Here is a 57,164-nt window from a genome sequence, read left to right as displayed (position 1 = left end):
TTGTCGGCCGCCTTGGCGACGATGCGCAGGGGGAGCACGATCTGGTTGTGATAGCCGATCGAATGGCCGCCGGCGCCGTCGTCGAATTTCAGCGGCGCAGGCCACATCACCGTCACCGCCTCGACATTGTCGGATTTGGAAAAGTCGAACCGCGGCGGGACGCCGGAATCTCCGGGGGAGCGCCAATAGGTCTTCCACCCCTGCTGGAGCTGGATGGCGATACCGCCGAGCAGGACGGCGCCGCTGCGCGATCCCGCCAATAGCCGCACCGCGGAATGTCCGTCGCGCTGCCATGGCGAAGCGTCATCGGCACGGGCTACGATGGCCAGCGACGACGCAAAAAGGGTTGTCGCGACGCCAATCGCCGCACGCAGGGGAACTCTTGTGAGCATAGCACGTCTTTACAGGGTCGCCCTGAGGCAAACCATTGAATTGCTTGTGATGGATGCACTGGAATTGCGTCTCTGCAAGCCTTGATTTGACAGCAGCCCGGCCCGACATCAGGATAGGAATTGAAACCGGAGTGCTTAACCGATGGCTCCCACAGGCAAGAGGACGGGCGAAAGCACCCGCAGCGCGGGACCCATGCTCCCTAATTCGGCCGGTTATCTCGACGGCCGGCTCTTGATCGCGATGCCCGTGATGGGCGATTCCCGCTTCGAACGCTCGGTGATCTATCTCTGCGCCCATTCGGCGGAGGGAGCGATGGGCATCATCGTGAACCACCCGGCCGGCAGCATCGACTTCCCCGAGCTCCTGGAGCAACTCGGCATCATCAAGAAGGGCGAGCACATCAAGCTGCCCGAGAATGCCGAAAGCATGAAGGTGCTGCGCGGCGGTCCGGTCGACACCGGGCGAGGCTTCGTGCTGCATTCCAGCGACTTCTACATCGAGAACGCGACGCTGCGGATCGACGACGGCGTCTGCCTCACCGCGACCGTCGACATCCTACGCGCGATCGCCAACGGTTCCGGCCCCAAGCACGCCATTCTCGCGCTCGGCTATGCCGGCTGGGCACCCGGCCAGCTCGAGACCGAGATCCAGAGCAACGGCTGGCTGCATTGCGATGCGGATGCGGATCTGATCTTCGGTGACGACGTCGACGACAAGTACGGACGCGCCCTGCGCAAGATCGGCATCGATCCCGGCATGCTCTCGAACGAAGCGGGACACGCGTAGGTGCTTTAGTCGCTACCGCGACATACTCCGCGGTGGTGCCTCATCCTCCGCTGTCGTCCCGGACAAGCGCGCCTCAAGCGCGCGTAGATCCGGGACCCATACTCCCAGGCTGATGTTTAAGGCAGGCCGGTCACTCCGAGTCTTCGCCAAACCACGTTTTGTGGTGATGGGTCCCGGATCTTCGCTTCGCTCGTCGGGGACGACAGCGGAGATTGCCGCGCTACTCCGCCGCCTGCTGCTGCACCGTCGGCTCCGTCCCCGCCACCGTTGCGCGGCGCATGTCGCGAGGCTGCGACTGGTCGTAGCGGCGGACGCGGTGCATGGTCTGGCGGTTGTCCCACATCACGAGGTCATGCAGTTTCCATTTGTGGACGTAGACGAATTCGGGCTGCGTGGCGTGCTCGTTGAGGTCGCGCAGCAGTAGGCGTCCCTCCGGCACGCTCATGCCGACGATCTTGCCGGCATGGGATGACAGATACAGCGACTTGCGGTGATGCACGGGATGCGTCCGCACCAGCCTTTGCAGCACCGGCTTGAACATCTCCTTCTCCTCGTCCGTGTATTCGGTGAAGCCGAGCGATCCCCGCGAATACATCAGCGAGTGCTCGCAGACGAGATCGTCGATCTCCGCCTTGGTGTCGTCGTCGAGCGCATCATAGGCAGCGCGCATGTCGGCGAATTCGGTGTTGCCGCCCTTGGGGTTCACCACGCGCGCCGACAACAGCGAGAACTTTGCAGGGATAGGCCGGAACGAGCTGTCGGAGTGCCACAGGCAATTGCCGAGGTTGAACAGATTGGCGCGGCTGTCCTTCGGCAGCGGCTTGCCGTCCTTGCCGAGATTCGAAACATCGTTCAAGCCCGAGTTGAGGCGGTGTTCGCTGGCCTTGGTAATGTTGCCGCCACGCGCATCCTCACGCTGACCAAAGTTCAGCGCAAAAGCCATCTGCTGCTCGTCGGTGATGTCCTGGTCGTGGAAAACCAGCACGGCGTATTTGTCCATGGCGGCCTCGACCTCGCGCGCCTCGACCTCGGTGAGGGGCTTTCGCAAATCGAGGCCGGAAACCTCGCCGGCAAAGTGCTTCTGAAGCTGCCGGATGGCGATCGTCATGGCGTTTTCTCCCGCATGTGCGAGCGGTTGGTCCCGCTCTGTCGGCGAAAAAGCTACTCCCGCACTCGCCGTTGTCAACGCTCGGCGCGCATGGCACTCACGCATTCCGTGCCATCAACCCGCCGTCGACCGGGATCACCGCGCCGGTGAGGAAGGATGCCGCCGGCAGGCACAGGCTCAACGTCATATGCGCGACCTCTTCAGGGTCGCCGTAGCGGCCAAGCGCGGTGCGACGCTTGGCATAGATCGTCTTGTGCTCCTCCGAGATCCGGTCGGTGATCCCAGTGCGGATCGGACCCGGGCAGATGCAATTGACGGTGATGCCCTCGCGGCCGAGCTCGACGGCGAGCGAGCGCGTGAGGCTCGCCACGCCGCCCTTCGCTGCCGAATAGGGGCTGTGCAATGCGGTGGCGCCGAGCGCCTCGGTCGAGGCGATGTTGACGATGCGCGGGCTCTTCGATTTGCGCAGGTAAGGCAGTGCGGCGCGGATGATGCGCGGATGCGCCGTCAGCATCACGGCGATGCCCTTTGCCCAGGCGTCCTCATAGGCCTCGTCGTCGATCGCGACGCGTACGGAGATGCCGGCATTGTTGACGACGATATCGAGCCCGCCGAAATGTGCCGCGACATCATTCACCACGCGCCTGATCTCGGTGCCATCGGCAACGTCGAGCTTCCAGGCTTTTGCCGAGCCGCCGCTTGCCGCGATCTCCGCCGCGACGGCGAGCGCGCCTTGCTCGTCATAGTCGGTGACGGCAACGTTCGCGCCCTCCGCGGCGAACAATTGCGCGGTGGCGCGTCCCATGCCGCTAGCCGCGCCGGTTACGAGAACGGTCAGGCCCTTCACGGACCGGCTGAGCCGTTTGAACTCGGACATGCTGTTTCCTCGCGCCCTGCTTGTTCTTGTTATGATTGACAAGGCTGGCATCGATCCGCAGACAGGTCAAACAAGCAAGACAAAAGGGGAGGCCGCGATGGCGAACGAGCTCGATTTCTCAGGTAGGCAGGTGCTGGTGGTCGGCGGTTCCAGCGGTATCGGCAACGGCATCGCGCAAGCGTTTCGCACGAGGGGCGCGCATGTCGCAGTCTGCGGCACGCGTGCGCAGCCAAAGGATTATTCGATCGAGGAAGGTTCTGATCTCACGGGCCTGTCTTACGCGCAGCTCGACGTCAGCAACCCCACTGCGATCGAAGCGTTCAAGCCGTCCTTCGATCGGCTCGACGTGCTCGTGCTGGCGCAAGGCGCGGTGCTCTATCGCCGCGGCGAGTTCGAGATGAGCGGTTTCCGCAAGGTGGTCGAGGTCAATTTGATGAGCCTGATGGCCTGTGCGACGCGATTTCATTCCATGTTGCGGGATTCGAAGGGTTCGCTGATCATGGTGTCCTCGACCGCGGCCTATCATTCCACCATGGGCAATCCCGCCTATAACGCCTCGAAGACCGGTGCGGTCGGATTGACGCGGACACTGGGCGAAGCCTGGGCGGAGGACGGCATCCGCGTCAACGGCATCGCGCCGGGGCTCGTCGACACCAAGATGACCAAGGTGACGACCGACAATCCCAAGCGGCTCGAAGGTGCATTGTCACGCATTCCGCTGCGGCGGCTGGGCACGCCGGCCGACATGGCGGGCGCGGCTCTGTTCCTGGCTTCGCCGCTGTCGTCCTATATCGTCGGACAGACGCTGGTCGTCGATGGCGGGCTCATCCTTTAGCTGGCCCGTAGCCCGGATTACGCTGCGCTCGATCCGGGCTACACACTTTCGTAGGAGCTACACTTTCGCAAACACTTGGAACTGGGCCGCGCCTGATCGGTTACTTCGGCTGACCACCGAGGAGGATCATCATGGACACGGATCGGATTGTTGGATCGGCCAAGGAATATGCCGGACGCGCGGAAGGCGCGATCGGAGACATGGCAGGCGATGCGAAGACGCAGGCGTCGGGCAAGGCGCGGGAAGCCGCGGGCACGGTGCAGAATCTCTACGGCCAGGCCAAGGATGCCGTACGCGAGGCCGGCGAGACGGCGGCCGACTACGCCAAGGACGCCTACGACAACAGCGGCGAAACTCTTCGCGATGGCACGCAAGCATTGTCGAAGAAGGTGCAGGACAATCCGCTCGGCGCGCTGCTGGTCGCCGGCGGCATCGGTTTCGCGCTCGCGCTTCTGATGTCGCGTCCCGCACGCCGTCCGCCGCCGTCGCGCTGGCGCTATTAAAAGGCTAGTCGCCGAACGCCTATCACTCGTGCCCCGGACGCGATGCAGCCTAGGCGATGCGTAGCATCGTCCGGAAACGCTGCATCGCTAAGCCGGGGCCCATCTTTTGTGAATGCCGCACGAATTGGGTCCCGGCTCTGCGCCTCCTCACCAAGAGGCGCCGCGTCGCATCCGCGACACGAGACCTTACCTTACCGGAACATCTCGGCCGAGCGGCCGACGTTACCCGGCGGACGCGGGACCCCGGGATTGGGATTCGGATTGCGCGGCCCGGGCGCCGGCGTCAGTTGACGCGGCGGCGGTGGCTGCGGAGAGCCGAAGCCGAAGAAATCGCGGAATGAGGGCGTAGCCTGTGCCGGTTGCTGCGGTGGGACCGGCGGCTTCTTCGGCGCAAGTTTCGGCGGGGCGATCGCGGCGGCGGCTCCCGGCGCGGTGGGATTGGCGACGCCGCCGTCGGGCGTCGTTGCGGCCATCGGCGTATCGCCCTTGGCCTGCTCGCGGCCGACTTCGCGGCGCGGCCAGGCATAATCGTCGGCGCGGCCGGCCGGAGCCGCCAGCGGCTCGCCCTTCACCATTGTCTTCGCAGCCAGCGCATCGACGGCGGCGGGACGCGAGCCCGGGCCGCCCAGCAACTGATCGGTCGAGATCGAGGCTGCAACCAGCGGCACGATCGGCCCCGCCAGCGGCCGCGGTGCGGGCTTGCCGGGCTCGGCGCTGGTGTCGGGCGTCGCCGGCTCGCTCGGCAGCGCGATCGGGCCGGAGCGTCCTGCCAGCAGACGCGTGATTTCGCGCTCGACATAATGCGCGAGCTTGCGCGCGCCGGGCTTTGTGAAGAAGACGCCGTCAGAGCTGCGGAGCTGACGGATCTGGCCTTCGAAGTCAGGACCCTTCTGGAGGAAGCGGCCGGCCTCGTCGACAAACCCGTCCCAGACGTCGACATAGGTAATGCCGGCCTTGGCCGCGCCTTCGCGATAGAGCGAATCCAGGAACAGCATGTCCGCCGTGCCTTTCTGCCCGCGGATGGCGGGAAGGCCGACCCACAGCACCGGCACGCCCTTGGCCTTGAGGACGCTGGCGAGCTCCTCGATCTTCTTGCCGTAGAGCTCGACCCAGCGATCGTCGCGGAATTCGTAGAGGCCGTTCGGATTGCGGGCCGTCTTTTCGGGCGCCGCCGCCGGCGCGTCGGCGTTGTCGGCGTCGTCCTGCGGCAGATCGGCATCGGCAGGCTTGTCGTCGGGCTTGGCGGCGGTGTCGTTGCCGGGCTTGGCGTCCCCCGGCTTCGCTGGCTGTTTGGCGCGCGCGCCCTTGTCGTTCTTCTTGTCCTTGTCTGCGGCGGCCTTGTCCGTCTTTTCGGCGACGGGCTCGCGGATCGCGCTGCGGTCGTTGAGGCCCAGCATGACGACGATCACGTCGGGCTTCTCGGTCTCGAGGATGCCCCTTGCGGCAGTCGTCCAATCCGCGGGCTCGCCGCGCGGCTGGTACTTGATCAGGCCGGACGTGGTCTTGTGCTTGCGGATCACGCCCATGTCGGGCTGCTCGGTGTAGGCGTCTTCCAGGCCATAGGCGAGCCAGTCGGCCATGGCGTCGCCGATCACCAGCACGTTCTTCTCAGGGATGGTGTCGCGCTTGGCTGGCGCCGGCGCGCGCGAAAAATCCTGGCGCGGCGCCTGCGGCTGTTGCTGCTGGAACGGCGCGAAGAAGTCGCCGCCGAACCAGCCGCCGCCTCCGCCACCGCCCCGCTGTGGTGGCGGAGCCGAACGCTGCGGCGGGCCGCCGAAGCCGGGGAAGTTGAAGAACTGCGCAGAGGCAGGCCCGGCGACCGAGACCAGAATCGCAAGCGCCGTCCCCAGCGCGATCAGCGGGCCGGTCTCGGTCAGCGCCTTGAACAGGGACTTCGGCTTCGACATGCGATCTCGGGCCAGCGCAATGGGGATCGGAGGTAGCTCAATATAATAACGGAATCGGGCGCCAAACGGGCAAATTCCGTTGCAGATTCTTGGGCTCATACACCGGGGAACAGCCGCTTGCGTCAAGGCTGCCTGCCAAAATCCCAGTTCAGGGTTACTTTCGGCGCGATTTTACCGTCCGCGCAGCCGTTCCAGTGCGTCGGAGGAGGCAAAACCGTCCGCGGGCACTCCGATCGAGGCCTGGAAGTTGCGCAGGGCTTCCCGGGTCTGGCCGCCGAACTGGCCGTCCGGGGTGCCCTTGTAGAAGCCGCGCTGGGCCAGCAGTTGCTGCAGCTCCAGCCGCTCGGTGCGGGATAGCTCGCGTTCCTGCCGCGGCCAGGGTTGCACGAAGGGCTGCCCTCCGCGTAGGCGGTCGGCGAAATGGCCGATCGCCAGCGCATAGGCCTCGGCCGGGTTGTACTTCATGATGACCCGATAATTCTGCAGCATCAGGAAGCCGGGCCCCTGCGCGCCGGCCGGCGCCAGCAGATAGGCCTTCTCCGCCGGATGCGGGAACGGCTGGCCCGTCGCCCGCTTGAGCCCGAGCTTCTCCCATTGCGCGATCGTCATCGCCTTGGCGCGGTCGGCCAGCATGTAGTTGAACCCTTGCGGCACCACGACCTCGAAGCCCCAGGTCTGGCCGGCCTGCCAGCCGTCTTTCTTGAGGTTGTTGGCGGTCGATGCAATCAGGTCGGTCGGATTGTCGACGACGTCGCGCCGTCCGTCGCCATCGCCATCGACCGCAAAGCGCTTGAACGCTGTCGGCATGAACTGGGTCGGGCCGAACGCGCCGGCCCAGGAGCCGCGCATCTGCTCCGGCCTGAGGTCGCCGCGGTTGAGGATCTCCAGCGCGGAGAGGAACTCGTCCTTGAAATAGGCCTGGCGCCGGCCGATGCAGGCGAGCGTCGCGGTCGATTGCAGCACGCTGCGATCGCCCATCTGCGTCGAGTAATTGGACTCGATGCCCCAGATCGAGGCGATGATGTAGCGGTCGACGCCAGTGGCCTTTTCGGTGGCGTCGAACTGCGCCTTGTATTTGGCGAGGATCTCGCGGCCCTTGGCGAGGCGGTTGTCGTTCACCAGGATATCGAGATAGTCCCAGATTGATTTTGTGAACTCCGGCTGCGAGTCCATCAGGTCCATGATGCGCAGATCGGGTGAGAGCCCGGCCGTGAAGCGCTGGAAGTTTTCCTGGGTGATGTTGCGCCGTGCGGCATCGGGCCACATCGCCGCAACGCAATTGCTGAAATTGCCGGCGGCCTCGCGGATCGCCGCGGCCGTCATCAGCGGATGGCCGGAAGCCCCGTCCTCGCCGCTCCAGGGCAAGGCGCCGCCGGGGCCCGGCGGGGCTTGCGAGGGCGCAGCATTGGGGCCGGAGAAGATGCCGCCGAACAGATTGGACAGGCCGTTCTGCGCCTGGGCGTGTGCACTGACGGGCAGCAGCAGGACGGCCGCGATCATCGCCGCGCCGGTCACGGATCCCGCCCGTCTTGCCTGCCTAGCCACCGATCGCGTCATGTCCCACCCATCGGCCCTTCCAAGAATCTGCCATCAGGAGGCCCGGTTACGGTTGCCAATAGCTTAACAAAGGTGAAATTTTGGTGACGGCCTTTTTCTTAACTCTGCGCGGATGAGGCCCCACATCCGCCTTTGTTGGCGGCTGCAAACAGGCTAGCAAGATGCCATTGCTCCGTTCCCAGCCTCGTTCCCATGTGCCCCCAGGTATTCGAACAATCACATGAAAATTCGCAAAGCCGTATTCCCCGTCGCCGGCCTCGGCACCCGTGTCCTGCCCGCCACCAAGGCGATGCCGAAGGAAATGCTGACCATCGTCGACAAGCCGCTGATCCAGTACGTCTATGACGAGGCGAGGGAGGCCGGCATCGAGCACTTCATCTTCGTCACCGGCCGCAACAAGAACGTCATCGAAGATCACTTCGACCGGATGTTCGAGCTCGACGCGACGCTCAGCCAGCGCGGCAAGAAGGCCGAGCAGGAGATTTTGGCGCAGAACCAGCCCGAAGCCGGCGCCGTCAGCTTCACCCGCCAGCAGGCGCCGCTCGGCCTCGGCCACGCGGTCTGGTGCGCGCGCGACATCGTCGGCAACGAGCCGTTCGCCGTCGTGCTGCCCGACGAGCTCGTGCTCAACTCGCCCGGTTGCCTCAAGCAGATGATCGAGACGGCGTCCACGCTCGGCGAGAAATCCAACCTGGTCGCGGTCGAGGCGGTGCCCGACCATCTCACCCATCAATACGGCATCTGCGGCGTCGGCAAGCGCAGCGGCAAGATGTTCGAGGTCGACGGCATGGTCGAGAAGCCGGCCAAGGGCACCGCGCCCTCGAATCTCTCGATCACCGGCCGCTACATCCTGCAGCCTGAGATCTTCAAGATCCTCGAGACGCAGGAGCGCGGCGCCGGCGGCGAGATCCAGCTCACCGACGCCATGATCGGGCTCGCCAAATCGCAGAAATTCTACGGCGTCGAGTTCGAGGGCGAGCGCCATGATTGCGGCTCCAAGCCCGGCTTCCTCCGCGCCAACATCGCCTACGGCCTGAAGCGCCCGGAGCTGCGTGACGGGCTGATCGCGGAGATGAAGAAGTATCTGGGGCAGTAGTCGCCACAAGCTCCGCCGTCGTCCCCACGAACGCGGGGACCCATACCGCGTGATCCATCGGTCGTGTTCGGTAGCAGTACCGAACGACGAGTCTTCGCCAAACAACTTCCTGTGGTTATGGGTCCCTGCGTTCGCAGGGACGACACCAATGGTGTGGTGGATTGCTTCGCTCGCAACGACGACGAGCGAACCCCTCACGCCACCAGCGACAGCTTCGGCAAGCTCGCAACCACCGACTGATTGCGTCCGCCCGCCTTCGCCGCATAGAGCGCCTTGTCGGCGGCGGCGACCAGGACCGGCCAGTCCATCCCGGCGGTGGGAACGAGGCTGGCGACGCCGCAGGACACCGTCAAGGTCACCTGCTCGTCGGACCAGCCCTGCACCTTGGTGCGGATCGCCTCGGCGACCTTGAAGGCGTCGATGGCTGAAGTATTCGGCAGCAGCACCGCGAACTCCTCGCCGCCATAGCGGGCGGCACAGTCGCCCGCGCGGCTCACCGAATCGGAAATGCAGATGGCGATGCCGACCAGCACCTGGTCGCCGGCCTGATGGCCGAACGTGTCGTTGTAGGCCTTGAAGTGATCGGCATCGATCATCAAGAGCGCGACCGGCGCCTTCTGCCGCATCGCGCGCCGCCATTCGACGTCGATGACGGTATCGAACTTGCGGCGGTTCTTCAGGCCGGTGAGCGCGTCCGTCGTCGCCATCTCTTCAAGCTTGCGCTCGGCCTCGGCACGGCGGCCGATCTCGCGCGCGAGCACCAGCGTCGATCCCAGCACGAACAGCGCGAGCGCCAGCACCACGGCGCCGATGCGAAACGCCTCCTTCTGCCAGAGCGCGAAGACCGCAGCCAGCGGCTTGCCTGCCACCACGAACAGCGGCCCGTTGTCGGCGCTGCGGACATAGAGCCGCGGCGTCGGATCGACCGGGCCCTTTCCCGAATAGGAGGCGCCGATCGGGAGATTGTCGGGCTTCCAGGCCCGCCGGTCGTTCAGGTTCGTACCGATGATGTCGAGATCGAACGGCCGACGCATCATGATGGTGCGGTCGCGCCTGAGCACGGTGATGGTGTCTTCGGGATCGAGGTTCAGTCGCTCGAACAATTCGTGGAAATAGCTGAAGCGGATCGAGCCGGCGACGACGCCGAGGAAACCGCCATCGGTATCGCTGATGCGACGGCTCAGCACGATTGCGTAGGCGCCGCGGAATAGCATCGGGCGGCTGATGAAGAGCCCGGCCTCGGGATTGTCGCGATGAACCCTGAAATACTCCTCCTCGCTGCGGTTCTCGGGGAGGGGATCGAGAGTGGAGGCGTCGATGGCAAGCCTGCCCTCGGCGTCGAACACCTGGATGGCGCCGAAATGCCTCGCCGTCGTCGCATGATCGAACAGGATCAGGTGACGGATCGGCTTCGACACGGTCGCGAGCTCGGGCAGCAGCATGTTGCTGGCGACCGCCTTCAGCGACAGGTCGTAGATCTCGACGTTGCGGCTGACGTCGGACTGGATGGTGGTCGCGAGGTTCTCCAGCGTCTGGCGGGCGAGCGCCTCCTCGCCCCGGCGCATGTCGAGCATGACGTTGACGCAAATGGCGGAAAAGCCGATCACCGTCACCACGGACGAGATGATCAGCAGCTTCGCCGAAATCCGCCACGGCCGGCGGGCCGTGACTTCGCGCCATCCAGACAGCATCGTTTGCTCCCGATCCCTTAGTGGATGCGCCCGAAATCTTGAGTAGTGTTTAAGGTGGAACAGCGCTGCCGTAGTGAGTTAAGAATCGGTTTACGCCGCTCACGGTTTTGGGCAGATCTCCTGCGAGCAGACCCGGTTTCGGACAAGAGGACGGATGTGAACGACTACGACGCGTTGCGCGACTATCTGCTGCGGCAGAAGCAGGCCGAATTCGTCCTGAGCTTCGAACAGATCGAAGAGATCATCGGCGCGGCCCTGCCGCGCGCCGCCAATCGTGCCTCATGGTGGGACAGCCTGCGCAGCCCCGACATCCAGATGCCGCAACGCGAAGCCTGTCTTGCTGCCGGGTTCAAGGCGGTGCGGATGCCGGACGGCCAGAGCGTGCGGTTCACGAAGATGAAGAAGGACGGGCGGCGGTAGCGGCGGAGCACCCGGTCAGGTGGGTGAAGGTCTCTCCATATCCAACAGTATCGTAGGGTGGGCAAAGCGAAGCGTGCCCACGACTTCTGTCGCAGTGCTGGATGGATGGTGGGCACGGCGCAAGTGCGCCTTTGCCCACCCTACGACACTTGCTTCGCATTCGCGACGAGCGAGACGCACATTGATGTGCCCTCGCCCCTTGTGGGAGAGGGCAGCGACGCCAGTAGACACAGGCTCGCTTGGGTGAGGGGTCTCTCTCCAAGGTCTCGAGAGGAGAGAGACCCCTCATCCGGCGCTTCGCGCCACCTTCTCCCACAAGGGGAGAAGGGAAAAGAGAAGCCTAGCTCGCCGCTTCGAGCCGCACTTCGGTCAGCAGCCGCATCGCGGCGTCCGCGTCCATCGGCTCGCCGAAGGCAAAGCCTTGCGCGTATTCGCAGCCCATCTGGTAGAGCTCGACCGCGTCGGAATCGGTCTCGGCGCCTTCGGCCACAACGTCCATGCCGAGGTCGTGCGCGAGCGCGATGATCGACTTCAGGATCACCGGCCGCGTGCCGCGATTGGTCGTGCGCACGAAGGACTGGTCGATCTTGATGGTGTCGAACGGGAAGCGCTGGAGATAGGCCAGTGACGAATGACCGGTGCCGAAATCGTCGAGCGAGAGCCCGGTGCCGAGCTCGCGGATCCGCGTCAGCATCTGCGCTGCGTGCTCCGGATTCTCCATCACCAGCGATTCCGTCAATTCCAGCTTGAGCGTGCCGCGCGCCACCGAGGAGCGCGACAGCACGGTGCGGATGTCGTGGATCAGATCGTGGCGCAGCAACTGCCGCGAGGAGACGTTGACCGAGGCGAAGATCGGCTCGCGCGAGCGCATCGCGCGCTGCCAGATCGAGAGCTGCTTGGCGGTCTGGTCCAGCACGAACATGCCGAGGTCGACGATCAGGCCGGTCTCTTCGGCGATGGTGATGAATTCCGAGGGCGCCATGCGGCCGAGCTTCGGGTGATCCCAGCGCACCAGCGCTTCGAAGCCGGCGACCGAACGATCCTCCAGCCGCACGATCGGCTGGTACAGGATCGTGAGCTCCTGCCGCTCGATCGCGCGGCGCAGCTCGCTCTCCAGCGTCAGGCGATCGGTCTTCCGCGCGCGCATCGCGGGCTTGTAGACGTCGATGCGGTCGCCGCCGATGCGCTTGGAGTGATACATCGCAAGCTCGGCGTCCTTGATGATCTCGTCCGTGAGCTGAACCTGCGGATCAGAAAGCGCGAGACCGATCGACGCCGTGAGAAAAATCTCGCGGTCGTTGAAGGCGATCGGCGCGCGGATGGTCTTGCGGATGGTCTCGGCGAAGGCGGTGATGCGGGCGGGGTCCTGCTCCGAGAGCAGGATCAGGCCGAACTGGTCGCCGGCAAGCCGCGCCAGCGTGTCCTGCGGCTTCAGGATGCGGGTGAGGCGGCGGGCGAGGGTGAGCAGGATGGAATCGCCGACCGCGATGCCGACGGAATCGTTGACCTGCTTGAAGCGGTCGAGGTCGATCACCATCAGCGTCGGGCGCAGCGTCGGCATGGTCTTGGCGAAATGCGCGACCGCGCCCAGCCGGTCCATGAACAGTTTTCGATTGGGCAGGCCGGTGAGGTTGTCATGCACGGAATCGTGCAACAGGCGTTCCTCGGCGTTGCGTAGCTCGGTGACGTCGGTGAGCGTGCCGACCACGCGCGAGACCTCGCCGTCCGAGCCGACCACCGGGCGTGCCTTCAGCGCGAACCACATGAAATGGCCGTCGGGGGTGCGCAGGCGGAAATCCTGCACCAGGCGGCCGCGGCGCTGGTCGAGCACGCTGTCGAGCGCGGCGCGGAAACGGTCCTGGTCCAGCGGGTGCAGCACCTCGAGCCACGAGGCGGCCGGGCCTTCGAGCGTGCCGCGCTTGAGGCCGAGCAGGGCTTCGGTCTCGGGGCTCGTAAAAACCTTGTCGGCGGAAACGTCCCAGTCCCAGATCAGATCGCCGGAGCCGGCCAGCGCCAGGGCGCGGCGCTCGATGTCGGAGACGACGCCGGTGGTGGCGCCGCCGCCGGCAAAGGCGTGCTGCATCACCGTGAAGCCGATCAGCATCACGATCAGCACGAGGCCGCCGAGCAGGGCCGGGCCGACGATGTCGTTGGTCACGGAACCCGCGACCGTCATGCCAGCCGCGACCACCCAGACCACCAGCAGGAACCAGGTCGGGATCAAAAGCACCGCGCGGTCGAAGCCGTGGGTGGAGAGATAGACAATCAGCGCGAAGCCCGCGAAGGCGATCAGCACCAGCGAAATGCGCGCGATGCCGGAGGCCACCGCGGGGTCGAACAGGGCCAGCGCCACCAGCGAGCCCAGGAACGCGAGCCAGCCCACCGTGATGTGCGAATAGCGCACGTGCCAACGGCTGAGATTGAGATAGGCGAACAGAAACACCAAGAGCGTGGCCGCCAGGATCGCTTCACCCGCCGCGCGCCAGATGCGCTCGGCGTTGTTCGACATGTCGAGCACCTTGCCCCAGAAGCCGAAATCGACGCCGATATAGACCAGCACCGCCCAGGCCAGCGCCGCGGCGGCCGGGAACATGATGCTGCCCTTCACCACGAACAGAATGGTCAGCACCAGCGCCAGCAGGCCCGAGATGCCGATCACGATGCCCTGGTACAGCGTGAACGAGTTGACCTTGTCCTTGTAGGCTTCCGGCTCCCACAGATAGAGCTGCGGCAGCTTGTCGGTGCGCAGCTCCGCGACGAAGGTGATGACGGCGCCGGGGTCGAGCGTGACGCGGAAGACGTCGGCGGTCGGGCTTTCCTGTCGCTCCGGCCGGTCGCCGGTGGAGGGCGTGATGGTCGCAATGCGCGACAGGCCGAGGTCGGGCCACAACAGCCCCGAGGAAACGATACGGTAATGCGGCGCGACGATCAGGCGGTCGAGCTGGTCGTCGGTGTTGTTGGCGAGCGCGAACACCACCCAGTTCTGTCCGCCCTCGCGGGCGCGCACTTCGATGCGGCGGACGATGCCGTCGGTGCCGGGCGCGGTGGAGACCTGGATGCGGTCGGCATCGCTGCGCTGATGCTCGAGCACGCCGGTGAGGTCGATCGCGGGCGCGTCACTGCGGACGCTGACGGCGTCGAGCGCGCGCGCGGGATACGCGGCGACAAGAATCATGAGGCCCAGCGCGATGGGCGCGAGGCACCTGATCAGACGCAAGGCCAGTTCTCCGCGTTCGACGCAAACTCTTCAGTGAAGACGATTTCAAACCGAACGGAAGTGGTTCGGTGCGTCGCGATAGATGCCACGAAAGCGAGGAAAATCAAAGGGTTTCCGGCGTCTCCCGTGGGCCGTTGGCCTAGACCTCCAACACAATTTTGCCAATATGTGCGCTCGTTTCCATGCGCCGGTGCGCATCGGCTGCCTTTTCCAGCGGGAAAGTGCTGTCCATCAGCGGTTTGACGCGGCCTTCGCGCAAAAGTGGCATCACTTTCTGCTCGATGGCGGCCACCATCGCCGCCTTGTCCGCATTACTACGGGGGCGCAGGGTCGAGCCGGTGTGGGTGAGGCGCTTGACCATCACCTTGGCGATGTTGACGCTGACCTTGGGGCCATTCAGCGTCGCAATCTGCACGATGCGGCCGTCGACCGCGGCGGCATCATAATTGCGGTCGACATATTCGCCGGCGACCATGTCGAGGATCAGGTTGACGCCTTCCTTGTTGGTCGCTTCCTTGACGACGGCGACGAAGTCCTCGGTCTTGTAATTGATGGCGCGGTCGGCGCCTAACTTGAGGCAGGCGTCGATCTTGTCCTGCGATCCGACGGTGACGAACACTTTCGCACCGAACGCTTTCGCCAGCTGGATCGCCATGGTGCCGATGCCGGAGGAGCCGCCATGGATCAGCAGCGTCTCTCCTGCCTTCAGGCCACCGCGCTCGAACACGTTGTGCCAGACCGTCATCAGGGTTTCCGGCAGCGCGCCGGCTTCCTTCATGGACAGCGCGGGCGGCACGCTCATCGCCTGGGCGTCCTGGGCGATGCAGTACTGCGCATAGCCGCCGCCGGCGACCAGCGACATCACCTTGTCGCCGATCTTGTGCCGCTTGGCATTGCTGCCGACGGCAACCACTTCGCCCGCGATCTCGAGACCGGGCAGGTCGCTGGCGCCGGGCGGCGGCGGATAGGCTCCCGAGCGCTGCGCAACGTCGGGCCGGTTGACGCCGGCGGCCATCACCTTGACCAGGATCTCGTCGGGACCGGGCTGCGGAATGCTGCGTTGTTCCGGCACCAGCACTTCCGGTCCGCCGGGCTTGGATATGGCGACCACGGTCATTTGCGCGGGCAGCTTGTCCATGATGTGTCCTTGGGTGAAGGTGCGGGATGAACGAGGCCCTTGCTTAGCCAGCGTGATCCAAGCTGGCAACCGCCTCAGCATTGTGTGCGCGAACTTTGGAGGAACGAGGATGGCGACGGAAGACGACGACCGCCCGCGCAAGAAGATCAGCCATGAAATCGGGCAGGACCTCTCGCTCTTGTCGGTCGAGGAACTGACCGAGCGCGTCACGCTGCTCAAGACCGAGATCGCAAGGCTGGAAGAAGCCGCTACGAAGAAGCGCGCCTCACGCGATGCGGCGAACAGCTTTTTCAAGTCGTAGGATTTTCACGCCTCTCGTGTCCCGGACGCGGTGCGGCACGCAGTGACGCTCCGCAGAGCCGGGACCCACGTCTCGCGCAGCCGCACCTTCGCGTCCATTCCGGGACGGCGCGCAGCGCCGAGCCCGGAATCCATAACCCCAGGACGTCAAAACGGCGGGCAGAGTTTGTTCCACCCCGCTCGGTCACTGGCCGACATGGCTAACGAACCCTCAAAAAATTCGCTCGTTTACGGTCGATTAAGCTTTCGGGTTTATGACTGGAACTGTCCTCGTTTGGACACCGAGTGGCTCCTGTCCACTCTGTTTGACGCCTCCCTGTTATCAACTTTCAAAGCCGCCGGTCTCCGGCGGCTCTTTTTTTGCGCACAGCGTCTCGAGTGGCGTGGCTACCGCTTCGCGTCAAGAATCCGCATCAAAACAAGAGTCTCCGCCCAGTTGCATTCCGAGGAATGACCCGCGGAAACCATAACCGTGCTTGTCACTGGACTCCGCGTCCCGCCCGCGCAATGATTTGTTCATCATAAGCCGGCGCTAAAGCCGGGCAGTCAAACAGTTGCGTAAGAGGCGTTAACCATGGAACGTTTGCAGGCCGACGGCGCTCTCGTTCAACTCAGCGAGCGGTTCACCAATTCTGCGGCGTTCGGCGTCCTGTTCCGCGAGGGCATGGACCTCGTCGAAGAGACCGCCGCCTATCTCGACGGCGCCGGCCGCACCGAGGCCAAGGCGCTCGACCGTGCCGTCAGCCTCACCTACGCGACCGAGAGCATGCGTCTCACCACCCGCCTGATGCAGCTCGCCTCGTGGCTGCTGCTGCACCGCGCGGTGAAGGAAGGCGAGATGACTTTGAGCCAGGCCAATCGGGAGAAGACCAAGGTCAAGCTCAGCGCTGCCGATCCCGGCCCCACCGACACCATCGAGAAGCTGCCCTCGCAGCTCCAGGACCTGATCCATCGCTCGATGAGCCTGCAGACCCGCGTCCGCCGCCTCGACACCACCATCCACACCCCGCCGGCTGAACACATCGCGATCGGCAATCCGCTGGTGCCACACCTCAACGCGCTGAAGGCGGCGTTCGAGCGGTAAGACTCAATCTCTGACCGTCACCCTGAGGTGCCCGCGTAGCGGGCCTCGAAGGGCGACGGCCCGGCTGTGGCCGTTCATCCTTCGAGGCTCCCGGCGCGATGCGTTGCATCGCGCCACTCGCACCTCAGGATGACGGGTCTGGCAGCGGCGCGAGACCCCCAAAGACAAAAACGCCCCCGGCTCTCCGGGGGCGTTTTTCGTCTCCAGCCATTGCGGGCCGGATCAATCCTTTTTGAGAAAGCCCGAAAACTTCTTCTGGAAGCGCGAGACGCGGCCGCCGCGATCCATCAGCTGGGCATTGCCGCCGGTCCAGGCCGGGTGCGACTTCGGGTCGATGTCGAGGTTCAGCGTGTCACCTTCCTTGCCCCAGGTCGAGCGGGTCAGGTACTCGGTTCCATCGGTCATCACGACCTTAATCGTATGATAGTTCGGGTGAATTTCGGCTTTCATGGCAATTCCTCGGCGCCCCGGCGCCTTCTTGGGTGGCTATCGAATGACGGATTTGGGCGGCTCTATACCTCACGAAACCCGCTAAAACAAGCCACTCCGGGGCGGTGAACCGGGTTTGCCCCTAAGGGACTTCCCGGATTTGCCACTACCCTTGCACCGGCCTATTGGGAGCAAACGAATGCAATGGGTTGGATCTCATGAGCGCAGTGGAACGGCTTGATGACCAGTATGTCGATCGGCCCGGAATGAATGCCGCGGACACCCCGTCGATCGAGGCCGAGCTGATCGAAGAGCCGGCCAAGGGTCGCGCCAAGCTGCGGCCGCTGCTCGCGCTGGCGCCCTATGTCAGCCGCTATCGCGGCCGCGCGGCGCTGGCCTTCGTCGCCCTCACGGTCGCGGCGCTGACCACGCTGCTGGTGCCGGTCGCGGTGCGCCGGATGATCGATTTCGGCCTGACGCCCGAGGGCATCGAGCTGATCAACAGCTACTTCTCGGTGATGCTCGCGGTGGTCGGCGTGCTCGCGCTCGCCAGCGCCGCGCGCTACTACCTCGTGATGACGATCGGCGAGCGCATCGTCGCCGATCTCAGGCGCGACGTCTTCGCCCATCTGCTCTCGCTGTCTCCCGCCTTCTTCGATTCCGCTCGCAGCGGCGAATTGATCTCGCGGCTCACCGCCGACACCACCCAGCTCAAATCGGCCGTCGGCGCCTCGGTGTCGATCGCGCTGCGCAATTTGATGATGTTTCTGGGCGCCGCGGCGATGATGGTGATCACGAGCCCGAAGCTGTCGGGCTTCGTGCTGCTGGCCATTCCCTTGATCGTGCTGCCGCTGGTCGCCTTCGGGCGCTGGGTGCGGCGTCTGTCGCGCAATGCGCAGGACACGCTTGCCGACGCCTCGGCTTATGCGGGCGAGCTGGTCGGCGCGATCCGCACCGTGCAGGCCTACACCAGCGAGCAATTCGCCGAGAAGCGCTTCGGCGGCGAGGTCGAGCAGGCCTATGAGGCCGCGCGCACCTCGACCCAGGCGCGCGCCGTGCTCACCGCCATCATCATCTTCATCGTGTTCGCAAGCGTGGTCGCGATCCTCTGGATCGGCTCGCATGACGTGCTCACCGGCGCGATTTCGCCGGGCCGGCTCGGTCAGTTCGTGCTTTATGCGGTGTTCGCCGCAGCCGGCCTCGGCCAGCTCAGCGAGGTCTGGGGCGAGGTCTCGGCGGCATCAGGCGCGGCCGAACGGCTGTTCGAGATCCTGCATGTGCAGCCCGACATCAAGGCGCCCGCGTCTCCCCGCGCGCTGCCGGTGCCGGCACGCGGCGAGGTCGGCTTCGACCGGGTCAGCTTCGCCTATCCGGTGCGGTGCGACGTCAATGTGCTCGATGCCGTGTCATTCACGGTGCGCCCCGGCGAGAAGGTCGCGATCGTTGGTCCGTCCGGCGCCGGCAAGAGCACCATCTTTCACCTGTTGCTGCGCTTCTACGATCCACGCAGCGGCGTGATCTCGCTCGACGGCGTGGCGGTCAAGTCCGCAGATCCCCGCGATTTCCGCGCGCGCATCGCACTGGTGCCGCAGGAATCGAACGTGTTCGCCGCCAGCGCCCGCGAGAACATCCGCTTCGGCCGGCCCGATGCAACCGACGCCGAGGTCGAGCGCGCCGCCGAGCTCGCGCATGCCGCCGAATTCATCCGCCGCCTGCCCGAAGGTTTCGACACCCCGCTCGGCGAGCGCGGTGTGACGCTGTCCGGCGGCCAGCGCCAGCGCATCGCAATCGCACGCGCCATCCTGCGCGATGCGCCGCTGCTGCTGCTCGATGAAGCCACCTCCGCGCTGGATGCCGAAAGCGAAACGCTGGTGCAGACCGCGCTGGAAGAGCTGATGCGCCACCGCACCACGCTGGTGATCGCGCACCGCCTCGCCACCGTGCTGTCCTGCGACCGCATCCTGGTGATGGACCAGGGCAAGATCGTCGAGCAGGGCACGCATGCCGAGCTCGTGGCCGCGAACGGGCTCTATGCGCGGCTGGCGAGGTTGCAGTTCGAGGGGGCGTGAGGCCCTCAGGGCCGGTTCGTAAGCTATTGACTTTGCTTGCGCCGTTTACTGTGCATGGGGTTGTTTTCGACGTTTTGTCTTGGGCAGGCCGGTTTACCGGCACTTCGGCGACAGCGCAGGCACGTTTGGCCACTGCCAGTTCTTCCAGCTGCCGTCCTCCCCGACGCAGGCCGAGGCTGATGCCGACTCTGTCCGTTCGGAGACCTTGGGCGCAGCAAAACGCTGGTCGACATAGGTGGTCGATAAATATCCGGCGACGATGACGCCCAGAAACACCGAGGAACCCTTGGCAAGATCGCGCAGCCGCATCGATCGCCTCCATTCGCTTGTCATCGCTGACACAACGAATAACCGACCTCGCAGGATCCCTGCGTGACAGGCCTCACGCCCGCCAGAATTACGCCCGCCAGGCCATCTTCAGCACCGGCCGGCCCGAGGTCGGGTTCACATCGTCGCCGGCATGAGCAAAGCCGTTGCGCTCGTAGAAGCGGATGGCGCGGGAATTGTCCTTGTTGACGAGCAGCGTGATGCCTGATGGCGACAGGCGCTTGGCCTCTTCGACCAGCAGCCGGGCTGCGTCCGAGCCCCAGTGATCAGGGTCGACCACGAGCTGGTCGAGATAGCCGTCGCCGTCGATGGTGACGAAGCCGGTGAGGGCACCATTCTGCTCGGCGACGACAATGGACGCCTTCGGCACCAGATCCCTCAGCCAGCGCTCGCGCCACCATTCGAGCCGTGCCGCGAAGTCGATCTGCGGATAGGCCTGCTGCCAGGTGCGATGCCAGAGATCGATCGCGGCGGCTTCGTCGGAGGCCGCGTAGGGGCGGAGGTGGATCGCGCTCACTACCGCTCCGTCAGCTTCAGCTCGATGCGGCGATTGCGCTTGTAGGCCTCTTCCGTGTTGCCGGGATCGAGCGGCTGGAATTCGCCGAAGCCGGCCGCGACGAGGCGCTGGGCGGGTACGCCGAGCGAGACCAGATATTGCACCACCGAGATCGAACGTGCCGCGGACAGATCCCAGTTCGACTTGAAGTTCGGACCGTTGACCGGACGCACATCGGTGTGGCCGTCGACGCGCAGCACCCAGGGAATGTCGCTCGGGATCTTCTTGTCGAGCTCGATCAACGCGGCTGCCAAGGTGTCGAGCTCGGCGCGGCCCTCGGGCAGAAGCACCGCCTGGCCAGTGTCGAAGAACACCTCGGACTGGAACACGAAGCGGTCGCCGACGATGCGGATGTCGGGCCGGTTGCCGAGGATGGCGCGCAGGCGGCCGAAGAATTCCGAGCGGTAGCGCGACAATTCCTGCACGCGCTGCGCCAGCGCCACGTTCAGGCGAGACCCGAGATCGGCGATGCGGTTCTGCGATTCCTTGTCGCGCTTCTCGCTCGCGTCGAGCGCCTCTTCCAGCGCCGCCAATTGCCGCCTGAGCGCGCTGATCTGCTGGTTCAGCACCTCGATCTGGGCCAGTGCCCGCGCCGAGACCGCCTTCTCCGAATCCAGCGCCTTGCCGAGCTCGGAGGTCTTGCCTTGCGCGTCGCTACCGGCGGCAGCGAGGCCATCATAGAGGCCCTTGATGCGGTCGCGCTCGGTCTCGGCCGAGGCGAGACCGGCCTTCAGTTGCGAGACCTGGTCGTCGAGCGTGAGCTTGCCGAGCTTCTCCAGCGACAACAGCTCGTTGAGCTGGGCGATCTTGGCGTTGAGCAGCTCCAGCGCCTTGTCCTTGCCGGTGACCTCCTGCGACAGGAAGAACTGCACCACCAGGAACACCGACAGCAGGAACACGATCGACAGCACCAGCGTCGACAGCGCGTCGACGAAGCCGGGCCAGTAGTTGAAGGCGCCTTCGCTGCGGCGGCCGCGCGCTAGAGCCATGTTGTCCGTCTCCACTTTCGTGTCCCGGACGCGATGCAGCGTGCAACGCTGCTTCGCAGAGCCGGGACCATATTGCCCCTGACGCTGGGCCCCGGCTCAGCGACGCATCATTTCATGCTGCGTCGCGTCCGGGGCACGAGATCGTCTCAGCTCTTTTCCGGCTGGCGGGCGATGCGCTCCAGCAGACGCCGGATCTCGCGGTTCTGCTCGCCCTGGCCGTCGGCCCATTCGCGGATCATCTGCTGCTCGGTGCGCATGTGCGAGACCAGCGCCTGGATGGCTTCGGCAAGGCTCGCCATCGCCGCCGTGGTGCCGCGGCTGGCGCTGCCTTCCTCGAGCACGGAGCGTAAGCGTTCGACCGCGGCCTGGAGCTCGCCGCCGGCGACTCCGCCGCCGCCGCCGGAAGCGACCGCGACCTCGCCGCTGCCATATTCGCGCACCGTGGTGGCGAGCCAGTCTTCCAGGTCGGTGTAAAACCGGTTCTGCGCCTGGCTCGATTGCAAATCGAGGAAGCCGAGGATCAGCGATCCCGCGAGGCCGAACAGCGAGCTGGAGAACGAGATGCCCATGCCGCCCAGCGGGGCTGCGAGGCCCTCCTTCAGCGTGTCGAACAGCGCGCCGGAATCGCCGCCGACCTTGAGCCCGTCGATCACCTTGCCGACCGAGCCGACCGTCTCGATCAGGCCCCAGAAGGTGCCGAGCAGGCCGAGGAACACCAGGAGGCCGGTCATGTAGCGCGAGATGTCCCGGGCTTCATCCAGGCGGGTCGCGATCGAATCGAGCAAATGCCGCATCGTGGTCTGGGTGATCGACATTCGCCCGGAGCGCTCGCCGCCGAGGATCGCCGCCATCGGCGCCAGCAGTTTCGGGTGCCGGGCCGGCGCCAGGCCAGGATCGGCGATGCGGAAATTGTTGACCCAGGAGACCTCAGGGTAGAGTCGGATGACCTGGCGGAAGGCCAGGATGATGCCGATGAACAGCACGCCGCCGATCAGGGCATTGAGGCCGGGATTGGCGAAGAAGGCCTGGATGATCTGCTTGTAGAGCACCACGCTGACCAGCGTGCACAGCACCAGGAAGACCAGCATCCTCACCAGGAAGACGCTGGGTGAGGACAGCTTTGTATACTCGATATCCATGGTGGAGCGGGGCGAGGTGCCTGACGGCATGGCCGGTATCATCCATTCCAAAAGCTTGCTTGCGGCGCGCACTATGGCACAGCGCCGGCCCAAAAAAAGCGCCGGATGCGCCGATTTCGGGGACAGCTCGGGGAACCCGGACCGGAAGCGGGGCTTTGATAAGCAGCTATCTGCAGAGATTCGCCATTCGGGGGGCGCATGAGTGTCGTTTCCGCGATCATCGGGACTGCCGAACGCGTGCCGCTGCCGGACGTCGTGATCCGCGCCGCGATCCAGCGCCTGTGCTCCCGCAGCGCAACCCGCCTCGCCACGCATGACGCGGCCGCCGACGCCGCATTCGCCGGCCGGATGATGCTGCGGCCGATCGCCGAAAACGCTGAGGCCGGGCGTGAGGAGGTGCCCGCGGCGTTCTTCGCCGAAATGCTCGGCCCCAGCCGCAAATATTCCTGCTGCTTCTACAAGACCGATGCGACCACCTTGCAGGAGGCGGAGGAGGAGGCGCTGCGCCAGACGGTCGAGCATGCCGGCCTCGCCGACGGCCAGACCATCCTCGAGCTCGGCTGCGGCTGGGGCTCGCTGTCGCTGTGGATGGCGCGGCAGTTTCCGCACGCCAAGGTGACGGCGGTGTCGACCTCGCAGGCGCAGCGCGCTCATGTCGAGGAGGAGGCGCGGCGGCGCGGCTTGCTGAACCTGCGGGTGGTCACTGCGGACATGAACGTGTTCGCGCCCGACGGCCAGTTCGATCGCATCGTCTCGGTCGAGATGTTCGAGCAGATGATGAACTGGCGCAAGCTGATGTCGCGGCTGCGGTCATGGCTCGCGCCGGATGGGCGCTTCTTCATGCAGATCGTCACCCATCGCTCCGGCTCGCAGCTGTTCGACCGGCTCGATCGCGAGGACTGGATCGCGCAGCACGTCTTCACCGGCGGGCTGATGCCGAGCCATCACCTCGTCAGGCAATTCCACGACATCTTCACGGTCGAGAAGGAATGGTGCTGGAGCGGCACGCATTATCAGCGCACCACTAATGACTGGCTCGCCAATTTCGACACGCATCGGGATGCGATCGAGGCGTCCCTGCGCCAGGTCTATGGCGAACAGACCTGTCTGTGGATGCGGCGCTGGCGCTGGTTCTTGCTCGCTACTTCGGGCCTGTTCGGCTATGCCGATGGAACCGAATGGGGGGTCAGTCACTACCGGATGAAGGCCGCCGAGTAATTGCGATGTTCCGCCGCACACGCGCCGGTGGAACTCCGACTCACAATCAAGTGACACGGCAAAAGCCTTCTTATTTCAATCGTGTAAGCTGTGTGACAATGAGCCGCCCGCGTCATGCGTTGCATCGCAGCAGATGCATTCTATTTTGGCGATATCAGCCGCGTGTAAAGGGCCCAGAACGGGCCTCGCGCGAGCATGATTAGTTTCAACAATATCGGGGCACCCCATTTCATGTCAGGACTTCGCGCGCGATCGGCATGCGTTGCAATACTGCTCGCGGCCCTGGCGCCGCTGCTTGGTGCTTGCGACGAATCCAGCTCCGCCGTGTCTGCCGCCCCGCCCACCTATCCGGACGTCAGCATCGTCATTGTTAAGCCGCAGCCGCGCGCAGTGGTCCGGGAATTGCCGGGACGCATCGCGCCGACGCGTGTCTCGGACGTGCGGCCGCGCGTCTCCGGCATCGTGGTCGAGCGCCTGTTCCGCCAGGGCAGCGAGGTGAAGGCAGGCGATCCGCTCTACCGCATCGATCCGCGCCCGTTCGAGGTCGAGGTGCTGGCCAACGAGGCGGCGCTCGCCAAGGCCGAGGCCGCTGCGATGCAGGCGCACCAGCAGGCACGCCGCGTCGCTGCGCTTACCAAGGACCGCGCCGCCCCGGAAGCCGAGAACGAAAAGGCGATCGCGGCTGAGCGTCAGGCCCACGCCGAGGTCGAGGGACGCAAGGCCGAGCTCGCGCGGGCAAAACTCAATCTCGATTATGCCACCGTGCGCGCGCCGATCGACGGCGTCGTCGGTGCGGCCCTCGTCAGCGAAGGCGCGCTCGCCGTGCAGAACGAGACCAATCTCGCCACCATCCAGCAGCTCGATCCGATCTACGCCGACTTCACCCAGTCGGTGACCGAGCTCAACCAGCTCCGCCGCGCCTTCGAGACCGGCGATCTCGAGCGTATCGCGTCCGACGCCGCCAAGGTGCGCCTCGTGCTCGACGACAACACGCTTTATTCGCTCGACGGCAAGCTGCTGTTCTCCGACGCCAAGGTCGACGCCCACACCGGGCAGGTGACGTTGCGCGGCGAGTTCCCCAATCCCAAGCGCGAGCTGCTGCCGGGCATGTATGTCCGCGTCCGCATCGACCAGGGTCTCGATAGCGACGCGATCGCGGTGCCGCAGCAGGCGATCCAGCGCAATGGCGGCGGCGGCAGCGAAGTGTTTGTCGTCAAGGACGACAACCACATCGCGGTGCAGCCGGTGCGCACGGGGTCGGTGCAGGACGGAATCTGGTTCGTCACCGAGGGCCTGAAGGCCGGCGACAAGGTCGTGGTTGAAGGCTTCCAGAAGTTCGCCGCCGGCGACAAGGTCAAGCCGCAATCCTGGTCGGAGGCGGACGCGACCGCGGACAACCGGCACGCCCTGAAGCTCACGCGATAACGCGCCATGGCGAGTTTCTTTATCGACAGGCCAATCTTTGCCTGGGTGGTCGCGCTGTTCATCTGCTTGATCGGCGCTATTGCCGTGCCGCTGCTGCCGATCGCGCAATATCCGATCATCGCGCCGCCCTCGATCTCGATCTCGACCAGCTATCCTGGCGCCTCGCCCGAAAACCTCTACAACAGCGTCACGCGCCTGATCGAGGAGGAGCTCAACGGCGCCTCCGGCATCCTCAATTTCGAATCGACCAGCGACTCGCTCGGCCAGGTCGAGATCATCGCCAATTTCGTGCCCGGCACCGATACCAGCGCGGCCTCGGTCGAGGTGCAGAACCGCATCAAGCGGGTCGAGGCGCGCCTGCCGCGCGCGGTGATTCAGCAGGGTATCCTGATCGAGGAAGCCTCGAGCGCGGTGCTCCAGATCATCACGCTGAATTCGACCGACGGCAGCCTCGACGAGGTCGGGCTCGGCGACTTCATGATCCGCAACGTGCTCGGTGAAGTCCGCCGCATCCCCGGCGTCGGCCGCGCCACGCTCTATTCGACCGAGCGCTCGCTTCGCGTCTGGGTCGATCCGGCCAAGCTCGTCGGCTATGGGCTCACCGCCGACGACGTCAACAAGGCCATTGCCGCGCAGAACGCGCAGGTTGCCTCGGGCAGCATCGGCGCCGAGCCGTCGACCTCGAGCCAGCGCACCTCCTCGCTGGTGCTGGTCAAGGGCCAGCTGTCTTCCCCGGATGAATTCGGCGCCATCATCCTGCGCGCCAATGCCGACGGCTCGACCGTGCGCCTGCGCGACGTTGCGCGCATCGAGGTCGGCGGCCTCAGCTACCAGTTCAACACGCGCCTGAATGGCAAGCCGACCGCCGGTCTCTCGGTGTTGATGTCGCCGACCGGCAATGCGTTGGCGACCGCGAGCGCGGTCGAAGAGAAGATGAAGGAGCTGTCGCGGTTCTTTCCGGCCAACATCACTTACGAGATTCCCTACAACATCACGCCGGTGGTCGAGGCTTCGATCAAGAAGGTGCTGACGACGCTGGTCGAAGCCGTGGTGCTGGTGTTCGTGGTGATGTTCCTGTTCCTGCAGAACATCCGCTACACCATCATCCCGACCATCGTTGTGCCGGTGGCGCTTCTGGGCGCCTGCACCACGCTGCTGCTCGCCGGCTATTCCATCAACATGCTCTCGATGTTCGGCATGGTGCTCGCGGTCGGCATCCTCGTCGACGACGCCATTGTCGTGGTCGAGAACGTCGAGCGCATCATGAGCGAGGAGGGGCTGCCGCCGAAGGAGGCGACGCGCAAGGCGATGTCGCAGATATCGGGCGCCATCATCGGCATCACGCTGGTGCTGATTGCGGTGTTCGTGCCGATGGCGTTCTTCCCGGGATCGGTCGGCATCATCTACCGCCAGTTCTCCGTGACCATGGTCGCTGCGATCGGCTTCTCCGCATTCCTCGCGCTGTCGCTGACGCCGGCGCTGTGCGCGACCTTGCTCAAGCCGGTCGCGGCCGGCCACGGTCATGCGAAGCGGGGCGTGTTCGGCTGGTTCAACCGCGTGCTCGAAGGCGGCAAGGAAGGCTATTCCCGCACCGTCGGCTTCTCGCTGAAGCGGACTGGCCGCCTGATGCTGGTCTATGTCGCGCTGCTCGTCGGCCTGTCCTGGGCCTTCGTCAGCCTGCCGGGCGGCTTCCTGCCGATCGACGACCAGGGCTTCGTCACCACCGACGTGCAGACGCCGTCGGATTCTTCTTATCCCCGCACCGAGGCCGTGATCGAGAAGGTCGAGAAATACCTCGCCGAACGTCCAGGCGTGAAAGATGTCACCTTCCTCACCGGCTTCAGCTTCTCCGGCCAGGGCATGAACACCGCGCAGGCCTTCATCACGCTGAAGGACTGGTCGGAGCGTGGACCGAAGGATTCGGCCGCGGCGATCGTCAACGACATCAACCGCGATCTGGGGGCGTCGATCCGCGATGCCAAAATCTCCGCGCTGCAGCCGCCGCCGATCGACAATCTCGGCAACTCGTCGGGCTTCTCGTTCCGCCTCCAGGACCGCGGACAGAAGGGCTATCCGGCCTTGATGCGCGCCGCCGATCAGTTGATCGCGGAAGCCAACGCCAGTCCCGTGCTTCAGAAGGTCTATGTCGAAGGCCTGCCCGAGGCCGGGGTGGTCAATCTCATGATCGACCGCGAGAAGGCCGGCGCCTTCGGCGTCACCTTCGAGGACATCAACAACACGATTTCGACCAATCTCGGGTCGAACTACATCAACGACTTCCCGAACCGCGGCCGCATGCAGCGCGTCGTGGTGCAGGCCGACGCCCGCGACCGCATGCGGACCGAGGACATCCTCAACTACAACGTCAAGAACAGCCGCGGCCAGCTGGTGCCGTTCTCGTCCTTCGCCACGGTGGAATGGGCGCGAGGCCCGACCCAGATCGCAGGCTTCAACTATTATCCGGCGGTGCGCATCTCCGGCGAGGCCAAGCCCGGCTTCACCTCGGGTGACGCGATCGCCGAGATGGAGCGTCTTGCCGGCCGGCTGCCGCGCGGCTTCGGCTACGAATGGACCGGGCAGTCGCTCCAGGAGAAGCTGTCGGGCTCGCAGGCGCCGTTCCTGCTCGGTCTGTCGGTATTCGTCGTGTTCCTGTGCCTCGCCGCACTTTACGAGAGCTGGACCATTCCGCTCGCGGTGCTGCTCACGGTGCCGCTCGGCATCGTCGGCGCGGTGATCGCGGCCATGCTGCGCGGCCTGCCCAACGACGTCTATTTCACCGTCGGCCTGATCACGATCATCGGCCTTGCGGCAAAGGACGCGATCCTGATCATCGAATTCGCGAAGGATCTGCGGAAAGAGGGCAAGCCGCTGGTGGAAGCCACCATCGAGGCCTGCCGCCTGCGCTTCCGCCCGATCCTGATGACCGGCCTCGCCTTCATCTGCGGCGTGCTGCCGATGGCCATCGCCCACGGTGCCGGCGGCGCCAGCCAGCAGGCGCTCGGTAGCATCGTGATGGGCGGCATGATCGCGGTGGTGATCCTGGCGCTGTTGATGGTGCCGGTGTTCTTCGTCTCCGTGCAGCGCGTGCTCGCGGGGGACAGGGAGGCGGAGGCGGTGAGGGAAGGTGAGGCCTACGGTCCGCCGGCGCCGGTCAAGCCGTAAGGCAAACTGTCATGCCCGCCTGGTGCGCAGTTGCGCACGGGGGCGGGGCATCCAGTACGCTGCGGCTTCTCCAGATCCCACTAGCGTCTCTGGAATACTGGATCATCCGCCTTCGCGGATGATGACAGCGGAGTGATTGGCTCGCGCGTCGACTGCTACGCCGGCTTCCGCAAGATCTTCACCAATTCCCCGTGCACGTACTCATTCCCGCACACCACGTCCCCGGTGACCAGCGCATCGCCGGGCGTGTTGATGTCACTCACCGTGCCGCCCGCTTCGCGCACCATCAGCATACCGGCGGCGATGTCCCAGGATTGCAGATTGCGTTCCCAATAGCCGTCGAGGCGGCCGGCGGCGACGAAGGCGAGGTCGAGGGAGGCGGCGCCGAAGCGGCGCAGGCCCGCGACGCGGTCCTGGATCGCGGTCATCTCGCGGCGGAATTCCTCGTGGTCGCCGCGGCCGATATGGGGCAGGCCGCAGGCCACCACGCATTCGTTGAGCTGGCGGCGGCCGGCGACGCGCAGGCGCTGGTCGTTGAGGAAGGCGCCCTTGCCGCGCTCGGCGATGTAGAGCTCGTCATTGGCGGGATTGTAGATCACGCCCGCGATGATCGTGCCCTCGCGCACGAGGCCGATCGAGATCGCGAATTGCGGGATGCCGTGCAGGAAGTTGGTGGTGCCGTCGAGCGGGTCGACGATCCAGGTGTGGCTCTTGTCGGAGCCCTCGCGCGTGCCGCCCTCCTCGCCGATGAAGCCGTAGCCGGGCCGCGCCTTGGCGAGGTCCTGGTAGAGGATCTCCTCGGCGCGCTTGTCGGCGAGCGAAACGAAATTGGCTGGCCCCTTCAGCGAGACCTGGAGATGCTCGATCTCGCCGAGATCGCGCTTGAGGCTGCGGCCGGCGCGGCGCGCGGCTTTGACCATGACGTTGATAGTGGCGGAATACAGCATGAGCTCTGGTCTTGATCGGGGGAAATGGCGGGAAATCACGCCTGTTTGGGGGACTGGGTGCCCTGCAAGGGCCCTCAGGTCAAGTCATTGCGTCAAGTCATTTGGTCCCGAGCCATTTTCTGGCGGCGGCCTCCGCCTTGGCCCGGTCCTCGGCCGGCAGGTCGGATAATTGCTTGTCGAGCTCGGGGTCTCCTTTGCCGGCGGTTTTGGCCACCAGGTGCCATTTGAAGCCCTCGACCTTGTCTACGGACGTGCCCACGCCGTTGATCAGCACCCACGCCAGCCGGTTCTGCGCGATCGCGCTGCCCTGGCGGGAGGCCTTGCGGAGCAGGGCGACGGCAGCAGGCTGGTTCTTCGGCGTGCCGGTGCCGTTGAACATGGCGATGGCATATTCGACCTCGGCGTCGACATTGTCGGCGAGGGAGGCGGCCTGGAGCAGCCGCACCGAGCGTTCCGGGTCCTTCGGCACGCCGGTGCCTTCCTTGTAGAAGGTCGCCAGCGCGTATTGCGCCTCGGGCAGGCCTGCATCGGCGGCCTGGCGCAGCAGCTCGGCGGAGCGCTTCACGTCCTGCGGCAGGGTCTGGCCGTCGAGATAGAGCAGAGCGAGGTTATAGGCCGCCCTGGGCTCGCCGAGCTTGGCGGCGGACGCCATCAGCTTGACCGCCTCGCTCTTGTCGATCGGGCCGCCGCGGCCCGAAATGCGCAGCATGGAGAGCGCGAACATCGCCTCGCGGTCGCCGGCATCGGCCGCGCGCTTGTACCATTCGGCTGCCTTGGCGTAGTCGCGCCGCATGCCCATGGCATTGGAATAGAGCTCGCCGAGCATGGTCATCGCCTTGGGATCGCCCGCTTGCGCGCGGGCGGTGGCGAGGTCGAAGGCGGTCTTGTACTGGCCGCGCTGATAGGCGCCGAACACCAGATCGACATTGGAATTGTCGGTGGAAGGCGCGGGGATCACGGTCGCCGGCTTGGGCGAGGCGGTCGGCTTGGGCGAAGCTGACGGCTTCGGCGCCGGCGCGGCCTCTTTCTTCTTGGTGAGCGCGTGCGGCTTGGACTTTTGCTTCTCAGGCGCCGCGCTCGGCGTTGTCGCCGGCGGGGTAATCTGGAGCTGCGCGGCCGCGGGCACTGTGAGCAGCAGCGTAGCCAGCATGGTGATGCAGGGGAGCTTCATGTCGGGCGCTAGCCGTGCTCCTGACCCGCAGGATCTTGGCCCGCAAGCGCCGTCGCATGGGCTTTCTTGATCGCAGCGTCGACCTCGCTCAGCGCGGCCTTGGGTCCGCGCGGATCGGCCCAGATGAAGTCGCCGACCAGCACGAAATCGGCGCCGCTGGCGGCGAAATCGTGGGCTTCCTGCAGCGACATGGCAAAGCCGACGCAAGGTGGCTCGAACAGCTCCGCCCACCAGTCGAGCCGCTCCGCGATGGCTTGCGCCTGGGGGCGCTGGCCTTTCGCATCGGGCTCACCGAACAGCACGTAATCCGCGCCCATCTCGCCCGCATCCATGGAATGGTGCCGCGTCGTCAGCCCGCCAACACCGGCGATGCGATCGGGCTTGAGCGATGGCAGCGCCTCTTTCAGCGCGGCGATGCCGGGGAGGTGCGCGCCGTCGGCGCCGCCGCGCGCGACCAGCTCGGCATGGCCCTCGACGAGCAGCGCGGCGCCTGCTTTCTGCGCCGGCGGCGCAAGCGCCTTGATGCGCGAGATCATGGTGCGCTGGTCGGTCTCCTTCAGCCGCAGCAGCACGGCCGCGACGTCGGCGGCGGCCAGCAGTCCCGGCAGCTCGGCCACAAGCGAAGCGGGATCATCGACGACAGGCGTCGCGAGATAGAGGCGCGGCGCCGGGCGCGGCGGAGGCGGTTTGTTCGACAAGATCTAGGCTGCCTTCTTTTCCAGGCTACTTTGCCATTCGCCCTTGGAGGCGAGGCCGTTCATTCGCGCGCGATGGCTGAAGGCGGTTTGGCCGGCCGCGACGTTCTCGGCCTTGCCGGACCAGGCTTTCTGCGGCGCGGCCTGCAGCGCGCGGCCGTAGGAGAAGGTCAGGCCCCAGGGCAGCGGGCCGAGCTTGTGCATGGCGTTGAGATGCGCGGTCGCCTCCTCGTCGGACTGGCCGCCGGAGAGGAAGGCGATGCCGGGCACGGCCGCGGGCACGCAGGCCCTGAGCAGCCGGATCGTCTTCTCGGCGACCTCCTCGACGGAGGCCTGCTTTGCGCATTTCTTGCCCGATATCGCCATGTTCGGTTTCAGCACCATGCCTTCGAGCGCGACGCGCTGCACGCGCAATTCCTGGAACGTCTTGTTGAGCACGCGGGTCGTCACCTCATAGCAGCGGTCGATGTCGTGATCACCGTCCATCAGCACCTCGGGCTCGACGATCGGCACGATCTGCGCGGCCTGGCACAGCGCGGCATAGCGCGCCAGCGCATGGGCGTTGACGCTGATCGCGGTCATCGAGGGGATGCCGCTGCCGATGTCGATCACCGCGCGCCATTTGGCAAAGCGCGCGCCGCGCTCATAGTATTTCTTCAGCCGTTCGGCGAGCTTGTCGAGCCCGACGGTGACCAGTTCGCCCGGGCACATCGGCAGGGCCTGCGTGCCCTCGTCAACCTTGATGCCGGGAATGGCGCCGCTCTGTTCGATCAGCCTGACCAGCGGCGTGCCGTCCTTAGCATCCTGCCAGATCGTCTCGTCATACAGGATCACGCCGGAAATATACTGGCTCATGGCCTCCGTGGACCGGAACAGCATCTCGCGATAGTCGCGGCGGTTGCCTTCGGTCGAGTCCACGCCGATCGCGTCAAAACGCTTCTTGATGGTGCCGGAGGATTCGTCGGCGGCGAGGATACCCTTGCCTGATACGACCATGGCGGTCGCGATCCTGTTGAGCTCAGTCAGATTCATCGAGAGGTCCTCCCAAAACGATTCTGCCCTTGCCCGTGAAAATAGACCGTTCTCGGGCAATTGCCGAGTTAACGTTCGTCGCAGGGTAAAGGGGGGAGGCTGGGTTCTTCGTCTCTCCCCGCTTGCGGGGAGAGGCCGACGCGCACCAGCGCGGCGGGTGAGGGGGACTCTCCGCGAGTCCATTGTCACCAATTATGCGGAAACAGCCCCTCACCCCGCCCTCTCCCCGCAAGAGCGGGGCGAGGGGGGACGAGAGAGCGTTTGCGGCCCTTACGCGACCTTCGGGTCCAGCTCGCCCTTGGCGTAGCGCTTGGCCATCTCGGCGGTGGTCAGGACCTTCTTGATCTTGGAGGCCTGGCCGGCGGTGTTGAACTCCTGGAGGCGCTGCTTGCACAGCTTGGTCATCGCCTCCATCGCCGGCTTCAAATATTTGCGCGGATCGAACTCTTCCGGATTGTCCTTGAGCACTTTCCGGATCTGGCCGGTCATGGCCATGCGGTTGTCGGTGTCGATGTTGATCTTGCGCACGCCGTTCTTGATGCCGCGCTGGATCTCGGACACCGGCACGCCCCAGGTTGGCTTCATCTTGCCGCCATTGGCGTTGATGATCTCCTGCAGGTCCTGCGGCACCGAGGAGGAGCCGTGCATCACCAGATGCGTGTTCGGCAGCTTGCGGTGGATCTCCTCGATCACGTTCATGGCGAGAATGTCGCCGTCCGGCTTGCGGGTGAACTTGTAGGCGCCGTGCGAGGTCCCCATCGCGATCGCGAGCGCGTCGACCCTGGTCTCCTGGACGAACTTCACGGCCTCGTCCGGATTGGTCAGGAGCTGGTCGTGGCTGAGCTTGCCCTCGGCGCCGTGGCCGTCTTCCTTGTCGCCCATGCCGGTTTCGAGCGAGCCGAGCACGCCGAGTTCGCCTTCCACCGAGATGCCGCCGAGATGGGCCATGTCGGTCACGGTCTTGGTGACGCCGACATTGTAGCCCCAGTCGCCGGGGGTCTTGCCGTCGGCCTTGAGCGAGCCGTCCATCATCACCGAGGTAAAGCCGGCCTGAATCGCGGTCATGCAGGTCGCCGGCTCGTTGCCGTGGTCGAGATGCACGCAGACCGGGATGTGCGGATAGATCTCGGTCACCGCGTCCATCATGTGCTTGAGCATGACGTCGTTGGCGTAGGAGCGCGCACCGCGCGAGGCCTGGATGATGACGGGCGCGTCGACCTGGTTGGCCGCGTCCATGATCGCCAGCGCCTGCTCCATATTGTTGATGTTGAAGGCCGGTACGCCGTAATCGTTCTCCGCCGCGTGGTCGAGCAATTGACGTAACGTGATCCGAGCCATCTGTCTTTTTCTCCCGTTGGGGCCTTGCGGGGCCGCTGATTACTCGCCGATCTGGCTTACTTGACGCGCAAAACCTCGACGCCGGGCAGGGGCTTGCCTTCCATCCATTCGAGGAACGCGCCACCGGCGGTCGAGACATAGGTGAAGTCACCGGCCACATGGGCCTGGTTGAGCGCCGCGACGGTGTCGCCGCCGCCTGCGATCGAGATCAGCTTCTTGGCCTTGGTGCGCTCGGCGGCGTGCCTGGCGGCCGCGACCGTGCCGCGATCGAACGGCTGCATCTCGAAGGCGCCGAGCGGTCCGTTCCAGACCAAGGTCGCCGCATCGTCGATCGCGGCGTGGACGCGGGCGATCGATTGCGGGCCGACGTCGAGGATCATGCCGTCGGCCGGGATCGCATCGAGCCCATAGGCGTGCGAGGGCGCGTTGGCAGCGAAATGATAGGCAACGGTGGCGTCGACCGGCAGGATGATGGCGCAGTTGGCGGCTTCCGCCTTCTCCATGATGCGCACCGCGGTGGCGCTAAGATCCTTCTCGGCCAGTGACTTGCCGACCGCGACGCCCTGGGCGTGCAGGAAGGTGTTGGCCATGCCGCCGCCGATCACGAGCGCATCGACCTTGCTGACGAGGTTTTCGAGCAGGTCGATCTTGGTCGAGACTTTTGCGCCGCCGATGATCGCGATGACAGGCTTGGTCGGCGAGCCCAGCGCCTTCTCCAGCGCATCCAACTCGGCCTGCATGGTGCGGCCGGCATAGGCCGGCAGCTTGTGGCCGAGGCCTTCGGTCGTGGCGTGGGCGCGATGCGCCGCCGAGAACGCGTCATTGACCCAGATGTCGCCGAGCTTTGCCAGCTCCGCGACGAAGGCCGGATCGTTCTTTTCCTCTTCCTTGTGGAAGCGGGTATTTTCCAGACACAGGATGTCGCCGTCGTTCAGGCTGGCGACGGCCTTGGCCGCGGGCTCGCCGATGCAGTCGTCGGCGAAAGCGACCGGCTTCTTCACGACCTTCGACAGCGCTTCAGCGACGGGCTTGAGCGAGTCCTTGGCGTCGCGCCCCTTCGGCCGGCCGAAATGCGCGAGCAGGATGACCTTGCCGCCCTTGTCCGAGATTTCGGTGATGGTCGGCGCGACGCGCTCGAGCCGGGTCGTGTCGCTGACGCGGCCATTGTCCATGGGCACGTTGAGATCGACGCGCAGCAGCACGCGCTTGCCCTTCACGTCGACGTCGTCGAGGGTACGGAATTTGGCGGACATCGGGACACTCTCTTGTCCCGGGCGCTGCGCTGGCCGCGGAGCGGTGCGCTGCAGAACCGGGACCTACGCTGGAGGGACATGGGTCCCGGATCTGCGAAGCAGCGTTTCACGCTGCATCGCGTCCGGGACGCCAGAGCGGAGTTAGATCACCTTCGCGATCGCAGCGGCGGTGTCCGCCATGCGGTTCGAGAAGCCCCACTCGTTGTCGTACCAGGACATCACGCGCACCAGCGTGCCGTTCTGCACCTTGGTCTGGTCCTCGTGGAAGGTCGAGGAATGCGGGTCGTGGTTGAAGTCGATCGAGACGTTCGGCGCATTGGTGTAGCCGAGGATGCCCTTGAGCTGCTGCTCGCTGGCGCGCTTCATCGCCGCGTTGATCTCCTTGGCGTCGGTGGCGCGCTTGGCGACGATCTTGAGGTCGACGACCGAGACGTTCGGGGTCGGCACGCGGATCGCGACGCCGTCGAGCTTGCCCTTCAGCTCCGGCAGCACGAGACCGATCGCCTTGGCGGCGCCGGTCGAGGTCGGGATCATCGACATCGCAGCCGCGCGGCCGCGATAGAGATCCTTGTGCATCGTATCGAGCGTCGGCTGGTCGCCGGTATAGGCGTGGATCGTGGTCATGAAGCCGGTCTCGATACCGACGAGATCGTTCAGCACCTTGGCAACCGGCGCCAGGCAGTTGGTGGTGCAGGAGCCGTTGGAGATGACCAAATGCTCCTTGGTCAGCGTCTCATGGTTGACGCCGTAGACGATGGTGGCGTCGGCGCCGTCGGCGGGCGCGGAGACCAGCACGCGCTTGGCGCCGGCGGTCAGATGCGCGGACGCCTTGTCCTTCGAGGTGAAGATGCCGGTGCATTCCATCGCGATGTCGACGCCGAGATCCTTCCACGGCAGCTTCGAGGGATCGCGCTCGGCGGTCACCTTGATCTTGCCGCCACCGAGATTGATCGTATCGCCGTCGACGGTGACGGTGCCGGGGAAACGGCCATGGACGCTGTCGAAGCGGAGCAGATGGGCGTTGGTCTCGACCGGACCGAGATCATTGATGCCGACGACCTCGATGTCCTTGCGGCCGGACTCGGCGATAGCCCGCAGGATGTTGCGGCCGATGCGGCCAAAACCGTTAATTCCGACGCGGACTGCCATGTTTCGTCTCCTTCAATGACCGTTGTCATCCCGCACAACGCGCTATGCGCGCCTGCGAGGGTTTTTTAGGGCGGGCGCCCGGTTCGGCCGGGCGGTGCTTGATCATATGGAAGACTAGGTAGTCCTTTTTTGCGGCAAGCTCAACTCTCAGCTAACGCGCTTCAGCACAGCGTTAACTGCAGCCTCGGCGGTAATGCCGAAATGCTTGTAAAGCTCCTTTGCAGGGCCGCTTTCGCCGAACGAATGCATGCCGATAAATTCGCCATCCTGGCCGATCACGGCATCCCAGCCCCAGCGCACGGCAGCCTCGATCGCGACCTTGACCGGTGCGTTGCCGATGATCGCGGCGCGCTTGGCCTCTGGTTGCGCTAACAACAGCTCGAGCGAGGGAACGGAGACAACGCGCGACGCGATGCCGCGTTCCGCGAGCTGCTTCTGGGCGGCGACCGCGATCTCGACCTCGGAGCCGGAGGCGAACAGCGTCACCTTGGCTTCGCCCTGGGCGGCGACCAGCTCATAGGCGCCCTCTGCGCAGGGATTGTCGTTCGGCGCGGTGGTGCGCAGCTGCGGCAGGTTCTGGCGCGTCAGCGCCAGCACGGTCGGTCCGTCCACGCGATTGAGCGCGAGCTCCCAGCACTCGGCGACCTCCATGGCGTCGCACGGGCGGAACACGCGCATGTTCGGAATGGCGCGCAGCGCGGCAAGATGCTCGACCGGCTGATGGGTCGGGCCGTCTTCGCCGAGGCCGATGGAATCGTGCGTCATCACATAGACGACGCCGGAGCCCATCAGAGCGGCAAGGCGCATTGCAGGACGTGCATAGTCGGTGAACACCAGGAAGGTCGCGCCGTTCGGCGCGAAGCCGCCGTGCAGGAAGATGCCGTTCATCGCCGCGGCCATGCCGTGCTCGCGAATGCCGTAATGGATGAATCGGCCCTTCGGCGTCTTGGCCGAGAACGCGGTCGCCGATTTCGCCTTGTTGTTGTTGGAGCCGGTGAGGTCGGCCGAGCCGGCGAGAAATTCCATCGGCATCGCGCCGGCGATGACTTCGATCACGGCTTCCGAGGATTTGCGGGTCGCCGCGGTCATCGGCTTTTCCAGCAATTCCTTCTTGTACGCGCGCACCGCCTTGGCGAGCGAAGCCGGACGCTCATGGCGCAGGCGGCGCTCGAATTCTGCGCGCTTGCGGCTGCCGAGCTCACCGAGCCGGCCCTCCCATTCCTGGCGCGCGGCAGCGCCGCGGCTGCCGGCTGCACGCCACGCCTTCAGCGCGTCGTCGGCGACCGCGAACGGCTCGAGCGAGATGCCGAGATTTTCCTTGGCGGCCTTGAGCTCCTCAGCCCCCAACGCCTCGCCATGCACCTTCGACGTCCCGGCCTTGTGCGGGGCGCCGAAACCGATGGTGGTGCGGCAGGCGATCAGCGTCGGCTTGTTGGATTTCTTCGCGCGCGTGATGGCGTCGGCAATCGCCGCCTGATCGTGGCCGTCGATCTTCTCGGCGGCCCAGCCCGCCGACTTGAAGCGCTTCACCTGGTCGACGGAATCGGAGATCGAGGTCGGGCCGTCGATCGAGATGCCGTTGTCGTCGTAGAGCACGATCATCTTGTTGAGCTTCCAGTGCCCGGCCATCGCGATCGCTTCCTGCGACACGCCTTCCATCAGGTCACCGTCGGAAGCGAGCACATAGGTATGGTGATCGACGATCTTCTTGCCGAATTCGGCGGCAAGCATCTTCTCGGCGAGCGCCATGCCGACCGCGGTCGAGATGCCCTGGCCGAGCGGGCCGGTCGTGGTCTCGATGCCGTTGGTACGGAAGTTCTCGGGGTGTCCCGGGGTGAGCGAGTCGACCTGGCGGAACTGCTTGATCTGGTCCAGCGTCATCTCGGAATTGCCGGTCAGATACAGCAGCGAATAGAGCAGCATCGAACCGTGGCCGGCCGAGAGCACGAAGCGGTCGCGGTCGGGCCAGGCGGGCGCGGTGGCGTCGAATTTCAGGAATTGCGTGAACAGCACCGTGGCGATGTCGGCGGCACCCATCGGCAGGCCGGGATGACCCGATTTCGCCTTCTCGACGGCGTCCATCGAAAGGCCGCGGATCGCGTTGGCCATACGGGTGTGATCGACCTGCGTCATGTCTGAAATCCGTCTGAAATGAGGCGCTTGGAGGCGGTGTACGCCCGCGCGGGAGGAGCCTGGCGGCCACTGAAGGTCGGGGCTGGGATAGCACCTCGGTTCCGGGAGTCCAAGGCAGTCAAACGCCGATTCGGCCGTAAAAGTTGCCTGTGCACGCTTCGAAAGGGGAGGCTCCGTTTCGGAGGTGATCGCATTTCGGAGGTGATCGCACCGGCAGGAACCCATGGATCGGGATGATCGCTCCCGATCTAGCAGTGCATAGTTTCGCGGCGGCGTTGCGCTTGGCTAGCTTGCCACGTAAATTTCTGCTTCTAACCGCTTGCCGAACCGAGTCTTTTGCCGGACGGCACGCCCCAGGAAAAGGCCACTGGGCAAGGGCCACAGGTTCCGCCGCTGACTACATGAACGATCGCGTGTCCAACAGTGCCGCCATGACGGAGTCCTCCGCGGTCGAGATCGAGATCGCGACCCGCAGGCTGATGGCGGCGCTCGACGCGCTCGAAAGCGCAGTCGAGCGGCGGCGCGATGCTGATCGCGACGAGAACGAGCTTGCGGCACGAATCCAGGCACTGGGCGCGGATCGCTCGCGGCTCGCCGACGAGCTCGACGGCGCGCTGGTGAAGGCGCGCAAGCTCGAGCGCACCAATCGCGAGATTTCCGACCGGCTGGATTCCGCGATCGTCACGATACGCTCGGTGCTCGATACCGGAGAGGACGGATGAGCCACATCAACGTCACCATCAATGGCCGGCAATACCGCATGGCCTGCGAGGAGGGCCAGGAGGTGCGGCTGCTCAAGCTCGCGGAAAGCCTGGAGACGCGGATCCAGTCGCTGCGCGGAAAATTCGGCGAGATCGGCGATGCGCGCCTCACCGTGATGGCGGCGCTGACCGTCTGCGACGAGCTGGTCGATGCCGGCAACCGTGTCCGCACCATGGAGCAGGAGCTGACCGAGCTCAGGGACTTCCGCAACGCCGCCGTCGAGCGCGCCCGGATGACGCAGACCGCCGTGGTGAATGCCCTGAACGCTGCGGCCGAACGCATCGAGAAGTCGACCCAGGTCCTGAACCGGACCGTCGGCAACGGGATTGCGATCGGGTAGTCACACGACCGGTGCGCTCCCTCCCCCGCGAGCGGGGGAGGGTTGGGGAGAGGGTATCTCCGCAACGGGACAATCCCCCAGAGGAGAAAGCCCTCACCCCAACCCTCTCCCGCAGGCGGGAGAGGGAGTTCACCGGTGAGCTTGGCAAGCAAGCGGGCACCCCCTTCGTCGGGCTGGCGATTCGTCAGTATCGTTGTTACATTGCGCGGGCGAGGCTGCGACGCGCGTCAGGAGCCATATATCCCCGGGGCCTTATCGATCCTTTAGGGAACTGTCCCTGGCCGGGCCCGTGGGCCCGGACATATGGTGCCCACCTACTTTCGTAGGGAACTCCGGGATCGAGTGCTTCAACGGCGTACGCGGCTTCGCACTTTTGTTTGCTTGGTTTGTGCTTGTTGAAACGACTGCGGCCCAGTTCAACAGGTGTCATGCCCTTCCCAGTGCGCAATTGTGCATGGGGACCGGGACATCCAGTACGCCGCGGCCTTTGTGTGAATCACCACCGCCTCTGAATACTGGATCACCCGCATTCGCGGTGATGACGTGGGGGACCAAAGCGCATGCCCAATTCGAAAGCCGAACTCCGTGCCAAGGCCCTGGCGGCACGCGACGCGCTCAGCGAGAAGAAGCGCAGCGCCGCCGCCGCAAAGCTCGCCAAACGCGGACTGCCATTCCAGCTTCTGCCCGGCAGCATCGTCTCCGGCTATTCGCCGATCCGCAGCGAGATCGATCCGATGCCGCTGCTGAAGAAGCTCGCCGAAGAGGGCGCAAAGCTGGCGCTGCCTTGCGTCACCGCGCGCGGCCAGTCGCTGATCTTCCGCATCTTCCACCCGAACGATCGCCTGATGCTCGGTCCGCTCGGCATTCCCGAGCCGTCGCCAGCCGCAAGCGAAGTCATTCCGGATATCATGCTGACGCCGCTGGCGGCGTTCGACCGTCTCGGCCATCGCATCGGCTATGGCGCGGGGCATTACGACTTCACATTCGCGCATTTGCGCAAGGCCAAGAATATCGTCGGCATCGGGCTCGCTTTTGCAGCGCAGGAGATCAAGGCGGTTCCGGCACTATCCCACGACGTCGCGCTGGATTATGTGCTAACGGAATCGGACGTGTTCGATTTCCGGAGTTCTGAAGTTGCGCATTCTCTTCGTGGGTGACGTCGTCGGCCGTGCAGGACGCACGGCCATCGCCGACTATCTGCCCGGCATGGTCAAGGACTGGTCGCTCGATTTCGTCGTCGTCAACGGCGAGAATTCCGCCGGCGGCTTCGGCATCACGGAAGCGATCTATCAGGAGTTTCTCGATGCCGGTGCCGACGCGGTCACGCTCGGCAACCATTCCTGGGACCAGCGTGAAGCGCTTGTGTTCATCGAGCGTGCCGAGCGCCTGGTGCGTCCGGCGAACTATCCGCGCGGCACGCCGGGCCGCGGCGCCGCCCTGGTCGAGACCAAGAACGGCAAGCATGCGCTCGTCGTCAACGCTTTGGGCCGCGTCTTCATGACCCCGTTCGATGATCCCTTCGCAGCGCTGGAGCGCGAGTTAGGGGCCTGTCCGCTCGGCGTTGCCGCCGATGCCGTCGTCGTCGACTTCCATTGCGAGGCGAGCAGCGAGAAGCAGGGCATCGGCTTCTTCTGCGACGGCCGCGCCAGCCTCGTCGTCGGCACGCACACCCATGTGCCGACTGCCGACCATCAGATCTTGTCGGGCGGCACCGCCTACATGACCGATGCCGGCATGACCGGCGACTACGATTCCATCATCGGCATGCAGAAGGAAGAGCCGCTGCGCAGGTTCACCTCGGGGATTCCGTCGGGGAGATTCGAGCCGGCCGCGGGCGCTGCAACGCTGAGCGGTGTCGCGGTGGAGACGGATGATGCAACGGGCCTCGCGCTCAAGATCGCACCGGTGCGCGTCGGCGGAAGGCTGGAGCCGACGACGCCGAAGTTCTGGTTGAGTTAGCAGAGCCGCGTCAACCTCGGTGTCGTCCCCGCGAACGCGGGGACCCATAATCCCAGGGAGTAATATGGGGCAAAGCTCCCACTCCGAGCCATCGTCAAACTACTCCCTGTGGGTATGGGTCCCGGATCTGTGCTTCGCTTGTCCGGGACGACGGCGGAGATTGACGCGCGCGATTGCGCATCAATCTCGCCGCAAGTAACCCCGGCTGCCTACTCCGCCGTCTGCCCCCGCAGCTCCGCGACATCCTTTGCCGTCAGCTTCGAGCCCTTCGTCCCGAACCGCGCCGTGACATAGTTCGCCACCGCCGCGATCTCGTCGTCCGTATACGCGTTGCCGAACGCCGGCATCGAAAGTGCGCCATCCGGCGTGTGCCGCTTCGTACCTGACAGCACGATCTGCGCGACGTTGGTGGCAGCGGGATCGTTGACGGCCCAGGTGCCGGTGAGCGTCGCCATCGGCGACACCGGGCTCTCGCCGCTCCAGCCGTGACAGCTGGCGCAGGCGCTGGCGAACACCTTCTTGCCGCGTGCGTCCGCCGTGACGCCGTCCTTGTGCGAGGCGGGCGCGACCGGCGCCGTGGTCGCGGGCAGGTCAGGCGAGGGCTGCGGCGGCACGCTGCGCAGATAAGCAACGATGGAGCGGATGTCCTCTGGCGCGAACTGGCTAAAACTGTGATCGACCGCTTCACCCATCGGCCCCGAGGCCGAGCCGTGGCCCGGCGCATGGCCGAGCGACAGATAGGAGATCAGATCCTGGTCGCCCCAATTGCCGAGTCCTGTCGTCTTGTCGGAGGAGATGTTGAAGGCGCGCCAGCCCGCCGTGATCGCGCCGGCGAACTTCCTGCGGTTATCCAGCGCAAAACCGAGATTGCGCGGGGTGTGGCATTCGCCGCAATGCGCCAGCGCTTCGACAAGATACGCGCCCCTGTTCCATTCCGGGCTCTTCGAAATATCGGGGGCAAAGCGTGTGTCCGGATTGAACACGGCCGACCAGGCAATCATCGCCCAACGCTGGTTGAACGGGAACGACAGCGTATTGTCCGGCGCCTTCGCGCGCACCGGCGGCAGGCTGAACAGATAGGCCTTCACCGCCAGCACGTCCTCATCCGTCATGAACGTGTAGGACGTGTACGGCATCGCCGGATAGAGCCGCGCGCCGTCGCGACGCTTGCCGTGCTGGACCGCGTTCAGAAAATCCTGGTCGCTGTAATTGCCGATGCCGGTGTCCTTGTCCGGCGTGATGTTGGTGGAATAGAGCGTGCCGAATGGCAGCTTGAACGCGAGCCCGCCGGAATAGTCCTTCTCGCCCGGCTTGGTGTGGCAGACCATGCAGTCGGCCGCCTTGGCGAGATATTCGCCGCGCTCGACCAGGCTTGCCTTCTCCAGCCTGGCGGGCACGCCGGTCGGCTTGCCTGCGCGGTAATCCGCCAGCGCCACTTTCGTGCCGCCGGCGAAGTCGAGCGGGCCGGGCCCGCGAATGATCCAGACGCCGAGCCCTGCTGCGACGATGGCGATTGCAGCGACGCTTGTGAGGATACGCATCTTGCCGCTCATGCCTTCTTCCCCGCAGCCAGCAGTTTCCGGTCAATGGGCAGGCGCCGCAGCGCCACGCCGGTTGCGGCAAGAATCGCGTTGCGCAGCGCCGGCGGTCCGGCGTTGACGCCGGCCTCGCCGATGCCGCCGGGCGCCTCGCCGCTCTTGACGACGATCACGTCGATCTTCGGCGTCTCGTTGATGCGCATCATGCGGTAGTCATGGAAGTTCGATTGCTGCACGCGGCCCTTGTCGATGGTGATCTCGCCATAGAGCGCGGCGGTGAGGCCGAAGATCAGCCCGCCCTCGATCTGCGCCTTCACCGTGTCGGGGTTGACTGCAATGCCGGTGTCGACCACCGAGGTGATGCGGCGGAGCACGATCTCGCCGATATCGTCGATCTCGGCCTCCACCACGGTCGCGATGAAGCTCGCGAATGACGGCTGCACGCAGACGCCGCGACCGACGCGCGGAGGCAGCGGCTCGCCCCAGCCGGATTTCTCCGCGACCTGGGTGAGCACCGCGAGCATGCGCGGGTTCTTGGTCAGCATGGACTTTCGGAACTCGATCGGGTCCTTGCCCGCCTTGCGCGCGAGCTCGTCCATCGCGCATTCGACCGCGAACACGTTGTTGTTGGGGCCGACGCCGCGCCAGAAGCCTGTCGGCACCGACAGCGGTTCGGCGCGGACATATTCGACGTGGAAATTGGCGAAGTCGTAGGGCGCGTCGACCGCGGCATCGATCGCGTCGATGTCGATGCCCTTCTGGAACGCCGGCGGCAGCCAGCGCGCCAGAACCGCGGAGCCGGCGACCTTGTACTTCCACCCCGCGACCTTGCCGTCGACCAGCGACGCCGTGATCTGGTCGCGATAGACCGGACGATAGACATCGTGCTGGATGTCCTCCTCGCGGGTCCACACCACCTTCACGGGGTAGTCGACCTGTTTTGCGATCTTCACCGCCGCGATCACCATGTCGGGCTCGAGCTTGCGGCCGAAACCGCCGCCGAGCAGATGATTGTTGACGATCACCTTGTCGACCGGAAGCCCGGCGGCCTTCGCCGCCTCCGACTGCACGCGTGTCATGATCTGCGTGCCGGTCCAGATCTCGCAGGAGCCGGGCTTCACGTGCACCGTGGCGTTGATCGGCTCCATCGATGCATGCGCCAGGAACGGCAGCTCGTAAGCCGCCTCGAACTTGTCGCCGCTCGCCAGCGCCCTGGCGATGTCGCCGTCGGATTTGGCGACCGCGCCGTCCTTCTGGCTGGCCTTGCGCAGATCGTCCCAGACATCCTTCGTGGTGATCGCAGCGTTGGGTCCCTCGTTCCACTCGATCTTGAGCGCTTCGAGGCCCTTCTTGGCCGCCCACATGTGATCGCCGATCACGGCGACCATGTCGTCGAGCACCACGACCTTGCGCACGCCGGGGAGCTTCACCGCGGCGCTGTCGTCGACCTTGCCGACCTTGCCGCCGAACACCGGGCAGGCGGCGACGGTCGCGAACTTCATGCCGGGCAGGATCGCGTCGATGCCGTAGACGGCCTTGCCGTTGACCTTGTCCGGCGTGTCGAGCCGCTTCAGCGGCTGGCCGATGATGACGAAGTCCTTGGGGTCCTTCAGCGCGACATCCTTCGGCGGGGTCTGTCCCTGGGCAGCGAGCGCCAGCGCGCCGTAAGCGAGCTTGCGACCGCTCGCTTCATGCGCGATCTCACCTTTCGATGCCGTGCAGCTCGCGGGCTCGACGCCCCATTGGGCGGCCGCCGCCTGCACCAGCATCGCGCGGGCGGTGGCACCGGCCTTGCGCAGCGGCAGCCACCAGGCACGGATCGAGTTGGAGTTGCCGGTGACCTGCAGGCCGAAGGTTGGATTGCCGTAGAGCTTGTCGTTCGGCGGAGCATGCTGCACCTCGACCCTGCTCCAGTCGGCATCAAGCTCCTCGGCGAGCACGGCGGAGATCGAGGTGTAGGTGCCCTGGCCCATCTCGACCTGCGGCATCATCAGCACGGTGCGGCCGGTCTCGTCGATGCGGATGAAGGCATTGGGCGCGAACTTGCCCTCGGTCGCATCGCGCGGCTGCACCGGTTCGTTGACGGCGGCGCGCAGCGGCAGATGGAAGGCGAGCAGGAAACCGGTGGCGAGACCGCCGGTCAGCAGCGCGCGGCGGGAGACGCTGTCATGTGCATTCATGGCGAACCTCAGGACTGTCGGCCGTTGGCGGCCTGCTTGACGGCCTCGCGGATGCGGACATAGGTGCCGCAGCGGCAGATGTTGCCGGCCATCGCGGCGTCGATGTCGGAATCGTCAGGGTTGGGCGTAGCGGCCAGCAATGCGGCGGCCGACATGATCTGGCCGGACTGGCAATAGCCGCACTGGATCACTTCGAGATCGAGCCAGGCCTTCTGCACCTTCGCGCCCGCAGGCGTGCTGCCGACATGTTCAATCGTGGTGACGGCGCGGTTCTCGACCGCGCTGACCGGCAGGACGCAGGAGCGCACCGCCTTGCCGTCGACATGCACCGTGCAGGCGCCGCATTGCGCGATGCCGCAGCCGAACTTGGTGCCGGTCATTCCGAGGATGTCGCGCAGCACCCACAGCAGCGGCATTTCAGGCGGCGCATCGAACGATTTCGTTTCGCCGTTGATGGTGAGAACAGTTGCCATATGCATCCCCTTGCTCGCTCGATCGCTTGCGGCGATCTAGTCAGCGAATTCGCGCGCGACAATAATCATACCGATACGAAACGATGAAGCGTCGCAATCACCGGCAATGCATATTTGCGCTGCAGACGCGTCAGCCCATGACGTTCACGAATTTGTGCGGCGCTCGCTGCGAGCATTTTGGGCTAATTGATATGATAATCGTCATGTTTTGACGCATTTTCGGTGCGCGCGTCGTCGATCACCGCAGATTGTCGTGCGGATGCGCAAAATCATGCGATGACGAAAGTCGTGCGATTGGGAAAGTCGGGTGATTGGGAGAGCCGTGCGGCGGCGCGCACGGGATCAATCGCAGCGGCTGGCGGCCGGAGAGTTGCGCGATGACGACATTATTCTCCTGTTTTGCCGGACGGAGCGTCGGCGTCATCAGGCGTGTGGAGCAGAATGACTGTTTGTTGAATCGGTCGAGCCGCGGGCTCGCTTAACCTCTCCCGCTTGCGGGAGAGGTCGGCGCGAAGCGCCGGGTGAGGGCTTTCTCCACATTGGGAGTGTTCGTTGTGGAGACACCCCCACCCCAGCCCTCCCCCGCAAGCGGGAGAGGGAGCGCACCTTTTCCATGGCAACCAGCCAGCTCAATTTCAGCCGACTGTAAGCCATTGATTTCGCACGCCCCGGCTACTGTGCATGGGGTTGTTTTCGAGTTTTTTGTTTTGGGGAGCCCCGGAACGCCGTCGCGACGCGCGTCAGCTCTGCCGGAAACCCATCCGGAAGGCGCCCCAGTGCTTGCCGCGGATCACGATCGGCGAGGACAGGTCCTTCATCAGCACGAACTGTCCGCCGCCCATGTCGCGGCGGTAGGTCTGGAGCAGGAACGGCTTGGTGTTCGCCGCGACCTTCTTCACCGCGCGATCGGTGAAGAGGCGGCGGTTGCGGCAATTGGCGTTGTTCCAGACCGGGTCCTTACCCTGCGGCAGGCGGTAGTTGGGGTTGTGGGTCGGCAGATAGCCGCCCTTGGCCCAGGCGACGCAGAACACGATGCGGGGATCGGATTTCTGGATCGGATCCTGGATCGCGGGCAGCACGCGGTCGGTGAAGTCGACGTAATTGGTGAGGTACTGCTTTGGATCGGTGCCGGGAATTTCGCGATACGTCTCGTCCATGAGCTGGTCGAGCGTGATGTCGCCGCGATCGATCGCGGCCTCGAACTCGGTCGAGATCCGCTTCGCGGTCTCGACGACGACCCGGATCAGCGGTGCGTCGGATGTCTCCACGCCGCTGTCGGCGATCAGCGCGATCAGGCCTTCGGAGGTGTCGAGCAGCTTGGTCACGCGCTGGTCGGCGCTCTTGAGATCGCGCGAGGAGAGGTCGACGCCCTTGGCGAGTTCGTTCAGCTCGCTGATGACGGTGTCGCAATGTCCGAGATTGGAGGTCGCCGCGCGCGTGACGCTGCCGATCTCCGCCTCCACGGAGGCGAAGCCCTGCTGGACCCGCGAGATGATGCCGGAGATCTGCTGGGCGCCTTCGCCTGCGGTCTTCGCGCGCTGCGAAGCGTCGCTGCTCTCGCCGATCAGGCCTTCGATCTGGCCGTCGAGATCGCGCACGGTGTCGGAGATCTGGTGCGTGGCCTGGCGGGTGGCTTCCGCGAGGTTCTTCACCTCGCTTGCAACCACCGCGAAGCCGCGGCCGGCGTTGCCGGCGCGGGCGGCTTCGATGGTTGCGTTCAGCGCCAGCAGATTGGTCTGCTTCGCGATCGCCTCGATCGAGCCGGAGACTTTTGCGACCTGCGCCAGCGCCGAGCCGACGGCGCTGAGGCGCGCCTCGATGCGCTCCACCGCTGCGACGAGCTCGGAGATGTGGCTGACCGCGGTGTCGACGGCGCTGCGCGACTGCGCGATCTCACCGACCGCCGCGGACGTGGTGGTTTGCACGGCCTGCGAGGCGTTGGCGATATCGTGGTTGGCCGAGACCATCGTCTCGGCGGTCTTCTGAAGATGGTGGAACCGTTCCGACTGGTTGGCGACGCGGCTTGCGACTTCCTGGACGTTGCCGGCGATATCGGCGAGTTCCACGCCGAGGCCGCCGATGCGATCGGCAAGCTGATCAATCAGCCGCTCGGCCAGCGTGCGATTGGAGACGGTGTCCATGACTGCAAGTTGTACGACGGACATATTCGATGAGTCCTCCAGTCAGGGCCGCAACCCGGCTCACGGCGGCATTCCCATTCCAATTCAGTTTAAAAGGATGATTCGCGGCCGGCGTCTTGCCTGAGCGTGCACTCAGGCGCAATTCGCGCCCTGTTTCTCGATTCCGCTCGAAAAACTGCGGGACATTTTTTCGGGCCAGGCTCTAGAGCTTGTAAGCCGTGCGGAATCCACCCCAGTGCCGGCCCTGCACGCGGATCGGAACGTCGATCTCGCGCATCATCACCGTATTCCCGTTGCCCATGTCGCGCGCATAGCTCTGCACCAGGTACGAGCGCAGGTTGCGTGCGGCCGCCAACCCCGCCGGATCGTTGAATATCCTGCGGTTGCGACTATTGGCTGTGTTCCAGGCGACGTCGCCCGGTCGCTGCGGGTGCGAATAGATCTTGTTGTGCACCGGCAGGAAGCCGTTGCGGTCGACCATGGCGCAGAACGCCATGCGCTGGTCCTTGGCCAGAAAGACCTCCTGGAACGGCGGCAGCGCGCGGTCGGCCCAGTCGAGATATTTCGTGCGGTATTGCTGCGGATTGGTTCCGGCGATTTCGGCGTAGTCGGTGTCGAACAGGTCGTCGATCCCAACTTCGCCGCGGGCAAGGGCCTGCTCGAAGATCTTGGTCAGCGCGTTGCCCGCTTCCATGGCGCGGGTGACGAACTCCGTGTTCTCTTCGTGGATCGCCCAGAGCCTGTCCTCGATCTTTTCGCTGAGCTCGGCATTGGGACCGACGAATTGCGCGCGGGCCCCGGCCTTGGATTGCTCGATCACGCGCAGGCGGCAGGCGCCGACGGCTTCGAGGGTGCCTTCGATCATCGCTTGCGGTGCAAGCCGGCCCGCATCCGCGCCACCGATCAGCACGCCGTCCATCGAGATTTCATAGACCGGCATCACGCCGCGCGCGGTTTCGAGCTTCAGATGGCAGGGCAGCCGTTCGGTCTTGCGGCGGTCGTCGTGCTCGCTCTGGCGGAGCAGCACGGCGCAGCGCGATTTCAGCTTCTGTGCGAAGGTGGTGACGGCTTTGCCGGCACTGGCGACGTTCTCGCCATGGCTCTCGGCCGCCTTGGTCGCGGCATCGATCTCGGCTGCGCTCTCGCCGACCGAGACGATGAACTCCGAGGCGCTGGCGGCGTTGCCGGAGACTTCGCTGGTCGTGGCGTTCTGTTCGGCGACCGCGCCGTTGACGGTCTCGAAGACCGGGCGGATCGCCTCGATCGCCTGCGAAATGCGGTGCACGGCGTCCGCGGAGCCGGCGGCGTCGCGCTGCAGCGCGTCGATCTTCTTCGTAATCTCTTCCGTCGCCCCTTGCGTCTGCACCGCGAGGGCCTTGACCTCGGTTGCGACGACCGCAAAGCCTTTTCCCGCAGCGCCCGCGCGTGCGGCCTCGATCGTCGAGTTGAGCGCGAGCAGCGTCGTCTGCCGCGCGATCTGTGCGATCAGATTGACGACATTGCCGATGGCGGCGGAGGATTCGCGCAAGCGATCGACATTGGCGCGGGCTTCCTGCGCCGCGGCGCTGGCCTCGTCGGCGAGCTTGCCGGCCTCGCGAACCTGCGCCCCGATCCCCAGCGCGGACTGGGTGAACTTGTCGGCGGCATGGGCGAAGGTGGATGCGGTCGATTGCGCGGCATTGGTCCGGCCGGTCAGGGCGTCGGTGCGGTCGCGGATGGCGGCAAGCGTCGATGCGGTCGCTTCGGCGCCGCCCGCCACCGAATTGGCGGCGCGCTCGAGCTGGCGGATCATCGCGCCAAGCTCGAGTTCCAGCAATTCCAGGATCTCCCGGGCCGAATCACCTTCGGCCGGGGCGGGCTCGGACTGGGCCACCGGCGGCGCGGCCTCTGCGGCTGCCACGGGCGCGGCCATATCCGGCAGACGCTTCCGAAATAGTCCGAATGCCATCAGGTCTCTCTTGTCGGGGGACGCTCGGAGGTTATTTTCGCAGGCTGGAATGAAGTCAGGGTTAACGATGCCTCACCTCTGGGCAGGGGCCCGTACGGTGTTACCTTAAAGTATCCGAGACCCTTTCATTCCGGTGGGTTGGCGGCCTATAAGGCCGCGTTTCCCACCCTCATTGGCGTACGATTCCAAGAGATCCCCGAGAGACCACGCATGGCCGGACATTCCCAATTCAAGAACATCATGCACCGCAAGGGGCGGCAGGATGCCCAGAAGTCGAAGCTGTTCGGCAAGCTGGCGCGGGAAATCACCGTCGCGGCCAAGCTGGGCACGCCCGACCCCAACATGAACCCCCGCCTGCGCGCCGCCGTGATCGCCGCGCGGCAGGAGAACATGCCGAAGGACAATATCGAGCGCGCCATCAAGAAGGCACTCGGCAGCGACGGCGAGAACTATGACGAGATCCGCTATGAGGGTTATGGCCCCGGCGGCGTTGCCGTCATCGTCGAGGCGCTGACCGACAACCGTAACCGCGCCGCCTCCGACATCCGCTCCTTTTTCACCAAATCGGGCGGCAATCTCGGCGAAACCGGTTCGGTGTCCTTCATGTTCGATCGCACCGGAATCATCGAATACGACCGCAGCGTCGCTTCCGACGACGCCGTGCTCGATGCCGCGATCGAGGCCGGCGCCGACGACGTCGTCTCCGGCGAAGCCGGTCACGAGATCTACGCCTCGACCGAAGGCTATCGCGACGTCGCCAAGGCGCTGGAAGCCAAGTTCGGCGAGCCGCGCAAGGCCGCGCTGATTTGGAAGCCGCAAAACACGGTCGCGGTCGACGACGAGACCGGCGAGAAGCTGCTCAAGTTGATGGACCTGCTCAACGAGCACGACGACGTCCAGCACGTCTACGCCAATTTCGAGGTGTCGGACGCGCTGGTGGCGAAGATGGGCGGGTGATCACCAGCTCCGCATTCCGCTGTCGTCGTCCGGCTTGACCGGGCGACTCAGTATTCCAGAGACAGCAATGGGAATACGGAGAAGCCGCGGCGTACTGGATACCCCGCCTTCGCGGGGTATGACGCCGGAGTCTGTGGTGGCCGGTGCGGCTCACTAACGCCCCCACTTCCCCTGTTACTTCCGTTCTGTTTCTGTTTCCCCCACGGCAGCCAGCCGCTATCACTGGCCCCATGACTGCGCTCCCGATTCGTGGCCCCGTTCGCATCATCGGCATCGACCCTGGCCTCCGCCGCACCGGCTGGGGCGTGATCGAGGCTGAGGGCAATCGCCTGATCTACGTCGCCTGCGGTTCGGTGGAACCGCCGGACGATTTGCCGCTGGCGCGCCGGCTGCTCGCGATCCATGAAGGGCTCGCGGCCGTCCTGTCCGACCACAAGCCGATGGAAGCCGCGGTCGAGCAGACCTTCGTCAATAAGGACGGCGTTGCGACACTGAAGCTCGGCCAGGCCCGCGGCGTCGCCATGCTGGCGCCCGCAATGTTCGGCATCTCGGTCGCCGAATACGCGCCGAACCAGGTCAAGAAAACCGTGGTCGGCGCTGGCCATGCCGACAAGCAACAGATCGCGATGATGCTGAAGATATTGCTGCCCAAGGCCGAGCCGCCGTCCGCCGACGCCGCCGACGCGCTCGCCATCGCCATCACCCACGCCCACCACCGCCAGAGCACCGCGCTCAGGCTGAAGGTGGCGGGGCTATGATCGGCAAGCTCAAGGGCCTGATCGATTCCTACGGCGAGGATTTCGTGATTCTTGACGTCGGCGGCGTCGGCTATCAGGTGCATTGCTCGACGCGCACGTTGCAGCATCTGCCCAAGCCGGGCGAAGCTGCGGTGCTGTCGATCGAGACCTATGTCCGCGAGGACCAGATCAAACTGTTCGGCTTCCGCACCGACCAGGAGCGTGAATGGTTTCGCCTGCTCCAGACCGTGCAGGGCGTCGGCGCCAAGGTCGCGCTCGCCGTGCTCGGCACGCTGGCGCCGGCCGATCTCGCCAATGCTATTGCGCTGCGCGACAAGGCCGCGGTGGCGCGCACGCCCGGCGTTGGTCCCAAGGTCGCCGAACGCATCGTCACCGAGTTGAAGGACAAGGCGCCGGCCTTCGCCAATGTCGATCCGGCAGTGGTGCATCTTGCCGGCGCTGTCGACGACCAGCGGGCGCCGCGGCCCGTCGCCGACGCGATCTCCGCGCTGGTTAATCTCGGCTACGGCCAGCCGCAGGCAGCCGCCGCGATTGCGTTGGCCTCGCGCAGTGCGGGTGAAGGCGCCGAGACGGCGCAGCTCATTCGCCTCGGCCTGAAGGAATTAGCGAAGTGAGCGCGGCAATGGTCAGTCTCGTAGGGTGGGCAAAGCGCAGCGTGCCCACCACTCTTAGGGCGATCGGAGAGATATGGTGGGCACGGCACGACGAGCGCCTTTGCCCACTCTACGGGGAGTTCGCCAGGTGAGCGATCCCAAGGCCAACCGCATGGTCTCGCCCGAGCGCCGCAGCGACGATGTCGGCGACACCGCGCTGCGTCCGCAATCGCTGTCCGATTTCGTCGGCCAGCAGCAGGCGCGCAAGAATCTCTCGATCTTCATCGAGGCGGCGCGCAAGCGCGGCGAGGCGCTGGATCACGTGCTGTTCGTCGGCCCGCCCGGCCTCGGCAAGACCACGCTGGCGCAGATCGTGGCCAAGGAGCTGGGCGTCGGCTTTCGCGCGACGTCAGGGCCGGTGATCGCCAAGGCCGGTGATCTTGCAGCCCTCCTCACCAATCTCGAAGAGCGCGACGTGCTCTTCATCGACGAGATCCATCGTCTGAGCCCGGCGGTGGAAGAGGTGCTCTATCCCGCGATGGAGGACTTTCAGCTCGACCTCATCATCGGCGAGGGCCCGGCGGCGCGCTCGGTGAAGATCGAGCTGTCGAAATTCACCCTCGTCGGCGCCACCACGCGCGCCGGCCTGCTCACCAATCCGTTGCGCGATCGTTTCGGCATTCCGGTGCGGCTCAATTTCTACACGATCGAGGAGCTCGAAAGCATCGTCAGCCGCGGCGCGCGCGTGCTCAATGTCGGCATGAGCGCGGATGGCGCCAACGAAATCGCCCGCCGCGCCCGCGGCACGCCGCGTATCGCCGGCCGCCTGCTCCGCCGCGTGCGCGATTTCGCCTCGGCGGCCGATGCCGACAAGATCGACCGCAAGATCGCCGACCACGCCCTGAGCGCGCTCGAGGTCGATGCCGCGGGCCTCGACGCGATGGACCGTCGCTACCTCACGACCATCGCGATGAACTATGGCGGCGGCCCGGTTGGCGTCGAGACCATGGCCGCCGCGTTGTCCGAGCCGCGCGATGCGATCGAGGACATCATCGAGCCCTATCTGATCCAGTGCGGCTATCTCCAGCGCACCCCGCGCGGCCGTCTGCTCACCTCGCACGCCTTCCGTCATCTCGGCATCGCCGAGCCCTCGCGCGATGCGGCGGCACAATTCGGCCTGTTCGGCACGGACGAGAGCGACGACTGAGCTGCGCCAATGCAGTGCGCTCCTTCTATCATGAATTTCTGGTAATCTCGTGCAGACGGTCTGCACGAACGCACCCCAATTCCGCTCCAATCAGACCGCATCAACAAGGCGCATCTCGATCGGGCTTCCATGATCACGCGCCGTCATTTCATCCGTTCCATCGGCGGTCTGTCCGCCCTCGGCATCTCGACCGCCGCGTACGGCGTCGGCGTCGAGCCGGTGCTGCGGCTTCGCGTCACCCGCTATCATCCGAAGCCGCGGCAATGGCCGGCGGATTTTCCGTTGAAGATCGCGGCCATCGCCGACATCCACGCCTGCGATCCCTGGATGTCGCTGGAGCGGATCGAGGGCATCGTCGACCGCACCAATGCGCTGAAGCCTGATATCATCGTGCTGCTCGGCGACTATGTCGCCGGCCTTCACCACGTCACGCGCCTCATCCCGTCGCGCGAATGGGCGAGGGTGCTGGCCGGACTCAAGGCACCGCTCGGCGTCCATGCCGTCATGGGCAATCACGATTATTGGGACGACTTGACCGTGCAGCAGGCGGGGCACGGACCGACCATCGCGCATCGGGCGCTGGAGGCGGCCGGCATCCCCGTCTACGAGAACGACGTCGTGCGTCTTTCCAAAGACGGCCGCCCGTTCTGGCTTGCCGGGCTCGGCGATCAGCTGGCCTATTATCCTTCGAAGCGCTTCGGCCGCGCGCACCGGCTTGGCGTCGATGATCTTGCGGGCACGCTGGCGAAGGTCACCGACGATGCGCCGGTCATCCTGCTCGCGCACGAGCCCAACATCGCGCCGCTCGTACCCGGGCGCGTCGCGCTGCAACTGTCCGGCCATACCCATGGCGGCCAGGTTCGTCTGCTCGGCTGGTCACCGGCGGTTTCGCCCAAGAACGGCCTGCGCCTCGCTTATGGCCACTTCCGCCTGAAATGCGACCTCATTGTCTCCGGCGGCCTCGGTTGCAGCATCATGCCGGTCCGTGTCGGTGTGCCGCCCGAGATCGTCGAGGTGACGCTGGGAAGGACAGGGCTCGCTGTGTCCTAGCTACGCTTGCGCGTCCGGCCGTTTTTGCGCAAAACGGACCTATAGCGACAAGCGAAGAGGCTCGCGACGTGACAGCTCATCTCGACGGCGAGATCCGCGACGGCCGCCACCACATGCAGGTCCGCGTCTATTACGAGGACACGGATTTCTCTGACTTGCCATTATCGTAGTAGGCAAACGAACTGCTTTCTTCCGCCGTGCGGCGGCCTTCTGGGAAAAGCTTCTTGCCGTAAAGGGCAACGCTGTTGAGGTAGGGCGTATATTCGTAGGGCATTCGCTTGCGAACCGGATGCACCACGATGCAGTCAATCAAGTTGCGGAAGGCGACACGAGTTTCGATCGCCTTAGGATTGGTTTTGAGCGCTGTGACAAGCCTTCTAACCTCCAAACGGTATCGGTCACCGAATTTCGGGTGGTCGAAGGGGATGACATTTTCGCCGCCGCCGCCCAGCAGCCGCATGCGCTCTTCTACGCTTTCCCGTTCCAAGTCACACTCATCGATCCGCTTGAGCAACTCATCCGGCTTCCGACGGCTATTTGCGATGGCATATGACAGACGTTCGATCTCCGTAGTCAACACGCGGCGCCGACGATCTAGCTTGGCGTATTCGCTGCTCTTGTTCCGATCGTTTTTGCGCTCCTCCTTCCAAGCATGCATTGCCTCTTCAATGGCTCTTGGCGAAAGCAATTTCACTTCGATCTTGGCGGAGGCATCTTCGAGCAAAACGTCCATGTCAAAGCTGCGGGTATGCTCGCAGGTGCCCCGCTGATGCGCGTTCGCGCATGCAGCGCGAGGTGCGCCGTTACGGGAGGATTGAGCGATTCGCATATGGCCATTGCAGACCCCGCACCGGAGCACCCCGGCAAGCGGGTGCTCGTTATTACGCGGGATCACGATGCGACGCCGCGGCTTGCCTGTCGGCCCGAACATGTGCACGGCGCGCACGCTACGAACCTTCTGCGCTCGATCCCAGAGCACTTGCGGAACGATCCGCAGCTCGGGCTTTTTGACTATGATGTGCCGTTCCTCCGGATTGCGGCGCTTCTGCTTCTTCTGCGTTTCCGGGTTGATAATCGTCGAGCGAACGTTCCAATGTATCTCGCCGATGTATAGATCGTTACCGATAATGCCGCGACCATGCCGACCGCCCGTGATGCACTGATGATTCCAGGTGGTGCGTCCCGCCTTGTTCTTGTGACGAATTGCCCCTGGTGAGGGCACGCCTTCGCGGGTGAGATCAGCGGCGATACTTCGAGTCGAGCGGCCAGCCGCATATTCGGTGAAGATGCGGAGCACAACCTTCGCTTCGTCCTCATCGATCGTCCGCTCGCCGGGCGCGCCTGGTTTCGGCCGATACCCATAGGCGTATGAGCCAGGAATTCTTCCGTTAGTAACAGCGTTGTCATGGCCGCGCCGAACCTTCTCGGCGAGCTGCGGCTTGTAAATCGTATTGTAGAGACTTGCGATGCTGATGTCCGTGGCTGTCGCATAGACGCCTTTCTGATCCATTAACTCAACGCCATTGAACTCGAAAACCTGCTTGAGACGCTGGATAGTTGCGGGATCGCGCGACAAGCGGTCAAAGTGCTCTACGACGACCACGTCAAAGTCATGTTTTCGCACACCGTTGAGCAAGCGCTGATAGCCGTCCCGTGCACCTTCGGTAAGGCCAGATTTTGCGGCATCCACAAACGCCCCGATAATATCGAGGTTGTTGCGCAATGCGACCTTCCGGCAGAGCAATAGCTGACCGTCAATCGAGGTCGCCTTTTGCATGTCGCTGGAATAGCGGGCGTATAGTACGGCCGTTTTCTTGGATGACCTTGTCGTCATGCCGGTCCTCTATCGGCTGCTGCCGAGCCGTCATTTTCATCCCGTGCGATCTGGCGTCCGATGGCGCGCGCCAGCTCAAACCAGATTTCCTCATTGTCGGGATTATCCCAGCTCTGAGGATGGGAGGGGTCAAGCGCTCGAATGATCGCCCGTTGTTCTCGGAGCGATCGGATGCGGGTACGCATTTGCAAACTCGCCAGCAGAAGCTACCGTAAATTTCCGCGCTGCGCCACAGCCAAGCCGCAGTGATTGCTCGCAGCGCTTCCCTCATCCTGACTTCCGCGGCATCGAATGAAAATGAAATTCTTCAAGTGTCGCAGCGCGCGTGAGGGCATTCCTGGCGATCAGGCGCGTAGTCTGGAGCAGATTTGCTAAGCAAAGCGGAGTAAAAATACTTGCGGGTGACGGTGGCGTAAGTCTGTTGTTCGGTGCCGTGCCGAGCGGAGCCGTTCTCAGGCCACGCGGCCTCTCGTAGTGGCTGCTGCGGAACGTCGGCTCGCCCACCAATGAAATCTGGCTGCTGGTGGTGAATTGTAGACCTTAAGACCGAAGCACTGCGCGGGGGCCCGTCCGGCATCTGACGCCAATGGATCCATTCGATAATTGGCAACTAGATAGGGCTATTCAACGATCCGGGGGTGCCGGGGCCGCGCGTAATGCGAGCCCAGAATAACGTGGTAGAAAGATTGCAAGAGCAAACAAAAACCCCGGCATTGCTGCCGGGGCTCTCGCGTTTGGTGGTCCGCGTGATGCGGCTGGATCAGAAGTCCATGCCACCCATGCCGCCCATGCCGCCGCCAGGAGGCATCGCAGGGCCGCCGGCGTTCTTCTTCGGCAGCTCGGCAACCATCGCTTCCGTTGTGATCAGCAGCGCCGCCACCGAGGAGGCGTTCTGGACTGCGGTGCGGACGACCTTGGTCGGGTCGATGATGCCCTTGGAGACCAGGTTGCTGTATTCGGCTGTCTGCGCATCGAAGCCGTAAGAGTACTGATCCTTCTCCAAGACTTTGCCGACCACGACCGAGCCGTCTTCACCGGCGTTGAGCGCGATCTGACGGGCCGGCCAGGACAACGCCTTGCGTACGATCTCGACGCCGGTCTTCTGGTCGTCGTTCTTGGTGCGCAGGCCCTTGAGCTGCTCGGAGGCACGGAGCAGGGCGACGCCGCCGCCCGGGACGATGCCTTCCTCGACAGCCGCGCGGGTCGCGTGCATCGCGTCATCAACGCGATCCTTGCGCTCCCTCACCTCGACCTCGGTCGCGCCGCCGACGCGGATCACCGCGACGCCGCCCGCGAGCTTGGCGAGACGCTCCTGGAGCTTCTCACGGTCGTAGTCCGAGGTGGTCTCCTCGATCTGCGCCTTGATCTGGGCCACGCGCGCCTCGATGTCGGCCTTCTTGCCGGCGCCGTTGACGATCGTGGTGTTCTCCTTGTCGATCATCACCTTCTTGGCGCGACCGAGCATGTTGAGCGTGACGTT

49 protein-coding genes, 1 other RNA gene and 1 pseudogene (1 of these 51 running past the window's edge) are annotated in these 57,164 nt (G+C 65.0%); 22 read left to right on the top strand and 29 right to left on the bottom strand.

The genetic code is table 11. The features are described 5' to 3' along the window. Positions 1–392, bottom strand: partial view of a protein-disulfide reductase DsbD domain-containing protein gene (locus tag A3AS_RS0116770; RefSeq protein WP_018318734.1) — the 5' end (the start) only. 448 nt of this gene lie to the left of the window's left edge; the window shows 392 of its 840 coding nt (coding positions 1–392); its start codon is at positions 390–392; its stop codon lies off the left edge, out of view. 142 nt (positions 393–534) lie between these two features. Here A3AS_RS0116770 and A3AS_RS0116765 point away from each other — a divergent pair, with 142 nt between their 5' ends. After that, complete coding sequence (locus A3AS_RS0116765; RefSeq protein ID WP_018318733.1) at positions 535–1,179, top strand: YqgE/AlgH family protein; 645 nt, start codon at positions 535–537, stop codon at positions 1,177–1,179. 220 nt (positions 1,180–1,399) lie between these two features. Here A3AS_RS0116765 and A3AS_RS0116760 read toward each other — a convergent pair whose 3' ends face one another. Then, entirely contained in the window at positions 1,400–2,287 is an 888-nt protein-coding gene (locus tag A3AS_RS0116760) for a TauD/TfdA family dioxygenase (protein WP_018318732.1), read from the bottom strand. Positions 2,288–2,384: 97 nt separating this feature from the next. After that, positions 2,385–3,164 carry an SDR family NAD(P)-dependent oxidoreductase gene (locus A3AS_RS0116755; RefSeq protein WP_018318731.1) on the bottom strand — a complete coding sequence of 260 codons (780 nt, stop codon included), beginning with the start codon at positions 3,162–3,164 and terminating at the stop codon, positions 2,385–2,387. Positions 3,165–3,261: 97 nt separating this feature from the next. On the opposite strand from A3AS_RS0116755, the gene A3AS_RS0116750 reads away from it, so the two are divergent. Together A3AS_RS0116750 and A3AS_RS0116745 are read left to right on the top strand one after the other, a co-directional pair. Beyond that, a complete protein-coding gene (locus tag A3AS_RS0116750; RefSeq protein ID WP_026202063.1) occupies positions 3,262–3,999 on the top strand; it encodes an SDR family NAD(P)-dependent oxidoreductase in 738 nt (245 codons plus the stop codon). 131 nt (positions 4,000–4,130) lie between these two features. After that, positions 4,131–4,502: a CsbD family protein gene (locus A3AS_RS0116745; protein WP_018318729.1), complete on the top strand. Its 372-nt coding sequence runs from the start codon at positions 4,131–4,133 to the stop codon at positions 4,500–4,502. 191 nt (positions 4,503–4,693) lie between these two features. On the opposite strand, the gene A3AS_RS0116740 is transcribed toward A3AS_RS0116745, so the two are convergent. Both A3AS_RS0116740 and A3AS_RS0116735 read right to left on the bottom strand, forming a co-directional pair. Continuing rightward, on the bottom strand, positions 4,694–6,409 hold the full coding sequence (locus A3AS_RS0116740) for an SGNH family hydrolase (RefSeq protein ID WP_018318728.1): 1,716 nt from the start codon (positions 6,407–6,409) through the stop codon (positions 4,694–4,696). Positions 6,410–6,580: 171 nt separating this feature from the next. Continuing rightward, positions 6,581–7,966, bottom strand: coding sequence for a lytic murein transglycosylase (locus tag A3AS_RS0116735; protein ID WP_179738171.1), 1,386 nt, complete (start codon positions 7,964–7,966; stop codon positions 6,581–6,583). A 220-nt stretch (positions 7,967–8,186) separates the two neighbouring features. Here A3AS_RS0116735 and galU point away from each other — a divergent pair, with 220 nt between their 5' ends. Beyond that, complete coding sequence (galU, locus tag A3AS_RS0116730; RefSeq protein ID WP_018318726.1) at positions 8,187–9,062, top strand: UTP--glucose-1-phosphate uridylyltransferase GalU; 876 nt, start codon at positions 8,187–8,189, stop codon at positions 9,060–9,062. 194 nt (positions 9,063–9,256) lie between these two features. Here galU and A3AS_RS0116725 read toward each other — a convergent pair whose 3' ends face one another. Next, positions 9,257–10,753 (bottom strand): diguanylate cyclase, encoded by a 1,497-nt coding sequence (locus A3AS_RS0116725; protein WP_018318725.1) that lies wholly within the window; start codon positions 10,751–10,753, stop codon positions 9,257–9,259. A gap of 156 nt (positions 10,754–10,909) precedes the next feature. On the opposite strand from A3AS_RS0116725, the gene A3AS_RS0116720 reads away from it, so the two are divergent. Then, entirely contained in the window at positions 10,910–11,173 is a 264-nt protein-coding gene (locus A3AS_RS0116720; RefSeq protein ID WP_026202061.1) for a hypothetical protein, read from the top strand. A gap of 340 nt (positions 11,174–11,513) precedes the next feature. On the opposite strand, the gene A3AS_RS0116715 is transcribed toward A3AS_RS0116720, so the two are convergent. Beyond that, the gene (locus A3AS_RS0116715; RefSeq protein ID WP_018318723.1) at positions 11,514–14,390 is read right to left on the bottom strand and encodes an EAL domain-containing protein; all 2,877 of its coding nucleotides are present in this window, start codon (positions 14,388–14,390) and stop codon (positions 11,514–11,516) included. 139 nt (positions 14,391–14,529) lie between these two features. Further along, positions 14,530–15,528 (bottom strand): NAD(P)H-quinone oxidoreductase, encoded by a 999-nt coding sequence (locus tag A3AS_RS0116710; RefSeq protein WP_018318722.1) that lies wholly within the window; start codon positions 15,526–15,528, stop codon positions 14,530–14,532. A 109-nt stretch (positions 15,529–15,637) separates the two neighbouring features. On the opposite strand from A3AS_RS0116710, the gene A3AS_RS0116705 reads away from it, so the two are divergent. Together A3AS_RS0116705 and A3AS_RS0116700 are read left to right on the top strand one after the other, a co-directional pair. Further along, positions 15,638–15,829, top strand: a complete 192-nt coding sequence (locus tag A3AS_RS0116705; protein WP_018318721.1) for a DUF1192 domain-containing protein — start codon at positions 15,638–15,640, stop codon at positions 15,827–15,829. 573 nt (positions 15,830–16,402) lie between these two features. Beyond that, positions 16,403–16,912 (top strand): DUF1465 family protein, encoded by a 510-nt coding sequence (locus tag A3AS_RS0116700; protein ID WP_018318720.1) that lies wholly within the window; start codon positions 16,403–16,405, stop codon positions 16,910–16,912. A gap of 222 nt (positions 16,913–17,134) precedes the next feature. On the opposite strand, the gene rpmE is transcribed toward A3AS_RS0116700, so the two are convergent. After that, positions 17,135–17,362, bottom strand: a complete 228-nt coding sequence (rpmE, locus tag A3AS_RS0116695) for a 50S ribosomal protein L31 (protein ID WP_007599895.1) — start codon at positions 17,360–17,362, stop codon at positions 17,135–17,137. 197 nt (positions 17,363–17,559) lie between these two features. Between rpmE and A3AS_RS0116690 the strand changes: the two genes are divergently transcribed. After that, positions 17,560–19,410: an ABC transporter ATP-binding protein/permease gene (locus A3AS_RS0116690; protein ID WP_026202060.1), complete on the top strand. Its 1,851-nt coding sequence runs from the start codon at positions 17,560–17,562 to the stop codon at positions 19,408–19,410. Between the two features lie 93 nt (positions 19,411–19,503). Here A3AS_RS0116690 and A3AS_RS0116685 read toward each other — a convergent pair whose 3' ends face one another. From A3AS_RS0116685 to A3AS_RS0116670, 4 genes are all read right to left on the bottom strand, one after another. Continuing rightward, positions 19,504–19,719 carry a hypothetical protein gene (locus A3AS_RS0116685; RefSeq protein WP_020508691.1) on the bottom strand — a complete coding sequence of 72 codons (216 nt, stop codon included), beginning with the start codon at positions 19,717–19,719 and terminating at the stop codon, positions 19,504–19,506. A gap of 88 nt (positions 19,720–19,807) precedes the next feature. Continuing rightward, positions 19,808–20,254 (bottom strand): GNAT family N-acetyltransferase, encoded by a 447-nt coding sequence (locus tag A3AS_RS0116680; protein ID WP_018318717.1) that lies wholly within the window; start codon positions 20,252–20,254, stop codon positions 19,808–19,810. Beyond that, a complete protein-coding gene (locus tag A3AS_RS0116675; protein WP_026202059.1) occupies positions 20,254–21,282 on the bottom strand; it encodes a peptidoglycan -binding protein in 1,029 nt (342 codons plus the stop codon). Before A3AS_RS0116675 ends, A3AS_RS0116680 begins: the two co-directional genes overlap by 1 nt. A gap of 146 nt (positions 21,283–21,428) precedes the next feature. Then, positions 21,429–22,451: a flagellar motor protein MotA gene (locus A3AS_RS0116670; RefSeq protein WP_026202058.1), complete on the bottom strand. Its 1,023-nt coding sequence runs from the start codon at positions 22,449–22,451 to the stop codon at positions 21,429–21,431. A 168-nt stretch (positions 22,452–22,619) separates the two neighbouring features. Here A3AS_RS0116670 and A3AS_RS0116665 point away from each other — a divergent pair, with 168 nt between their 5' ends. The 3 genes from A3AS_RS0116665 (at position 22,620) to A3AS_RS0116655 (ending at position 28,226) form a co-directional block, all read left to right on the top strand. Continuing rightward, entirely contained in the window at positions 22,620–23,639 is a 1,020-nt protein-coding gene (locus A3AS_RS0116665) for a cyclopropane-fatty-acyl-phospholipid synthase family protein (RefSeq protein WP_018318714.1), read from the top strand. A 231-nt stretch (positions 23,640–23,870) separates the two neighbouring features. Continuing rightward, on the top strand, positions 23,871–25,064 hold the full coding sequence (locus A3AS_RS0116660; protein ID WP_018318713.1) for an efflux RND transporter periplasmic adaptor subunit: 1,194 nt from the start codon (positions 23,871–23,873) through the stop codon (positions 25,062–25,064). Between the two features lie 6 nt (positions 25,065–25,070). After that, positions 25,071–28,226 carry a multidrug efflux RND transporter permease subunit gene (locus tag A3AS_RS0116655; protein WP_018318712.1) on the top strand — a complete coding sequence of 1,052 codons (3,156 nt, stop codon included), beginning with the start codon at positions 25,071–25,073 and terminating at the stop codon, positions 28,224–28,226. A gap of 155 nt (positions 28,227–28,381) precedes the next feature. On the opposite strand, the gene A3AS_RS0116650 is transcribed toward A3AS_RS0116655, so the two are convergent. The 8 genes from A3AS_RS0116650 to tkt all read right to left on the bottom strand — a co-directional run bounded on the left by A3AS_RS0116650 (position 28,382) and on the right by tkt (position 37,944). Further along, positions 28,382–29,173 carry an inositol monophosphatase family protein gene (locus A3AS_RS0116650; protein WP_018318711.1) on the bottom strand — a complete coding sequence of 264 codons (792 nt, stop codon included), beginning with the start codon at positions 29,171–29,173 and terminating at the stop codon, positions 28,382–28,384. 97 nt (positions 29,174–29,270) lie between these two features. After that, complete coding sequence (locus tag A3AS_RS0116645) at positions 29,271–30,344, bottom strand: tetratricopeptide repeat protein (protein ID WP_018318710.1); 1,074 nt, start codon at positions 30,342–30,344, stop codon at positions 29,271–29,273. Between the two features lie 8 nt (positions 30,345–30,352). Continuing rightward, entirely contained in the window at positions 30,353–31,042 is a 690-nt protein-coding gene (locus A3AS_RS0116640; protein WP_018318709.1) for a thiamine phosphate synthase, read from the bottom strand. Between the two features lie 3 nt (positions 31,043–31,045). Continuing rightward, a complete protein-coding gene (locus tag A3AS_RS0116635; RefSeq protein WP_018318708.1) occupies positions 31,046–32,071 on the bottom strand; it encodes a class I fructose-bisphosphate aldolase in 1,026 nt (341 codons plus the stop codon). Positions 32,072–32,341: 270 nt separating this feature from the next. Beyond that, positions 32,342–33,409 carry a class II fructose-bisphosphate aldolase gene (fba, locus tag A3AS_RS0116630; RefSeq protein WP_018318707.1) on the bottom strand — a complete coding sequence of 356 codons (1,068 nt, stop codon included), beginning with the start codon at positions 33,407–33,409 and terminating at the stop codon, positions 32,342–32,344. 56 nt (positions 33,410–33,465) lie between these two features. Continuing rightward, positions 33,466–34,662 (bottom strand): phosphoglycerate kinase, encoded by a 1,197-nt coding sequence (pgk, locus tag A3AS_RS0116625; RefSeq protein WP_018318706.1) that lies wholly within the window; start codon positions 34,660–34,662, stop codon positions 33,466–33,468. Between the two features lie 141 nt (positions 34,663–34,803). Beyond that, positions 34,804–35,811, bottom strand: coding sequence for a type I glyceraldehyde-3-phosphate dehydrogenase (gene gap / locus A3AS_RS0116620; RefSeq protein WP_018318705.1), 1,008 nt, complete (start codon positions 35,809–35,811; stop codon positions 34,804–34,806). Between the two features lie 147 nt (positions 35,812–35,958). Next, positions 35,959–37,944 (bottom strand): transketolase, encoded by a 1,986-nt coding sequence (gene tkt / locus A3AS_RS0116615; protein WP_018318704.1) that lies wholly within the window; start codon positions 37,942–37,944, stop codon positions 35,959–35,961. A gap of 401 nt (positions 37,945–38,345) precedes the next feature. Here tkt and A3AS_RS0116610 point away from each other — a divergent pair, with 401 nt between their 5' ends. The 5 genes from A3AS_RS0116610 to A3AS_RS0116595 all read left to right on the top strand — a co-directional run bounded on the left by A3AS_RS0116610 (position 38,346) and on the right by A3AS_RS0116595 (position 41,005). Next, the gene (locus A3AS_RS0116610) at positions 38,346–38,666 is read left to right on the top strand and encodes a DUF4164 domain-containing protein (protein WP_018318703.1); all 321 of its coding nucleotides are present in this window, start codon (positions 38,346–38,348) and stop codon (positions 38,664–38,666) included. Further along, on the top strand, positions 38,663–39,046 hold the full coding sequence (locus A3AS_RS0116605) for a cell division protein ZapA (protein ID WP_018318702.1): 384 nt from the start codon (positions 38,663–38,665) through the stop codon (positions 39,044–39,046). The genes A3AS_RS0116610 and A3AS_RS0116605 overlap by 4 nt, the downstream gene beginning before the upstream one ends. A gap of 209 nt (positions 39,047–39,255) precedes the next feature. Beyond that, positions 39,256–39,416: non-coding RNA, 6S RNA (ssrS, locus tag A3AS_RS44625), on the top strand. Positions 39,417–39,606: 190 nt separating this feature from the next. Further along, entirely contained in the window at positions 39,607–40,203 is a 597-nt protein-coding gene (locus A3AS_RS0116600; protein ID WP_018318701.1) for a 5-formyltetrahydrofolate cyclo-ligase, read from the top strand. Beyond that, positions 40,181–41,005, top strand: a complete 825-nt coding sequence (locus A3AS_RS0116595) for a TIGR00282 family metallophosphoesterase (RefSeq protein WP_018318700.1) — start codon at positions 40,181–40,183, stop codon at positions 41,003–41,005. The genes A3AS_RS0116600 and A3AS_RS0116595 overlap by 23 nt, the downstream gene beginning before the upstream one ends. 209 nt (positions 41,006–41,214) lie before the next feature. On the opposite strand, the gene A3AS_RS0116590 is transcribed toward A3AS_RS0116595, so the two are convergent. The 5 genes from A3AS_RS0116590 to A3AS_RS0116570 form a co-directional block, all read right to left on the bottom strand. Continuing rightward, the gene (locus A3AS_RS0116590) at positions 41,215–42,558 is read right to left on the bottom strand and encodes a cytochrome c (RefSeq protein WP_018318699.1); all 1,344 of its coding nucleotides are present in this window, start codon (positions 42,556–42,558) and stop codon (positions 41,215–41,217) included. Beyond that, the gene (locus A3AS_RS0116585; RefSeq protein ID WP_018318698.1) at positions 42,555–44,723 is read right to left on the bottom strand and encodes a xanthine dehydrogenase family protein molybdopterin-binding subunit; all 2,169 of its coding nucleotides are present in this window, start codon (positions 44,721–44,723) and stop codon (positions 42,555–42,557) included. Before A3AS_RS0116585 ends, A3AS_RS0116590 begins: the two co-directional genes overlap by 4 nt. 8 nt (positions 44,724–44,731) lie before the next feature. After that, the gene (locus tag A3AS_RS0116580) at positions 44,732–45,196 is read right to left on the bottom strand and encodes a (2Fe-2S)-binding protein (RefSeq protein ID WP_018318697.1); all 465 of its coding nucleotides are present in this window, start codon (positions 45,194–45,196) and stop codon (positions 44,732–44,734) included. A 740-nt stretch (positions 45,197–45,936) separates the two neighbouring features. Then, a complete protein-coding gene (locus A3AS_RS0116575; protein ID WP_018318696.1) occupies positions 45,937–47,361 on the bottom strand; it encodes a methyl-accepting chemotaxis protein in 1,425 nt (474 codons plus the stop codon). 178 nt (positions 47,362–47,539) lie between these two features. Continuing rightward, the gene (locus A3AS_RS0116570; RefSeq protein ID WP_018318695.1) at positions 47,540–49,285 is read right to left on the bottom strand and encodes a methyl-accepting chemotaxis protein; all 1,746 of its coding nucleotides are present in this window, start codon (positions 49,283–49,285) and stop codon (positions 47,540–47,542) included. Between the two features lie 210 nt (positions 49,286–49,495). On the opposite strand from A3AS_RS0116570, the gene A3AS_RS0116565 reads away from it, so the two are divergent. From A3AS_RS0116565 to A3AS_RS49030, 6 genes and pseudogenes are all read left to right on the top strand, one after another. Next, positions 49,496–50,242 carry a YebC/PmpR family DNA-binding transcriptional regulator gene (locus tag A3AS_RS0116565; RefSeq protein ID WP_018318694.1) on the top strand — a complete coding sequence of 249 codons (747 nt, stop codon included), beginning with the start codon at positions 49,496–49,498 and terminating at the stop codon, positions 50,240–50,242. 230 nt (positions 50,243–50,472) lie between these two features. After that, positions 50,473–51,000 carry a crossover junction endodeoxyribonuclease RuvC gene (gene ruvC, locus A3AS_RS0116560; protein WP_018318693.1) on the top strand — a complete coding sequence of 176 codons (528 nt, stop codon included), beginning with the start codon at positions 50,473–50,475 and terminating at the stop codon, positions 50,998–51,000. Next, a complete protein-coding gene (ruvA, locus tag A3AS_RS0116555; protein WP_018318692.1) occupies positions 50,997–51,614 on the top strand; it encodes a Holliday junction branch migration protein RuvA in 618 nt (205 codons plus the stop codon). Before ruvC ends, ruvA begins: the two co-directional genes overlap by 4 nt. Positions 51,615–51,765: 151 nt before the next feature. Further along, a complete protein-coding gene (ruvB, locus tag A3AS_RS0116550; protein WP_177237050.1) occupies positions 51,766–52,800 on the top strand; it encodes a Holliday junction branch migration DNA helicase RuvB in 1,035 nt (344 codons plus the stop codon). A 129-nt stretch (positions 52,801–52,929) separates the two neighbouring features. After that, positions 52,930–53,850 (top strand): metallophosphoesterase, encoded by a 921-nt coding sequence (locus A3AS_RS0116545; protein WP_018318690.1) that lies wholly within the window; start codon positions 52,930–52,932, stop codon positions 53,848–53,850. Positions 53,851–53,891: 41 nt separating this feature from the next. After that, a pseudogene (locus tag A3AS_RS49030) lies at positions 53,892–54,008 on the top strand (acyl-CoA thioester hydrolase); the annotation flags it as partial. Here A3AS_RS49030 and A3AS_RS0116540 read toward each other — a convergent pair. The 3 genes from A3AS_RS0116540 to A3AS_RS0116535 form a co-directional block, all read right to left on the bottom strand. Beyond that, a complete protein-coding gene (locus A3AS_RS0116540) occupies positions 53,981–55,684 on the bottom strand; it encodes a recombinase family protein (RefSeq protein ID WP_018318689.1) in 1,704 nt (567 codons plus the stop codon). The pseudogene A3AS_RS49030 and the gene A3AS_RS0116540 sit on opposite strands and share 28 nt — an antisense overlap. Next, a complete protein-coding gene (locus tag A3AS_RS48785; protein WP_130216364.1) occupies positions 55,681–55,869 on the bottom strand; it encodes a hypothetical protein in 189 nt (62 codons plus the stop codon). The genes A3AS_RS0116540 and A3AS_RS48785 overlap by 4 nt, the downstream gene beginning before the upstream one ends. A 575-nt stretch (positions 55,870–56,444) precedes the next feature. Beyond that, positions 56,445–57,164: TCP-1/cpn60 chaperonin family protein (locus tag A3AS_RS0116535; protein WP_018318688.1), on the bottom strand; the 720-nt coding region annotated here is incomplete at its 5' end.

The sequence above is a fragment of the Bradyrhizobium sp. WSM2793 genome (assembly GCF_000379585.1).
Classification (GTDB): Bacteria; Pseudomonadota; Alphaproteobacteria; order Rhizobiales; family Xanthobacteraceae; genus Bradyrhizobium.
This window is presented reverse-complemented; position numbering and strand designations above follow the sequence as displayed.

Coding starts and splice junctions, on each gene's coding strand:
- A3AS_RS0116765 (WP_018318733.1), top strand. CDS start 535: ATGGCTCCCACAGGCAAGAGGACGGGCGAAAGCACCCGCAGCGCGGGA.
- A3AS_RS0116760 (WP_018318732.1), bottom strand. CDS start 2,287: ATGACGATCGCCATCCGGCAGCTTCAGAAGCACTTTGCCGGCGAGGTT.
- A3AS_RS0116755 (WP_018318731.1), bottom strand. CDS start 3,164: ATGTCCGAGTTCAAACGGCTCAGCCGGTCCGTGAAGGGCCTGACCGTT.
- A3AS_RS0116750 (WP_026202063.1), top strand. CDS start 3,262: ATGGCGAACGAGCTCGATTTCTCAGGTAGGCAGGTGCTGGTGGTCGGC.
- A3AS_RS0116745 (WP_018318729.1), top strand. CDS start 4,131: ATGGACACGGATCGGATTGTTGGATCGGCCAAGGAATATGCCGGACGC.
- A3AS_RS0116740 (WP_018318728.1), bottom strand. CDS start 6,409: ATGTCGAAGCCGAAGTCCCTGTTCAAGGCGCTGACCGAGACCGGCCCG.
- A3AS_RS0116735 (WP_179738171.1), bottom strand. CDS start 7,966: ATGACGCGATCGGTGGCTAGGCAGGCAAGACGGGCGGGATCCGTGACC.
- galU (WP_018318726.1), top strand. CDS start 8,187: ATGAAAATTCGCAAAGCCGTATTCCCCGTCGCCGGCCTCGGCACCCGT.
- A3AS_RS0116725 (WP_018318725.1), bottom strand. CDS start 10,753: ATGCTGTCTGGATGGCGCGAAGTCACGGCCCGCCGGCCGTGGCGGATT.
- A3AS_RS0116710 (WP_018318722.1), bottom strand. CDS start 15,528: ATGGACAAGCTGCCCGCGCAAATGACCGTGGTCGCCATATCCAAGCCC.
- A3AS_RS0116705 (WP_018318721.1), top strand. CDS start 15,638: ATGGCGACGGAAGACGACGACCGCCCGCGCAAGAAGATCAGCCATGAA.
- A3AS_RS0116700 (WP_018318720.1), top strand. CDS start 16,403: ATGGAACGTTTGCAGGCCGACGGCGCTCTCGTTCAACTCAGCGAGCGG.
- rpmE (WP_007599895.1), bottom strand. CDS start 17,362: ATGAAAGCCGAAATTCACCCGAACTATCATACGATTAAGGTCGTGATG.
- A3AS_RS0116690 (WP_026202060.1), top strand. CDS start 17,560: ATGAGCGCAGTGGAACGGCTTGATGACCAGTATGTCGATCGGCCCGGA.
- A3AS_RS0116685 (WP_020508691.1), bottom strand. CDS start 19,719: ATGCGGCTGCGCGATCTTGCCAAGGGTTCCTCGGTGTTTCTGGGCGTC.
- A3AS_RS0116675 (WP_026202059.1), bottom strand. CDS start 21,282: ATGGCTCTAGCGCGCGGCCGCCGCAGCGAAGGCGCCTTCAACTACTGG.
- A3AS_RS0116670 (WP_026202058.1), bottom strand. CDS start 22,451: ATGCCGTCAGGCACCTCGCCCCGCTCCACCATGGATATCGAGTATACA.
- A3AS_RS0116665 (WP_018318714.1), top strand. CDS start 22,620: ATGAGTGTCGTTTCCGCGATCATCGGGACTGCCGAACGCGTGCCGCTG.
- A3AS_RS0116660 (WP_018318713.1), top strand. CDS start 23,871: ATGTCAGGACTTCGCGCGCGATCGGCATGCGTTGCAATACTGCTCGCG.
- A3AS_RS0116655 (WP_018318712.1), top strand. CDS start 25,071: ATGGCGAGTTTCTTTATCGACAGGCCAATCTTTGCCTGGGTGGTCGCG.
- A3AS_RS0116650 (WP_018318711.1), bottom strand. CDS start 29,173: ATGCTGTATTCCGCCACTATCAACGTCATGGTCAAAGCCGCGCGCCGC.
- A3AS_RS0116645 (WP_018318710.1), bottom strand. CDS start 30,344: ATGAAGCTCCCCTGCATCACCATGCTGGCTACGCTGCTGCTCACAGTG.
- A3AS_RS0116635 (WP_018318708.1), bottom strand. CDS start 32,071: ATGAATCTGACTGAGCTCAACAGGATCGCGACCGCCATGGTCGTATCA.
- fba (WP_018318707.1), bottom strand. CDS start 33,409: ATGGCTCGGATCACGTTACGTCAATTGCTCGACCACGCGGCGGAGAAC.
- pgk (WP_018318706.1), bottom strand. CDS start 34,662: ATGTCCGCCAAATTCCGTACCCTCGACGACGTCGACGTGAAGGGCAAG.
- gap (WP_018318705.1), bottom strand. CDS start 35,811: ATGGCAGTCCGCGTCGGAATTAACGGTTTTGGCCGCATCGGCCGCAAC.
- tkt (WP_018318704.1), bottom strand. CDS start 37,944: ATGACGCAGGTCGATCACACCCGTATGGCCAACGCGATCCGCGGCCTT.
- A3AS_RS0116610 (WP_018318703.1), top strand. CDS start 38,346: ATGAACGATCGCGTGTCCAACAGTGCCGCCATGACGGAGTCCTCCGCG.
- A3AS_RS0116605 (WP_018318702.1), top strand. CDS start 38,663: ATGAGCCACATCAACGTCACCATCAATGGCCGGCAATACCGCATGGCC.
- A3AS_RS0116600 (WP_018318701.1), top strand. CDS start 39,607: ATGCCCAATTCGAAAGCCGAACTCCGTGCCAAGGCCCTGGCGGCACGC.
- A3AS_RS0116590 (WP_018318699.1), bottom strand. CDS start 42,558: ATGAGCGGCAAGATGCGTATCCTCACAAGCGTCGCTGCAATCGCCATC.
- A3AS_RS0116585 (WP_018318698.1), bottom strand. CDS start 44,723: ATGAATGCACATGACAGCGTCTCCCGCCGCGCGCTGCTGACCGGCGGT.
- A3AS_RS0116580 (WP_018318697.1), bottom strand. CDS start 45,196: ATGGCAACTGTTCTCACCATCAACGGCGAAACGAAATCGTTCGATGCG.
- A3AS_RS0116575 (WP_018318696.1), bottom strand. CDS start 47,361: ATGTCCGTCGTACAACTTGCAGTCATGGACACCGTCTCCAATCGCACG.
- A3AS_RS0116570 (WP_018318695.1), bottom strand. CDS start 49,285: ATGGCATTCGGACTATTTCGGAAGCGTCTGCCGGATATGGCCGCGCCC.
- A3AS_RS0116565 (WP_018318694.1), top strand. CDS start 49,496: ATGGCCGGACATTCCCAATTCAAGAACATCATGCACCGCAAGGGGCGG.
- ruvC (WP_018318693.1), top strand. CDS start 50,473: ATGACTGCGCTCCCGATTCGTGGCCCCGTTCGCATCATCGGCATCGAC.
- ruvA (WP_018318692.1), top strand. CDS start 50,997: ATGATCGGCAAGCTCAAGGGCCTGATCGATTCCTACGGCGAGGATTTC.
- ruvB (WP_177237050.1), top strand. CDS start 51,766: ATGGTCTCGCCCGAGCGCCGCAGCGACGATGTCGGCGACACCGCGCTG.
- A3AS_RS0116545 (WP_018318690.1), top strand. CDS start 52,930: ATGATCACGCGCCGTCATTTCATCCGTTCCATCGGCGGTCTGTCCGCC.
- A3AS_RS0116540 (WP_018318689.1), bottom strand. CDS start 55,684: ATGACGACAAGGTCATCCAAGAAAACGGCCGTACTATACGCCCGCTAT.
- A3AS_RS48785 (WP_130216364.1), bottom strand. CDS start 55,869: ATGCGTACCCGCATCCGATCGCTCCGAGAACAACGGGCGATCATTCGA.